This window comes from Pedobacter africanus, from assembly GCF_040548825.1.
In the GTDB taxonomy this organism is placed as follows: domain Bacteria; phylum Bacteroidota; class Bacteroidia; order Sphingobacteriales; family Sphingobacteriaceae; genus Pedobacter; species Pedobacter africanus_A.
Genome location: NZ_JBEPSL010000001.1, coordinates 1,441,543 through 1,499,213, shown reverse-complemented (window position 1 = coordinate 1,499,213; position 57,671 = coordinate 1,441,543). Strand labels below are relative to the sequence as shown.

Genomic DNA, 57,671 nt, shown 5'->3' with positions numbered 1-57,671 from the left:
TCTTCGGTGATGGCATAACGCTGTGGGCGTAAACCATTCCTGTCCAGCGTAGCACCGATCAGGTTACCATCGGTAAACGAAACAGCGGCCGGACCATCCCAGGGCTCCATTAAAGTAGCATGGAATTTATAGAAGGCCTGTTTCAACTCATCCATATCCTCGTTGCCATCCCAGGCTTCAGGGATCAGCATCATTAAAACATGAGGCAATGACCGGCCGGAGTGCAGCAGGAGTTCTACCACATTATCCAGACATCCCGAATCGGAGTTGGTCTCGTCTATTACAGGCAATAAAATATTTAATTCTTCAGGTGTAAAATAAGAAGATGCGAATGATTTCACACTTGCCCTGAACCAGTTCAGGTTACCCTGCAACGTGTTGATCTCGCCATTATGGGCAATGTACCGGAATGGCTGCGCCAATCTCCAGGATGGGAAAGTATTGGTTGCAAAACGGGAATGCACCAAACCAAAGGCCGAAACCACCCTTTTATCACTCAGTTCTGTAAAGTAAGACCTTACCTGCAAAGAGGTAAGCTGACCTTTATATACAATTGTTTTTGAAGAAAACGAAGCGATATAGAACTCGCCGTTGATACCCTTTACCGTATTGTTAATGGTTTTAGAAAGATAGTTTTTAAACACATATAGCTTGCGTTCAAAATCTGCGCCCGCCTTAATGGCATAAGGACGTGCTATAAACACCTGCTCCATCTCTGGTTCTACAGATAAAGCCATGTCGCCAATACCCTCTGTATTGGTCAGCACTTTCCTGAAGCCTAAAACCTCAAGGCCCAGCTTTTCAGCTGCGCGATAAATGATCTCCCTGCATTCTTCTCTTGCTTTTACGTCTTTCGGTAAGAAAAGCATCCCTACACCATAGTCTCCCGATTCATTCAGGCTGAACCCGATTTTCAGGCATTCATCATATAAGAATTCGTGAGGTATCTGTATCATGATACCGGCCCCATCACCTGTATTGATTTCAGCTCCGACTGCCCCGCGGTGATCAAGATTTTCAAGAATGGTTATGGCGTCAGAAATGATTTGCTGCGACTTTCTGCCCTTGATGTGAGCAACAAATCCAATGCCGCAGGCATCATGTTCAAAACGCTGGTCGTATAACCCCTGGTTATCTTGTGTTAGTTCCATAAGTTCCGTTTAATAATAGTTTGGTATAGTGTATTTCGGACACTAAGATACGAATAATATTTCATGAATTATAATATTGATATATTTTTTAGGAAATACACAACATATTCTAAATTATTTTTTACATTATTATCAATATTACAAAATACAACGATTGAAATTACAATATTTACAATTCACTTATTTAGAATTATTTTTCATAACCTACAGCAGGTGTTCAGATCGCAATATTTCCTCTTCCGGTTATATTGCGCTTTACCCCGAATGCGTTGAATTCTATAGTACTCCTTATAAACCTACAAAAAAATCTATTTTTTTTATGCAACACAATAAGTTTAACCTCAACGTATTACCTTATTTCTACGGAAAAAAGGCAAATTATTCTGTTTTTAGCTTTTGTAGATTAAACTCTTTTGCTACATTTGCGCCGGGCAAGTCTTTTACGATCAGCTCCCTTTGAACTCCCCCAGGGCGGGAACGAAGCAAGGGTAGAAGGTTGTAGCGATGCGATAAAAGGTGCTTGCCCTTTTTTTACTTTTTCCATATCAAGTAAAAATCACACTAACTGCTATTTTAATCTGTTATTTCATAATAAGACCTCAAAGGAATTGCCTAATTTTGGCTTCCGGTAATAGACAGTTAATCCGTTAACCAATTTGATAAATTAAAACAATATGAAATTTTTTATTGATACCGCTAATCTTGACCAGATAAAAGAAGCACAGGATCTTGGAATCTTAGATGGTGTAACCACCAACCCCAGCCTTATGGCCAAAGAAGGCATTACAGGTGATGCAAATGTAACTGCACACTACAAAGCCATCTGCTCAATTGTTGATGACAATGTTAGTGCAGAAGTCATTTCGACTACCTATGAAGAAATGATTAAAGAAGGTGAAGCGCTAGCCAAAATAGATCCAAAGATCGTTGTGAAGGTACCAATGATCAAAGACGGTGTAAAAGCGATTAAATATTTAACTTCAAAAGGGATCAGGACCAATTGTACATTGATCTTCTCGCCGGGACAGGCACTTTTGGCTGCAAAAGCAGGAGCATCTTACGTTTCTCCTTTCCTGGGCCGTTTGGATGACATCTCTACAGATGGCTTACAGCTGATCGAAGACATCAGATTGATATTTGACAATTACGGTTACGCTACAGAGATCCTTGCAGCTTCTATCCGCGGTCCTTTACATATCGTAAACTGCGCTAAATTAGGTGCAGATGTAATCACCGCTCCTTTAGCTGCCATAACCGCATTGTTAAAGCATCCGTTAACGGATAGCGGACTGGCAACTTTCCTTGCCGATCATGCAAAAGCTTCAGGTAAATAACCGGCAAATAACTTATAAAAAAAGAGCCTGCTGATGATCAGCAGGCTCTTTTTTTATTTCATTCCGGCACTAAGCACCTGGAATTCGGCGCCGGCCAGCACCTGTTTAACCAGGTCATAATCAATCTGCTCATCAGGCGCAATCAGTATCCCTCTTACTCCTGCCCCATTGGCGGCCTCTACATCCCTGGGCTTATCGCCAATCATTACCGACAATTCAGGATCAATATTATATGTGGCAATTGCCTCCAGCAACATGCCTGATCTGGGCTTTCTGCAGCTGCAATCCCCCGAAACTGTGGGGTGGTGCGGACAATAATACGCATGCGCAATTAAGGCACCCTGCGCTTCAAATTTAAGTTTCAGGGCGGCATGCATTTCTGCCAGCGTCTCTTCGGTATACCTCTGTTGCGCAATTCCGCCCTGGTTGGTTATAATCACTAAAAGATAGCCTTCATCGTATAGTTTTTTTAATGGGGGGATCTGATAGTCCAATACCTTAAAATCTTCCAGCCTGGTAATGTAATCGTGTATTTCGTGGTTCAGCACGCCATCACGATCCAGAAAAATAGCTTTGTTCTTCATCATCTGCCTGTTTAGCTCTGTTTCCTTACATATTTGGTAAGGATCACGATGGTTTGTCCTTCTATTTTACCTTCAATCTGGTCGGTATTGTTCTCTACCAAACGGATGTTCTTTACAACCGTACCCAGCTTTGCGCTTAGCGAAGATCCTTTTACATCCAGGGTTTTGATCAGCACTACTGAATTGCCGGCCTCAAGCAACTGTCCGTTGCAATCTTTGTGTACGTCATCAGCGGCTCCGCTTTCCTCTTCCAAACCAGCTTTGGCCCATGCCAGGGTTTCCTCATCCATGTACATCATTTCCAGGCAATCAGCAGCCCAGCTTTCATTATTTAAGCGGTTCAGCAAGCGCCAGGTAACAACCTGTACGCCCGGAACGGCACTCCAGATGCTGGTCCGCAAACAATTCAGGTGTTTGACATCCTGCTCTGCTGTTTTTTCGATTTGTCCGCGGCATTTGTCGCATATCAATATCGTGTTATCTGCTGTACTGCTGCTCTGCGGAAGTACCTGATACAATTTCAGGGGACCTGCAGACTGGCATAACTCGCATTTATTTTCGCTTCTTTCCAATAACTGTGCTTCCAATTCTATGTGCTTTAAATTCAAAGCGCAAAAGTAACAATTTCTGCCGTAGCCTCAGGCATTAAATCCGCCATCAATGGTAAGGGCCGTTCCGGTAATGTATTTGCCTTCTTCACTGGCCAGAAAGGCAACCAGGCCCGCCACATCATCACCGGTACCGTATTGCTTTAAGGCCATCCTGCTTCTTAAAAAGTCGGCCAGTTCGGTATTTGCGGGGTTCATGTCGGTATCAATAGGGCCAGGCTGAACCAGGTTTACAGTGATATCCTTTGAGCCAAGATCACGTGCCAGCCCTTTGGTAAAACCAGTCAGGGCCGATTTGCTCATGGCATACAGGGTAGCATTTGGTCCGGTGGCATTGTCGGCCATGTTACTGCCAATGGTGATGATCCTTCCGCCCGCCGGTATATGTTTAACAGCAGCCAGCGCAGCGGCATATACCGCACGCACATTAACAGCCATCACCTCCTCATAATCTTCCATTGTATGCGCTTCAAAAGCCTTTCCAATATAAATGCCGGCATTGTTCACCAGGATATCTATATGTCCGAATTCGGCAATGGTTTTGCCAACTGCACCGGCAAGTTCCTGTGGAAGGGCGTTGTCGGCCTTTAACGCTAAAGCCTTCCCTCCTGCGGCGTTAATCTGAGCGGCAATCTTTTCCGATTGTTCTGCAGATTTGGAATAAGTGAGTACCACAGCTGCACCTTCTGCTGCCAGTCTTTTTGTAATGTTAGCGCCCATTCCCCGGCCACCGCCGGTTACCAGGGCTACTTTGTTTTCTAAACGTTTCATATACATCATAATTTGATGATCAAAAGTAGATACTCTGCTGTATATTTGTAAGTACAGATGAAATTGTTAGGTACTAACAAAACAGTAAGAAATGAGAAAAAATACTTCTACGAACGCTTTGAATGAAAAGCAGATCAACGACAGTTGCGGCATGGCTTATTCCCTATCGGTAATTGGGGGCAGATGGAAGCCAGCCATTTTATGCAGGTTATTGTATGGAAAGATGCGTTACAGCGATTTAAAAAACTCGATCGTCAACATATCGGAACGCATGCTGGTATCGCAATTGCGCGAGCTGGAAGCAGATAAAGTAGTCAGAAGAATTGTTCATCCGGTGGTTCCTCCACATGTAGATTATGAAATAACTGAACTGGGTTTAACCATGAAGCCTATGTTAAGGGCCATGTCTGACTGGGGAAACATGCACAGAAGCAAAGTGCAGGGTACTGAAGAAAATATAAAGGATGATTTTTTGCTGCAAACGCAATAATTAACCGCAACAAACGTATTTATTATTGAGAACATTAGATTAGATGGGCGGGACCGATCATTGTTGATCTGTCCCGCTATTTTTTTAATGCCCTCCGGCTACGCTTTCCACCTTAACATTGCCCAGTTTCCTGGAGCAATAAAACCCAAAGAATGCGATGTACAGATAACCCAGCGCCGGCACAAAGAAAGAATGGTGTATCCCCATGCTGTCTGCAAACGCTCCCTGTACCAGCGGCAGCAAGGCCCCGCCTAAAATAGCCATCACCAATAATGATGAACCCTGACTGGTGTATTTGCCTAATCCGTGGATAGACAGTGTAAATATGTTCGACCACATGATTGAATTGAACAAACCTACGCTCAGGATGGTCCACATGGCAAAAGAACCAGCATTAACGATGGTCAGCAAAACCAGTATCACGTTAACCAGCGCAAACACCATAAGTGTACGGGCCGGTGCTGCTTTTCCTATAAAAAAGCCAAGCAGGTTGATGGCCATAAACACCAGAAACATAGTGATCTGGGCAAAGCTGAGGTCGACAATAGAAAAAATCAGCAGAAAAACTGCTGCAGCGGCAGCTACCATAAAACCTATTTTTTTAACACCGGATATGCTTTGGTTCAGGGAAATTGCCCCCAGAAAACGCCCGATCATGGAACCACCCCAATATAAGGCGAGGTAGTTTTTACTGACCGATTCGGGGATGCCCATAATTTCCGGAAGCGCCAGGAAGTTGATGATGAAACTGCCTATACACACTTCTGCGCCTACGTAAAAGAATATACCTAAAATACCCAATTTCAACTGCGGGAATTGCAAGGCACCAAGGCCTTTTTCTGTATGTTCTTCAGATTTAAATTCGGGCAGCTTAATGATATACAAACATATGGCAAGTAATATAAATATCCCGGTAAAGATAATGTAAGGCATTTCTGTTGCCCTGGCAGTGATTTTGCCATCTTCAGCAAAAAACTCAAATATCAGAAAGCCCCCAACTACCGGGGCAATGGTTGTACCTAATGAGTTAAAAGCCTGTGCAAGATTTAAACGGCTGGAGGCTCCTTCCGGCTTTCCCAATAACGATACATAGGGGTTAGCCGCAATCTGCAACAGGGTAAAACCCAGTCCGAGTATAAACAAAGCACTTAAAAAGAGACCATACGCCGAAAATACAGCTGCAGGATAAAACAAGAAACAGCCAATGGCCGCTATAAATAAGCCCAGCAACATCCCGTTCTTGTACCCTATCTTGTTGATCGGATCTCCCCAAAGGTAAGAGGTCACAAAATAAATCACTGAACCGATAAAATAGGCACCAAAGAAGCAAAACTGTACCAGCATCGACTGCAGGTAGGTTAGGTTAAATAATTCTTTCAGGTGTGGAATAAGCACATCATTCATGCAGGTAATGAATCCCCACATAAAAAAAAGTGTGGTCAAAGTTGCAAAGGGAATGGTGTAACTGTTATTTTCAGTCTTGTTAATCATAATCTGGTTAGTTTTTGCACTGACACAAATATGATAAATATTTCCACAAAACAAAGTGTAAGAAATACACCATAAAATATGGCCAGCCAAATATTAATTCCTATTTTTAAAAAACATTGTTAACGACTATGAACTTAAAAATCGGCTTACCGCTTTTTGTATCTTTTGCATTCCTGCTTGCAAACCCATCTTCAGCCCAAAAAGGCTGGACCAATCTTTTCAACGGAAAAGACCTGAAAGACTGGAACATTAAAATCGCGAAACACGATTATAAGGAGAACTATGCCAATACTTTTCGTGTGGAAGACGGTCTGATGAAAGTACGTTACGATGGTTATGAAAATTTTGATCAGCAATATGGTCATATTTATTATAAAAAGCCCTACTCTTATTACCTTCTGGAAGTAACCTATCGTTTTGTTGGCGAGCAGGCCAAAGGTGGCGAAGGCTGGGCTTTAAGGAACAGCGGGGCAATGCTGCATTGCCAGGCCCCGGAGACGATCCTGAAGAACCAGGACTTTCCGATTTCCGTTGAAGCGCAGATCCTGGGCGGCGATGGCAAACGTGAACGCCATACCAGCAATGTATGTACGCCCGGTACACAGATCGTTTACGGCGAAAAGCCATTTACAGCGCATTGCCTGGATTCAAAATCAAAAACCTATGCGGGCGACCAATGGGTTACTGCCCGGTTCCTGGTGCTGGGAGATTCTGTAATTAAACATGTCATTGAAAAAGAAGTAGTACTGGAATACACCAAACCTCAAATAGGTGGCGGCAACGTAAGTAACTACGATCCTAAAATAAAAGAGGATGGCAAAATGCTCAGCAGCGGTTATATTTCCCTGCAAAGCGAAAGCCATCCTATTGATTTTAAAACGGTAAGAATATTTGACCTGGCACCTTATGCAAAAGATCAGGCGAAGCTGGATAAGCTGATAAAAAAGCTCCTTCCCTTAAACCAGCAATAAGGATTAAACCCTTAGCAAGCCTCTGAAGCCTCTGGCAGCATAATAAGATTCCGCTCCGTTATGGTAGATGAAAATCCGGCCATAACGGTAATCTCCAAAAATGGCTCCGCCATGGTTTCTGACATCTGCAGGTGTCTTTACCCAGCTTGATGTTTTGGTATCAAACTTTCCAAACTGCTGCAATTCCCGGTATTGTTCTTCATCTAAAATTTCTATGCCCATGGCTGCCGCAGCCTCCATCGCGCTGCTTTCAGGCTTATGTTCTTTCCTTGATTCCCATGCAGGCCTGTCGTAGCAAAGACTTCTGCGGCCTTTTGGACTTTCTGCAGCGCAGTCGTAAAATATGTACTCAGCTGTATTTTGATCGTAACCTACCACATCCGGTTCACCGCCTGTGATTTCCATATCGTCGAGCGACCATAGCTTTTCCGGATTGGCATCCAGTTTGGCCTGTACTTTTGCCCATTCCAGATCTTTATGACGGTTCATGTTTTTCTCAAAACGTTCTTTCAATGTTTTGAGTAATTCTTCGCGCTGCTCGGGCAGCAGTTCTTTTTTATTGCGTTTCATAAGGTTATGTTTTAAAGGTTAACCAGGCCCGTTTTCCTGTCGGCCGGCCTGAAATACCAGGATACAAAAGTCAGCACCAGTAATAATACCGGGCCAAAAAAATCTTTGGCAGCATCGCCAATGGCGAAATGAGAAAATACTGCACCCGACATGGCAAAGAAAAAGCCTGCATAGGCCCATTCTTTTACCAGGGCAAATTTCGGAACGAGTATGGCTATTACGCCTAAAATTTTCCAGACACCGAGTATGGTCAGCATGTATACCGGATAGCCCAGTTTTGCCATCATACCTACTTCCTCCTTCATTTTAAGCAATTGCACAATTCCGGTCGAAAGCATGCCCAATGCCAGCCAGAGGGTTGCAATCCAATAGATGATTTTGTTTCTTTTTGTCATGATGTATTATTTTAATTTGCTTAAGGTCTCTTCCAACTTATTATGGGCCATATTGATGCCCTGGGTAAATGGCATCTGCAGCAGCTGGTCCCTCAGTTCAACCGATTTATAGATGACATGCATTTTTAGCTTACTGGTATCTTCGGTCAGTTTTTCAAATTCCAAGAATTCGAGCCAGACAGCAAAAGGTGTGTTTTCCATTTCAAAGGTGCGTATGATGCGCTGGTTTGGACTGAACTCATGGATAACCCCATTGAACCCATGTTTATTGCCTCTGGGATCTGTGGTTTCAAACTGGTAACCGCCATGTTTTTTGTTTTCCAGCTTCAGCACTTTTGTACCCATCCATTGTTCTACAATTTCAGGTTCTTCATAGGCTTTAAACAGCAATTCCAGCGGCAAGTCAAACTCCCTTGTAATTACCAGTTCCTGTTTGCCGTCACTGGCATCAATTTTAGTCTTCATTTCCATATCATTTACCTTTATAGTGTTTCATAATTGCTTCCAGTTTGTTAAACCGCTCATCCCACATCTGGCGGAATGGTTCAATAAAATCAGCTACTTCTTTCATTTTTTTTGCATTAATGTAATAGTAATTCTCCCTGCCATTTTGTTGCTGTTCCAGCAATTCGCACTCCGTAAGGATCTGCAGGTGCTTTGAAACTGTTGGCCTGGCAGTATCGAAGTTGGCGGCAATTGCCCCTGCTGTCATTGCCTGCGAAGCCACCAGCATTAGTATTGCCCTTCTTGTCGGATCGGCTATGGCCTGAAATACATCCCGTCTTAAATTCATTATGTAGTCATTTGACTACAAATATATATGTAGCTATTTAACTACGCAAATTTTAATTGATATTTTTTTAGCAGGCTGCAATGGTGTGTGTATTCAGACTGCGTTTTATCCATCATAAAGACTGCCGAAATTTCTTGTAAAATATCCGAAAAGTTCACCCTGCTTATTTGTATTGGAATACCGAACTTTAAAAATTAATTCTATAAAACTTGTGACATGCAGAATAGCGGAAACAAACGTGCTGAGCAAATAGCCAAACAATACTTTACTTTTTTAGACCAGCATGTTGAAGATGTAAGTCAGGGCAATGCTACTGATTTTTTGGAGTTGAATCAGATTGCAAATGCTTTACACATTTCTCATTCCCATCTTTCCGACACTATACAAAAATCAACCGGACATCATCCGTGTCATTTCTATGACCTTAAAATTGTGGAAAAAGCGAAATCACTCTTAATAGAAACTGATTTATCTATTGCTTTCATTGCTAAAAAACTAACATACGACCCGTCCAATTTTTCTAAATTCTTTAAAAAATTCACCGGACAAACTGCAGGGGAATTTAGAAAGCAACAAAAACCAAATAACTTCAAAAGTTCCGAAAAGTTCACCACGAAATAAATAAATCACTTCCAGACCTTTATATTATTTAATAAACAACTAAATATATATACCATGTCAAGAAATGATTTAAAAGGAAAAGTAGTTCTAATTGCAGGTGGTGCAAAAAATTTAGGCGGGTTACTGAGCCGTACTTTTGCATCAAAAGGCGCAAAAGTAGCTGTTCACTATAACAGCAACAGTACAAAGGCAGACGCAGAGCAAACATTGGCAGACATTACCGATAGCGGTGGTGAAGCTTTTTTGTTTCAAGCTGATTTAACTAAAATAGAAAATATTGCGGCGCTTTTTGAAGCAGCAAAAGAAAAGTTTGGCTGTATCGATATTGCAATCAACACGGTAGGAATGGTATTGAAAAAACCTTTCCTGGAGACGACAGAAGCTGAATACGACACCATGTTTAACATCAATTCAAAAGTAGCATATTTCTTTATTCAAGAAGCTGGAAAACATTTAAACGAGAACGGGAAAATCAATACTATCGTAACCTCTTTACTGGCAGCTTACACAGGCTTGTATTCTACTTATGCCGGTGCAAAAGCGCCCGTTGAACATTTTACAAGAATGGCATCAAAAGAATTCGGGGGTCGCGGCATTTCGGTTACAGCAGTTGCGCCAGGCCCTATGGATACGCCATTTTTTTATGGACAAGAAGCACCGGAAGCAGTCGCCTATCACAAATCTGCATCTGCTTTGGGGGGATTGACCGACATTAAAGACATTGCGCCATTGGTAGAATTTTTAGTAACCGATGGATGGTGGATTACGGGACAAACCATTTTTGCAAATGGTGGTTACACAACAAGGTAGTTAACTATCATGAAATTTTAGCGAGTACCTGGTCTCTGCGGTTTGACAAGGTACCGCTCACTTCAATTGTCTGTATATCAAAATCCCCAATCCAATCATATAATAAATCATTAACCCGGCTTCTCAGTTTTGGAAGATCTGTCTGATGGATGGGTATCAGATCTGGTTCCTCTATTGGAACAAACACAAGAAGATCAATTCCAGCAATGACTGTTTGAGCTGTTTCATATGGCAATTCAATATTCCTGCCTGGGTCGATAACATGCAGATAGGCTAAAATATCAATGGCACATCTGTCAAATATCACATTATCTTCACTTCTGGAAACCAGGTTGGCCGAATAATTAAACTGTTCCAAAAAATCTTCAGCAACGGGGGGTTCTGAGAATTCATACCCCGATGCTTCCAGTTGATAGTATGGTTCCATTTCAAGTGTATACCCGGGCAGATTCATTTGGAGTTCTTCCGCCAGGGTTGATTTGCCCACCCTGTGAGCACCAACTATTGCAATTCTCATAGTTTAACCCATTACTTTCTTACAGATACTTTTTAATTGAATGTCGCCAAAACCATAAACAAGGAAACCACCATTTAAAACATTATACACCATGATTTTGAGGTTCTGGCTTATTTATATTGCAGCTATAAAGATATAAAAAATGGCAAACGAAAAGAGCGCATCTTACCCGGATGAACAAGTTCGCTATTGTCACCCAGATTAATCAACTTTAATATGCATAGTGATCCATTCCTGAAGCTTGTATGCATGATAAGAACGTGGATACGTGATTATCATCTCTTTGGTTTTCCGGTCCTCAGTAACAGAAAAATGCGAAATATCTAACCTGCCCTTCAATTTGTCTTCTTCCTGCCAGGTATCCAGCACCAATAAAGTACTTTCTTTTAATCTCAGATTTTTTGTATCCAGTTCGATACAGACAAGTGGCCACCTGGGCAGATTTCCCTCGTTATTTTCCTTAGTCATATTTCCTATCCAAAAACACCGGCCATTGGAGTGTTTAAATAATGTAGACATAGAAGAAGGAGAATACAGTTCTTTTCCATCTTCAAACCTCAGTGGTTCCGGCTTGCTCCAATGCCTACCTTCATTTTTTGAAACCGACAACCATTTATAGCCTGGCAATGTGTAATTTTTACTCCCTTTTTGCTCATTACTGCCCCGCATCACCATAACTAAATGACCGTTGTCGAGTTCCATAAGCGTTGGCTCTATCATGCCTCTGGTTGAGCGTTTGGGATCGCCTGTTATATGCGCAGACATTTCCCATGCAATGCTATTGTCTTTTACCCAGCTTCCGATCAGTACCACTGCATCGGTATAGGTATGGCCATTGCCGGGATTAAACAGTTCTCCGTCGGATCCTGAGATGGTAGTTTGCGCAGGCAAAAGAATTTTTCCGTTTCTGGTAATGATGGGCCTTGATCCCCTATCCCCTATATAGATTGCATTTTTTCCGATAGAAACGCCGGGAAAAGGATTTTTCGCTGTAAAATCACCTTGTTGAATAATGGGTTTATCAAACTTCCAGGTTTTCCCTTCATCATCCGACACCCGATACCTCAGGTAATAGGATTTTTGCGCTACAGGAGGTTCCCGGATACCTGGATTTAAATTTTCGAGGTCCAGGGCATTTAAGAAAGCGATCATTCTGTGTCGACGGTTATCAAGTATGGATACCATCAGGTCTCTGCGAAAACCAAACGGGAGTTCAAGTGAAAAATCAGGTGTCATTGGAGAATTTTCCCAGCTTTCCCCGTTATCCGTAGATATAAAATTTCCGGACCGCAAGTTTAGTGTATTGTTATCGGTGTACACGCTCCCGTGCAAATGAGGCATATCTTTGCTAACCGCTCTGCTTAGTATTTTAAGTGTAGCACTATGCTGCGCCTGCAGATTTAAAGTAAAAAAAATAAGGCACAGGGTGCTGAACCTTAAGCACATTTTTATTCGGATGATCACATAGTTAAAAGAAAAGCTGTTCATTATAAATCGGTAACGTTACCGAAGTTAAGAAGTATTTTTATATTAAGTAATTAAAATGTTAAAGTCGGATACTTTTATTGGAAGATTTTTGTCGATTTCCGTTATGGTATCTCTGATGTTGTTAATCCAAATTTCTGTTTGAACGAAAAATAAAAATGGGACAGATTCTCAAACCCTAAGTCCAAATAAAAATCTACCGGCTTTTGTTTTTTATGTTTGATGAGATAATATGCTTCATCCAACCGTTTCCCGCGAAGCCATATGCTGGGTGTTGTACCAAACGCTTTCGCAAAATCCCGCTTAAATCCGGAAAGACTTCTTCCTGTGAGTTTCGAAAAAGCATCCACAGATACATTGAACATGTAATTCTGGTTCATGTATTCCACCAGATCGATTTTAAAGGGTTCAGAAAAATCGAACAACAGATCTTTAAAGGCAGGTCTGATCTGTAACAACAACTCTATCGCTTCCCGGATTTTTAAATCGGCCAGCCTGGGTGTTGCTTCTTTGCTTTTATTGATGTAAGGCAACAGTGAAACAAAGTAATTCTGCAGGAAATCATTGGGTTCAAAAAATAATTTCTCTTTTCCTTCGTAACGGTTTTGGATAACGATTTTATTTTCGATCGCATACTGCTGTAAGGTTTCCTTGTCCAATGTAATGGAAAGGAATTGGTATTTTCCTTCTTTGGACGGGTACTTCATGGAACGGATCAATTGATTGCGTCTGACCAGAACAATGTTATTCTCGGTAACGATTGTTTTGCCCAAGGCATGATATGCGTGTGTTTCCCCGGATAACTGGATACCCAGGAAATGTTCGGGTATAAACTCTTCATGTCCCCTGTATTTTTCAAAAGCGCAGGAGTACACCAGTTTGTCAAAAATAATTTCACCATTTCCTTCCATTACACAAATATCTTAAATCTTCAGGGAAGTGCAGCAGCACCTTCGGTTGCAATTTCTTTGTCCTGTTCCACTGTTCCGCCCGAAGAGCCGATCGCACCGATGATATTACCGTCTTCATTCTTTAGAACTATACCGCCCCCTATCGTCAATAATCCATCATTTGAATTTATCATTCCATATCCGTGTACGTCCGCGCCGGCAATTATGGTTCCCATCACATCACTATCCACACCGAACATTACGGCTGTCCTTGCTTTCTTGAAGGCGAAATCTATCACACCGTAAACACTTTCCAGTCTTGCAAAAGCAACCAAATGTCCACCTGCATCTACAACTGCAATACTTACAGGAACGGCCAATGATTTCGCCTTTACTATTGCAGCGTTTAATACCTTAATTGCCTCATTATATGTTATGTTCATTTTTACTTCAATTTTTTTTTGTAAAAAAAGCACAGATCTTCAGCTGTGCTTTCTTAGTTCAATTTAGCTCTTGGCAGTCCAGGCATCTGCCTGTAATTGCTTAACAAAATTTTCCGTTTCTTTCGGATACACGTTTCTAAAGTTGGAATTATCATCCAATGCCACATCAACAATGCAATGAGCCATAGATTGTGGATCCAATTGGTTTGCCAGCGCTTCTGCGGTGCCGTCAAAAGCAGATGAAGGGGTGAAATTAGTTTCTGGATTGTACCAACGGAAAATGGTGTCCACGCCACGGTCGTTAAAACCAGTTCCAAAAATACCAGGATTACAAGTCGCTATTTTGATGTTAAATGGCGCTAACTCTGTTTTCAGACCTTCTGCTATTGAACCCATTGCATGTTTTGATGCACAATAAGCGGCAACATAAGGAACCGTCCATAATTCGCCCATAGAAGTAGTGAAAACAATTTTACCCGGTCTTTTTTCGTCAATAAATTTCTTGATAAAACCTTGTGCCAGTTCCAGCCCACCGAATACATTCACATCAAACATGGATCGGATTAAATCCAGTGGTTGTTCAGCAATCGGTCCGCCTTCCATAATTCCTGCATTGCTGATTAAAATATCGATGTCATACTTTTTTGTGATATAGGCAATGTCCCAGGAATTGGTGACGTCCAGTTTATCAACTGTCAATTCAATTTTTTGTTCTTTCGCCTCCCTTATCAGATCACTCATTTGCGGGTAAACCTGTGCGGTAGCAATCACTTTATGTCCTTTTTTTGCCAAATCAAATGCAGCTATTTTTCCAAAGCCGCTGGCAGCTCCAGTAATTAATATGGTCTTGCTCATACTATTTTGTTTAAATTTTATAAAACAAAATTGGGCTATTTAAGGACAAATCAACTTGCTGTAAAGTCCAATTTTATATTGCTCAAAAGTTCAACCAAATTGAGCGTTTCAAGTAGCAATTGAATGTTCCTGCCCGGGTTGATAACATGCAGGTAGGCTAAAATATCAATGACACATTTATTTACTCAGATTCAGCCTCAGGTTGAGTTCAAAACTGCCATTGGTATAGCTGCTTAAAGCAGAGCTCTGTGTAGTGTAGGTTCCGCTGATCAGGTATTTTTTTCTAAAGTCCATTCCTAGGCCAAAAGTCGCATTCTCCGTACTGTGGTACATCGCCAGCAAAAACACCTGCTTGTTGGCAATACCAAACTGTGCCCCCGCATCCCAGATGTTGTCAAAACCTTTTACACCCCTATAGGCTACTTTTGGCTCTACATCCATAACTTCGGCACCTTCACTGATTCCGATCTTATAACTTACTGCAGTATAAAAGGTAGCCACATCGGCCAGTTTGATCACATCCTTTTTCAATACACTTTTCAGATTCGGGATGGCTGCCTGAATGTTCAGCTGATCTGAAGTATAAGCAACACCAAAATCTCCGTCCAGGTAAGTTTTACGGCTATTGTACTGGCCTACTGTCGGATCATTAGGATTACCGTAGATATCAGCATTTTCTAAGCGCTGGCTCATAAAGCCCAGTGATACCCCAAAGTGCAATTGATGGCTGTTGTCATTCAGCTTCAGGTGATAGGCATAACTACCCAGTACTCTGGTCTGTCTTTGCAAACCCGCACTTTCGTTGTTTATCGTTAAACCCAGCCCAACTTTGTTAAAGCCATAATCAGCCGTCAGGTTTTGGGTCAAAGGGGAGCCAGGTACATTGCTCCATAGCTTACGGTAAGCAGCGTTCAGCTTTAAACCCTCACCTGCCCCCGCAAAGGCCGGGTTAATCAGGTATTGATTGATATAGTACTGAGAAGATAAAGGGCTTAACTGTGCTTTTACCGAGATTGTACAGACTATGCTAAGCATAATCAGTACCAAGGTTTTATATATGGTTTTCATCTCTCTTTTACTCTGGCCGGGTAAGAGTAATGAAACCACTGAAACTTGGCCTGCCCGTTCCAAAATTTATGGTATAATAATAAGTTCCTTCAGCCAGTGGCGCACCATTTAAGGTACCTTCCCAGCTGTTGTCGTAAGCTTTTTTACTATACATCAATCTTCCTGTACGATCAAAGATCTTCACCTCGTTATTCGGATAAAAGTCAATATGATCAATCACCCATTTGTCGTTTATCCCATCACCGTTTGGAGATAGGATGTTAGTCGCCCTGATCTTCACATCTCCCGGCACGATTAAGTTAATAGTGTTGCTTTCTGTATTGCCGCTGGCATTGGTAGCCGTTGCAAAATTCAATGGCTGAGCCCCACCTATCTGTACCCGGTGGCGTAAGCCATTGGTATCAAACGTAGCGGTAGCGGTATTCAGTACATAATCACCACTGCCGATCACAGGTAACCAACTGCTTCCATTATATTTTGAAATACCGAAAGGAGATGACGGGGTAAAACCACTGCCTCTCAGGCTTGCAGGAAAGCCAACACGAAACGTATAATTTCCATCTCCGCTTGTACGGATAACATGGTATGACGCATCTACAAACTGGCTCTTGTTTGCAACTATACCGCCATTTGGCAAACCATTAGCTGTAAGGCCCGTAAGTACACTCATTGTAAATTTGAATACAGCTCCTGAAGGTGGGGTAATGCGTACAGGCAGATAATTTCCGCCGTTTCCTAAAGGAATATCTCCCTGAGCAGTTGTTAATCCGGTTACTTTAACTTGCGCAATTGCACCGGAACTTGCTGAAGACATGGTGTTGATATAAGAAGTGTTATTTCCGCCTGAAACACTTGAAAAAATAAGCTCTGAAGTTTCCGGAATATTCAGCAGTCCCTTCTGCATATCCAGTTTCCCTATTGTCAGCACCGGGTTCAGTGTAACTCCAGCAGTTGAATTGACGATCATTTTATTGAGCGTTGCATCTTTAAAAGTATTGGCAGCAATGCTTCTTGCTATCGATGTAGCAGGAGAAACATTTACAAAACCTATAGTGCCATTGGTTGCATCAATTATGCCAGTACTGTTTAGCATAATAGCACCTGCAACATTCATTACGGCACCTAGCTTCAGTTTAAGGGTATTCCCAGCTTCAATACCCAGTGCGTTAAAAGTAACATTTCCGCCTATGAAACCGATATTATCAGGGCCATTGTTAAAATTTACTGTAAGTGATGAATTGGTGTTGTCATGAGCTACAGAGATGCAGTTAACGGTATCTTCTGCCAGCAGGTTGCCGCTGATATTCAATATACCTGTAACGGCTGTAGCAGCTCCCCCGGTATACACAGATGATCCTCTTTGAAAAGACACATCATTTGCTACACTTAAAGCAATTCCGTTATTTACTTTCAGAAAGGTCCCTGCTATAACTGTTGGTGCTGTGGTATAGCCGGTCCCTCCGCCACCAATACTTACCTGTGTAATGCCAACTTTTGCCGAAACAGCTGCTCCTGTACCATCTCCTGTAACAGACATAGTTGGTATGGAAGTATAGTTAGACCCTGAACTGGTTATCACAATATCTGTAATTTTACCACCACTCACTACTGCCGTAGCCGCTGCCCCGCTTCCGCCACCGCCGCTAAAAGTAACACTCGCAGAAGTATAGCCAGAACCCCGGTTTTTGATATCCGCACCTGTTACTTTTACTTTGCTAATCGTTGCAACAGCACTGGTAGAACCTGTAGCTTGTCCACCGTTAACAAAAGATAGAGCGGGAATACTGCTTAAATTACCTGGCTCTATAATGGTTAATGCTGATACTGCACCTGCATTGACCTGTGCCCTTAAAACAGCTCCAGTTCCTTCTCCAACCAGCAGGTTCTTTAAATTTCTATTGTTTGCCGCCAATGCACTTTGCCCATCCCTTATCAGCAAGTTAGTGGTTAATCCAAGGGCAGTTGAGGCGGTTACCCAATTTCCGTTTGTAAAAACTTCAAACTGTGCCGGGCTGCCCATACTACTGCTCAATCCTGTTGTCCGATAATCACCCGCAACAGGAACATATTTAAATGCATATTCATTAAACAACAATGATCCGTAGCCTGATAATATCGCAGTACCACTTTCTCCTCCATTGTCTTGCCTTATTTTTTCCACAACCATTTTGGTATATTTAACCGGCTCTCCGGACATCCCCAGTCTGTTTACATAATGATTGTAAACCAATTCATAAAATGGAAGAAACTCTCCCCTGTCTAAAGGAGAAATTACAGTTCCGTAATGATTTGTTGCATAGGGTACGCTATAACCTAAATTATATTGAGCGGTATATTCGGTTCCTAACAATAACCTGTTTGAATACAAACCATAAAGATCCGTATTTTGGTTATACCCTATTTCGCAAGCTTCCGCTAAGCCCCCTATGCCCATCTGGCTATGCTCCTGATCGCGGCCGCTTTCATAACACTGGCCGGTAGTGCCGGAAATATAATTGTACAATGTTCCAGAATAAGTATCATAATCAGTGTCATCCCCTGGCTTTGCCATCAAAAAATTGCGCCCTCTGGTGTAAATACCAGAGTCATTTATAAAAACCCCTATTCCCATCACAGTTTTGGTAATGGCCGTACTCCAATTCCCCGCATGCCCTACCTGGAAATCTTTAATTACCTCATAAAATTTATACCTGAACATAGATTCCGCCTGCAGTATATCTGCCGTACTCCAGTTTGAGTTTGTATAGCGTAGAATTTCCGCAGCATTAACAAAACCAAAACCATACCAAGCCGCACATAATTTGGCAGCGTCTCCAGTAATACTCTGCAAGGTACCTGACCAGGAGTTCAATATTGTTTTAGCAATAGTTGCATATCTCTGATCTCCTGTAATTACCCACAAAATTGCACACCTGTAAGCTCTCTGACTTTGGGCAGACATTGCCCTTGACTCCACGCTGGTTTCACCTCCGTAATTTCTCTCAACAATGGCATAAACAGGTTCCTGAACATAGCTTAGATCGTTATAGGCAAGCAATTTAGCGTATGTCGCTGCCCAGGGCTGTCGTTCCGTATTTGCATAAGTCTTTAACCTGGCCAGGCCAGTAGCATTGAACAGTATCCCGGGATGTACAAGTTGCGCTTGCGCATGTAAAACGCCAATCAACAAAAAAATAAATGCTAATCTCATAATGGTTATAATTTGGTTTATAGTCTAACATTTAATATTATAGTCTTTACCTTTCCACCAACTCTTTTACCGTATCTCCATAATAATCCACCTTATCTGCTTTCATTTTCGACAATCGGTACCATCTTTTAAAAGTGTTCACAAACACAATGAACATCAGCGCCATGGCTATGCAGGCCAGAAAAGCCAGTAAATACTGGCCTTTGGGCATGTACGTATTCACTACCTGCGCATAACCTGCCCAGAATGTGATGAGCGCCATAAACACCCCAGGTACAGCTGCACAAAGGGCGTACTTCTTCCTGTTCATACGGATGAGCATAGTAGTACAAACAATCAGGCCGCAGGCTGCCAGCAATTGGTTGCTGATCCCAAACAATGGCCAGATACTGCTTACGTTACCGGTATATACCAGGTAGCCCCAGGAAAAAGTAAACAGCAGACTGCTGATGATAATCCCCGGCGCCCAGTTCTTATCATTGAACCGGGGGATCGCTCTCCCTATCATCTCCTGTAAAAAGAACCTGCCTACCCTTGTGCCCGCATCAATTGCGGTGAGTATAAAAACCGCTTCAAACATGATGGCGAAATTGTACCAATAAGCCATCACATCATCCATATAGGGTATTTTATTAAATATATGCGCCATACCCACTGCAAGAGATACCGCCCCTCCGGTCCTTCCCTGCAGCTCTACCCCGATCTTCTCACTGAAGTAGGCCAGATCTGCAACCTTTAAATCCGGATTTTGGGCAATAAAGCTTTCGTACATCTCTTTGGGTGTATTGATGGCAAAATAATCTCCGGGAACTAAAGTACAGGCCGCTATCAGGGCCATCAATGCAACAAAACCTTCTACTAGCATGGCCCCATAACCTACAAACAGGATTTCCTTTTCGCTGCTCAGCATTTTCGGAGTTGTTCCTGTGGCAATAATGGCATGAAAACCAGAGATGGCTCCACAGGCAATTACAATAAAAATAAAAGGCAAAACAGGACCACCAATAACCGGACCGCCACCGCTCACGAATTGGGTAAATGCAGGCATCTGCAGTGTTGGATGTACAAATATCACTCCTACTGTAAGCATTAGGATAGTTCCTATTTTTAAATAGGTAGACAGGTAATCTCTTGGAACCAGCAATAACCAGACAGGTAATACGGAGGCTAAAAAGCCATACACTGTTATCGCTATGGATATGGTTTCTATATTCCAGTGAAAAATATGGCTGATGGCAGGGACCTGCATCAGTTCATGCCCGCCCACAATAGCGGCAATCAGCATGATCCCCCCAAAAATACTCGCCAGGGTAATGCTGTTTTTCCGGTAGCGCATCATCAGGCCCATGATCACCGCAATGGGCATGGTTGCAATTACGGTAAATAAAGACCAGGAAGCTTCATGCATGGCGCTGATACAGGCTAATGAAAGGCCCGCCAGGGTAAGGATAAGGATAAAAAGGATAGCTATTCCTGCAATTAAACCGGTACCTGTGCCGATCTCTTTCCCTGCTATGGTAGCCAGGCTTTCTCCTTTATGCCTCACTGATGCAAAGAGTACAACCATATCATGCACCCCGCCGCCCAATACGCAGCCTATCAAAATCCATAATGTTCCCGGCAGGTAGCCAAACTGGGCCGCCAGCACCGGGCCTACCAAAGGTCCGGCGGCAGCTATGGCTGCAAAATGATGGCCAAACAATACATTCCTGTTGGTGGCCACATAATCTTTCCCATCTGAAAATTCTATGGCAGGGGTTACATTTCCCGCATTGAGCCTTAATACTTTGCCGGCCAGGAAAATACCGTAAAATCTATAGGCAATGGCAAATACCAATAAGGCAATAAAAACTAAGGTGAGGGCGTTAACCCCATTAAAAAAATCCATGTTTAATTACTATTGTATTAGTTTTGTGGTTTATAGGTGATGATAATCTCACCTGCTGTTATGGGTTTGGAGAGGGAAATACCAATACGTGTATAAGGTGTACCGCCTTCTGCTATTTTTTCGGATTTTAGCAACAGCTGGTTGCCCGGAGAAGAGAAGGTAACCAACATTTTTTCATTTCCTCTTGTCAGCAGCAAGGTATTACCCGAAGTTTGCTTCCATTCAGAACGAGTGGAAATAGCCGTTTCAAAGCCCTCAGGTTTAGTATATTCAAACGCATCCGTAAAAGTAACGCTGCCCTTGTTTTGCCTGTCGTAAACCATGGTACGGTTAAGCTTCTTTAGTCCTGGCACAGGGTATGCCGAAGCAATGTCTAATGTGATGTCATCTTTTTCGCGGGTAAAGCCTGTACGAATAGTTTTTGACCTGGCCCCGGCACCTGGCTGTTGGCAGCTGTCTGCAACCAGGGGAACCGGGTGACCAAATGAGCCTATTGTTTTATAGGTATAACGGTATTTGGGATCGAAAATATTGGCGGTATAGGGAATTACTCCCGGATCACCGGCCATGATCTGGTTTCCCTGCACAATGGTAAACGACCCTATATCATTATGATTATGAGATTCTGCATTGTTGCCGCCTTTAAATACAACCCCTATATTGGCAGAAGTGCCAGGGTTCGGCCTGCACACCAATACACCCGTTTGTTCGAAATAGAACCGGATATCAGCCTGATCCGGCTGAATACGCCCAGGGTATAAATTACTTTTGGTCAGAGAATTTGGAAAAGCCATCATCACGCTCATTCTATTGTCGCCCGTACGTGCCTGCACACCTAAAGTGTCGTATTTTGCCGATCCGGGTCTGAAACTCTTATATAAATAAGCCATTACATTCCCATCGGGCCTGGCTCCTTCTTTACAATCAGATATGGCCGGATACACCCCATTGATCACTTCAATATTGGCCGGATAAGCCGCTATTTTCTGTACTTTTGGGTCCTTAAACAAATCTATCTTACCTCCTGTAGCTTGCCAGATGCTCTCACGCAAAAGAATATAATGTCCAAATCCATAGCTAAAATACACCACCCCTTCCCCGCAATAGCCGTCGTCTCCAAAACCCTTCAAACCATTTCCTGAATAGTATTCGCCAATGGCAATAAATTTGGCGCGCTCCTCCCTGCTTTGCAGGGTTGTCAGTGCAGCGCCCACTACCCCGGCTAAACACACGTGGTTCCAATTGTTCATATCCGTCAGAAAGCCGTTCTGTCTTTCTGCAGTATTTGATTTGAATGTCTCCATTACCGGATTAAAGATCCTGATGTATAAGGCATCCAACGCCAGTTTCTTCAAATCAGCCGGAACCTTATCGCCCATCAAATACAAGGTTTGTGCAATGGTATGTGCATATAAAGAAGAAGTCAGTTCAACTGAATAAGCAATGCCATTATAGTTCTTAAAACCATGGTCGCTGCGTGGTGAAGTCCAGGACTTTTGCTGAATTAAATCCCTAAGGGCAACCTCTATACGCTTGGTGTACCGGTTTTTATTTTCAAGACATTCTGCCCATGTCAACTTCGACAGGCCCTCTGCCCTTTTCCGCATCATGGTCAGGCCCCTGCCCGATGAGGATTCGGTTCCTTTAGATAAAGAGAAATAGTCTTCCTTACTGAACCCGGGCATTTGATAACCAGGCATCGACCTTAAAAAGGAATTATACTGCCCGGATAAAAGCAGGCGGTCCCAAGCCTTTCTGTTGCTGTAAGGATCTCCGAAACCAGCGGGCGCATCGTTAAGGCATTTTTCAATTTCCTTAACCCTTTTCATATCTATTGGTTGTATGGGATAAGGAACGGTTTGCGCACTAAGTTCCAGGCCTGTGCCAGCAACACACAATGCGGTGACGACAACGATTACGAAATTCTTCATTCTTTATTTTTTTAATTGATTATCCATACACTGGCCCAGTATTTTCATTGTATCTTTCTGATATTTCCTGACCAATTTTAAGGCAGTATTCACTTTCGCTTTTGAGGCTTCAGGATTTTTGAGCATATCCAGTACCGCAGGTACAATCCGGTTTACATCGGCAGGTGTGTCCATATCGAACAGCCACTCGCCCAAACCAATATCATCCCACATAAATCCTTTAGATGTTTGCTCTGTAAAGCGGCAAACAATAGCCGGTACGCCTAGGGCTATGCACATAATGGGCGAATGCATTTCGAGCCCAAACAATCCCGCTGAACGGGCGTAGGTACTAACCGCCTCATCTGTAAGCCAGTATTTGTCGCGCCAAATGATCCGGGATTTAACATCCTCCGGCAGGGGATCATATAGCATCTCCTTACCAATACGGATCTGGGTTTCGTTCTCCGGAACAATCAGGACTTTAAGATCAGTTTGTCTGACCACCTCAATGATCGCATCCCGGATCGGCCGGTTGTCATGCTCTTTCATTTTTTCATTCCATGCACGTTTCTCTTCATTGACGGGCAATTGCTTGGATGGAATCTCCCACCATGGAGAAAACCGAAGTTGCGGAATAACGCATACGAATTTTCCGGTTTCGAGCGCATGCGACTTTAAAAACGCATCTGCGGCCTGGTCATTCCTGACATCGACGGCAAAGGCGCCATCCGGACAAAAACCCATAAGAGGGCACTTTATGCCTATTTTTTTTGCGAACCGAAGAGATACAGAATCCCTGAACCAGGTAAAAGCAGCAGCATTGAACAATTCAACATCCAGGGGATTATAATTTTCATCTTGTGCCTGAAAGCCATAATTGCCGGGAAAAGTTATTCCATAGATGCCATATGGCGCATTCCTCTCTTCCTTCCACAATTTAAGTTCCTTTCTCCCCACCAATGAAGGTCCGGAACCATGCAGAAAAAAATCGCATTCCCTGAGGGCCTGCTGCTTATCTTCTGCTGATTTTATGATTTTTAAGCTGGGAAATCTGGCTAAAAGCATTTCTTCAACGCCTGATTTAACTGAATCCGGCCAAAGGCGAACCTGTACATGCGGCAGGTATTTTTCAATCAAAGCCAACACCCCGGGGGTATGGCCAATGTCCCCGATATTCTCCACTTGCCAGGAAGAACGTAAGAGTAAGCTTTTTTTGGTCTTGCCGGCCTGTGCCAATGCCGGAACAGCGGCTAAATATCCTGCAAACAGGAGGGTATGTTTAAGGAAATCCTTTCTGGAAATGTGTGTCATATCAAATTCTTATGTAATCGGAAAGTGTGCGCTGATTATATTTTAATCCGGCTATACCTTAGCAAAGCCTCCAGATAATAATAATCTGCATAAATTATGGGCGTATCCACCTCAGAGTGGTAGGGTTTAGAGCCTACCGAATGCTTCAGCAGGAAGTTGTGGTTGTCTCCTGTTTTGCCGGAATATTGATCGGACGAAAGGCTGTGCAGCAGCTCTTCTGCAAATAAATAGTGTATTTTATCCTTTGTGTAGGTATACAGCTCCAATAATGCAGCGGCCGTTATGGCTGCCGCCGATGCATCCCTTTCTTCATTTGGTATATCCGGCGCGTTAAAATCCCAATATGGGATTTTATCCGACGGGAGGTTGGGATGACTGGCAATAAATTTTGCGATTTGAACGGCTTGCTTAAGGTATTTTCTGTTACCGGTTTCTCTAAACATCATGGTGTAACCATAGAGCGCCCAGGCTTGGCCCCGGGCCCATGCAGAGGCATCAGCAGCACCCTGATTGGTTTTTCTGGCCAGAACTTTACCATTGGGGCCATAACAAACCACATGATAGCTGCTGTAATCTTTTCTGAAATGATTTTTGAGCGTGTTGTCGGCATGGATGATGCTGATGTTATGGTATTTTTTATTACCCGACGCTTTTGAAGCCCACAACAGGAACTCCAGGTTCATCATATTGTCGATGATCACCGGATAGTCAAAGCCCTTAAACTCCTCCCATGACTTGATCAACCCAATTTTAGGGTTAAACCGCGTAGCCAGCGATTCCGCGCCAACAAGCATAATGTCCTTATATTTCTCATTGTTGGTTAAACGATAACCATTTCCGAAAGGACAATACAGCATAAAGCCTAAATCATGCGTTGTGGTGTTGTACTTCTCCTTTTCCACTGCCATGGTCCATTTTTCGGCAGCGTCTTTCCACTTGGGGTCTTTTGTAAATTCATAGAGGTACCAGAGGCTCCCGCCGAAGAAGCCGCTGCACCACCATTCCGATGGTCGGGTGTCCAGGGTTCCATCCTTCTTAACAGACTGAGGGAACCGGCTGAGGTCGGTATTTGCCCTGAGCATCAAATCATATTGTCCCTGGGCATAGGTCATTGCCTTCCCAACATCAACTTTATGTTGTGCATGTAAACCTATTGAAAGGAGTATACCATACACTACTGTAATAATGTTTTTCTTCGTCATACTAACTAAGCTAAATTTTCCTTTGTAAATCAGTTGGTTACCGTAATGTTAAGTTGCCTTACTACCTTTTTATTTCCGTAAACATTATTGGTTTCCGCTATAAAAGTGGCGGTATAAGTACCGGCCTTACTATAGGTATAGGTATAACTCTCCTTTTTTGCTTCTCTAAACAATTTAAGCGCTGTCGCTTTATCCTTCCCCAGGTCGTTAGGGTTGATGTAAACAGCCCTGCTTATTCCCCAGTCTTCCGTATACTCCTCCTTAATTGCCGCGGTTGCATTTCCTTTAAACTGAATTGTGGTTGCATTTGCAAGCGACCGGCCTTCCTGTTTGTTTCCGTAAGAAAACACAGAAAAATTACTGCCTGCACCGTAGTCCATCAGCGTAACCTCGCCATCGTCAAATTTACTTTTCACCAGTACAGCAGTGATGTTCCAGTCACTGGCGGCTAAAAATTCTGTCTGAGGTTTGGTAATATACCTGAAGGCCACGTACAATGGTTTTCCGGCAGGGGCAAGATCCAGGATGTCAACTTCCGTAGAGGCCGTAACCGTTGCGTTTTTCGCAAGTACAAACCGGCTGGTGATGTCTGTCCAGTTGGCAGCCCTGATGTTGGCAATCGCATATTTACCATCAAAGTCGGAAGACACCAGCACAGCCAATTGATTTGCCTGCTGTGTAGCCGCTACGGTAGCACTTGAGAAAGACAAATAACAATTTTTCAATGTTCTGGAATTGGTAACATAATTATAGTCCTTCAGGAATTCCCCTGAATAAAAGGACAGCATTTGAGGGCTCCCTTCAAATTTGAAAGTAACAGCCTCACCAGCCTTGATCGTGGTTTTGTCGGCCGTAACTTCCAATGCCGGCTCGTCAAGATGATATTTCTTACAGGAAAATAAAGCAACCGATATCAGCATTAAATAATATTTGAAATATGTTTTCATCAGAATATTAAATTATTAGTAAAAATGATTGACAATTACCAGCCCGGATTCTGGCCAATTGCCTTATTGACTGTAGTTTCAGCATCCGGGATAGGCCATAAAACATCACGCTCGGAAGTGTTTTCCCCCGCTTTTCCACCAAAGGCCCTTGATCCCAGGGGCGCAAAATCCAGGGCGATTTGTTTCATCACACGGTAGTAATCACCCCAGCGCACCAAATCTCTCTTTCTCATGGCCTCAAATGCCAATTCCCTGGAACGCTCTGCTTTCAGGAACTCCATAAATTTGGCATAGTCGGCAAAATCGGTTTTTTTTACGTCACCCTTAAATACGGACAGATTGGTAAGGATTATGGTGGCCTTTGCCTGTACGCCGGCATAGGTAAACACCGCGCCTGTGGTAGCTGCAGCAGATGCCCCGGCGCTTTGTGTAGGTGGTGTGACAGTGGTTGTACCTGCTGTAGTGACGGTATACAGCTTATTGTCATTGTAAACCTGTTTACCAACAGCGTACAAAACATTTGGCATCCAGGATTCCCCGATGGTAATGGTTGGTGTTGAATTGTAATTGCCGCCCCTGTTCTCCACATAAATTGCGGTGAGCGCCCTGGTCCCGCTGGTTGCAACGGCTGTTACCGCGGCAGCACCCGCACCTCCGCCACCGGCAATTGTAACCGGCGGCGCCGATGTATATCCGGAACCCGCAGTCGAAATGGTTATCGTATCAATCATCTCTCTGTTTGGCAGCAGGTTTCCAAACGCTCTTCTTCTCACCTGGTTCACCGTCTGGTCCAGCACCTCCTGATCTGGTACGGTTCCATTCTGGCTTGCCACTGCTTCTGCATACATCAGCAACACATCTGCATAACGCAGCAGCGGATAATTGACAGAATTACCTCCCTGCTCCTTTGGATAAACGGTTTCATACTCCCTTTTCCATTTAGCTACGCTTCGTTCACTTGCCTGCATGGCTGTTGGATAGACAGGTCGATACGTTTTGGTGGCAGGATTGGTTGATGACAAAGAATATGGAGCGATGTTCCAGTCTCTTCTCCAATCGCCCTTTGCATAGGAAAAATATAATTTTGGTGTAACCGCTACATATCCGAAACAATAACCATAATTTGGATCCTGACCGCCATGAGAAATGCCATAATGAATACCCACTTTCCCGGTAGCATTGTAACCATCTGAGCTAAAACCATAAAACTCAACCTCCCATATGCTTTCTTTAAGATCATATTTATCCTGGCTCATGTTGATGAATACCTGCCTGTAGTCGGGGTTAAGGCTATGATAACCGTCGTCGATTACCTTTTTTGCCCAGGTTTGGGCCATTTCGTATTTCGATACATCCTTTACAGGATCTCCTGCCATGTACAAACATACCCTGGCCAATAAACCGCGCACAGCAGATTTATTGATGTGACCGGCGTTGCTAACCTGCCTTACACCAGGAACCAGGCTTTCTGCTTCGGTCATGTCTTTGATGATCTGCTCGTATACTTCTTTTGAAGGTGTTCTGGGGTTATTGGTGTGTGCAACAGAAGAGGTAGGTTCCAGCAGCAAAGGCACATCTCCCCAATAGCTGACCAGTAAAAAGTAAAAATACGATCTTAAAAACAAAGCTTCCCCCTTAATCACAGCCCGGTTTTCATCGCTCATTGCGGGCTTATTGATATTGGCCAGCAACAGGTTTGCCCTTTCAATTCCACTATACAATGCGGTCCACACATTAGTTACGTTAGTTTCAGAAGTGGTAACCAGGTTGACAGCAATGCCCGTGTTCTGTGCAGAACGGTTATAAAAACCTTCATCTCCATCCAATGACATCACCCCCTGAAAGCTGTGTCCATAAATTTTTGTCAGAGTCTGGAACACCCCGGCCAATGCAGAATTGAGCTGCTGTTCTGTCTCGTAATAATTTAAATTGGTGACCGTATCTCTTGGTACGGTATCTAAAAATTTAGAGCAGGATGTGCCCATTAAAAGCAGGGCAACAACAATACATATATATAATTTCTTTTCCATAATATATTTTGGTTTACAATGAAGCCTTTAGTCCAAAAACTAATGTTTTCGCGATAGGGAATGCGGAATAGTCAAACCCCGGAGTTAAGATGGAGTTCCGGGTAGACACTTCCGGATCCATCCCTGTATACCTGGTCCATGTAACCAGATTCTGTGCAGAAGCTGTCAGCACGATATCTTTAAGGCCTATTTTTTTTAAATAATTCGCTGGTATGCTGTAAGCCAGTTCCACGGTTTTCAGCCTTAAATAAGAGGCGTCTTCCAATTCCCTGGTTGAATAATAACCTTCCGGAACCCCGCCCACAACAGGTATGGTGGTACTCGGATTGGTAGGCGACCAGCGATTTGCATAAGTCGCATATTGATTCAGCATGCTGTATGCCTTTGCTTCAAAAATGAGTTTGTTTGCGTTGTATACGTCATTGCCATAAGACCATTGTAAAAAGACGTTCAGACTTAAGTTTTTATAAGTAAAATTGTTGGAGAAACCACCCGAATGAACAGGTAAACCCCTGCCAATAATGGTTTGATCGGCCGCTGTGATGATCCCGTCGTTGTTCAGGTCCTTATAGCGGATATACCCTGGTTTGATGACCTCTCTGGCCATACCGTTTGTGGACACAGAATTTTTGAGGCGATAACCGCCATTCGGCAATCGATAAAAATCTTCATACTGATAAATCCCGTCAAAGATGTACCCGACAAAATTACCAACGGCATGACCTATAGCGGCGCTATACAATACCGGGTCAGCATATCCCGACTGCCATCTGGGTGAGATGGCACTCAATAAACGTTCCTCCTGATCGGCCAGCTGTAAAATGGTATTCCGGTTGAAGCTGATATTGAAATTACTCCGCCAGGAAAAATTACGCTTATTGATGTTCACCGTATTCAGGGTGAATTCCAATCCATCATTCTTCAATTTACCTACGTTTTTGTAGGCACGGGCATAACCAGTGCTGGGCGACATATTGGCCAGCAGCAGCAAATTGTCGGTTTTCTTTCGATATACATCAACCACCACCTCGATCCTGTTTTTCAATAAAGATAAATCGTATCCTAAATTGAGTTGCGCAGTAGTTTCCCATCTCAATTCAGGGTTACCAATTGTAGGAATGGCGGCCGGTGTCGGCACTTCATTTCCGAAAGAATAACCAGTAGTGTTCTCTACACTGATGGGCGAAAGTGCAGAAAAATCTCCTACCCTGTTGTTGCCGGTCAGGCCGTAACTTAAACGTAATTTGGCTTCTGTGATGGCTTCAATTCCCTTAAGAAAAGACTCTTCCTTCATTTTCCAGGCAAATGCTGCTGATGGGAAGTAACCCCATTTGTTGTTCGGAAATTTAGAGGACCCATCTGCCCTGAATGTTGCCGTGAACAGATATCGGTTCCGATATCCGTAATTGAGCCTGGTAAAATAGGATTGCAGGGTGTTATAGGTACCGAAAGAACCAACCGCCAGCGGGGTGCCCTGCCCTAATCCGTCTATGCCCAACGTTTCATTGGGAACTTTAATTGCCGTATAGTTGTTGCCTTTGTTGCTTTCCTTCTGGAAACTAAAACCTCCCAAAACGGTAAGGGAATTGTTTTTGTTCAGCTTGCTGTAGGTAAGGGTATTTTCGTTAGACCAGGTGTTGCGACTGCTGTACACCATTGCACCCCACTGTCCATAGTTGTTCCTGGGGCTTACAGGGCTACCTTCGCTCGTTCTTGAATTATAGAAGGTACCCAATTGAATGGTATTGAGGTTAATGGCACCGGTAGATTTGAATACCAGGTTCTTAGTGATATCGTAAGAAAAATACCCATTGGCCACCAGGTTATTGTTGTCCTTATTTCTGTAAACATTCTTTGCAGACTCCACCGGGTTGAAGCGGTAATCTGTGGTGCTGGTAACATCTTCATCAAAAAGTTCTTCTTCCAGGTCTATATCACCTGTTAAATACCGGGCGTTAACGGGTCTGTATCCCCATACTGAATAAAGCAGCGCACTCGACGCATAGCCATCTTTTATAGAAGAAGCAATCTGGCCATAGGTCTGCGTATGGGTATAATTTGCACTCACACCAGCTTTCAATTTGCTGCTGACGTTCTGATCCAGGGTTACACGTCCCTGCTGCTTTCTCAAACCCGTATTCACTACCACAGAACCTGTTTCAAACAAGGATCCTGAAACGGCGTACCTGGTATCTTTATTTCCGCCCCGCAACGATAAATTGTGCATATTGGTTACGCCCTGTCTGAAGAACTGATCCTGCCAGTTGATCCCTGCCAGATTTTTATAGGAATCATAAGTTACGCCCTCTGGCAGATACAGCGTTTTGGCAGTTACCGAATCGCGTTCAAATTCCAGTTTAACAAACTCATAAGGACTCAATACCTCCACTCTTTTCGTTACGTCCTGGAAGCCATAAGAGCCCGAATAATTCAAATTGGGTTTACTTACACTTCCTTTTTTCGTTTCTATCACAATTACACCATTCGCTCCCCTGGACCCGTAAATGGCAGTGCCCGATGCATCTTTGAGCACATTTATGGATGCGATATCATCAGGGTTCAACATAGAAAGATCGAAATTCTCCGTTGCGAAGCCATCTATTACAAATAAAGGAGAGGCATCCTGTGTGATAGAGCCCACTCCCCTGATACGTATATTTACGCCTTCTTCTCCCGGCTGTCCCTGACTGGCCGAAACATTTAAACCAGCCACACGCCCGGCCAATGCCTGTTCTATAGAAGACACCGGGGCTTTGGCCATGTCACGAATATTTACCTGAGCCACGGAGCCTGTAATGTCAACTTTTCGTACAGATCCATAGCCAACCACTAAAACCTCATCCAGTTTGCTGACCTGCGATTTTAGCGTAACATTGATGGTTTGCCTGCCTTCAACCCTTACCTCCTGATCATCAAACCCCAGGTAGGTAAATACCAGTATTGCATTCTCCGGAACCTCTATGTTATAGCGTCCTTCCTTATCGGCAACAGCTTTCTTATCTCCCCCTTTCATTCTTACACCTGCACCCGGCAACGGGTTCCCCGTTTCATCCGTAACCACACCCGAAACCCTGATATTTTTTCTGTCAGTCTGCGTTAGTGCAGCTGGCTTTAGCTGAACAATGACAACGTTATTGTCAATTTTATAAGTTAAAGGCTGATTGGCAAATATCTGCGCTAAAACATCTTTAAAGTCGGCAGCTTTCACAGCAATGTCAACGGGTTTAGCCTGAGCGAGCACATTGTCGGCATACACAAAGTTATAGCCGCTCTGGATCCTTAACACTTTCAGCACAATGCGTAAGTCTGCTTGTTTTTTTGAAATCGTAATCTTTTGTGCAAGGCCGGCCGCACTTACCTGCATCAGGGCAGCTATTAATATTACGGTGGTTAATCGCATAATCAGCCAAATTTTACGGGTACAAGAATTTATTATACCCAGGTTTGTGGTTATCTTTCTATACATTTATTATATTTGGTTGTGCAGGGGCCTCTTGTTCTGAAGCTTCAGGCCACTGCGGGTTTAGTTTTATTCAATATGAGCTAAGCATTGACCAAATCCCTGTTACAGCAGGGATTTGGTTTTTCTGATGTAAGTACTATCTGCTTACCAAAATCTTCATTCCTTCAATTTTAAATTTTACCTGTCCGGTTGATTCCAGTGGCCGTAATACCTCAGACACATTGGCAAAGCGGGACACCGCACCGGTAAATGTGGTTACAGGCAATTCACCCTGATATTCGATTTCTACATTATACCAGCGCGAGATCATGCGCATGATGTAGCGGATGTCATCGTGTTCAAAGACAAACTGATTGTTTTTCCAGGCTATAAACAATTCTGTATCAACTTTTTTTACATTTACCTGCGTACCGTTAAGGGATGCTTGCTGGTTGGGTTTGAGAATGACCTCGTTTACTTTTGCACTGCCCTCTACCAATGTAGTTTTTGTGCTGCGCTCGTCTGGGTAAGCATTGATGTTAAACTCAGTACCAATGTCTTCAACCACCTGTCCGGTGCTTTCCACTTTAAAAGGCATTTTTGAATTGTGCACAACAACGAAATAAGCTTCACCGCTCAGTTTCACCCGCCGTTCGCGGCCAGAAAACTTGCCCGGAAATTCAAGCTTACTATCTGCATTTAAAAATACCCTGGTTCCATCAGGAAGCACCACCTGATAAGTTCCGCCACGCGGAGTGGTAATGGTTGTCGTTCCACTGAGCAGGCGCAGCGAGGAGGTATCGCCCAAGTTTGATCCGGCTGCTGAAACCAAAGTACTTCCATCACTATAGCTGATCTTACTTGCATCAATCACCACTCCGGTTTTCGCATCGCTTAGTGATACTTTGCTGCCATCAGGTAAGGTAATTGTAGCGCTGTTTTTGCCGGGTTTGATGTCGTTTTGATTTGCAATTTCTGAATTACGATTGACAGTCGGGTTGCCGGTATAAAACCAAAGCCCTGTAACAATCAGAGCTACAGCTGCTGCTATTGCTGCCAATTTTGGCAGCAGCCTTGCTTTTTTAGGCTGATGGCCTGCTTGTAATGCCTGGTAATTGTAGATGTAGTTTAAAATAGTCTGCTTTTTTGCAGCATCCAATGCATTTTCGGGAACAGCCATTTCGTTACTAAAGGCGTCAGGAAAAAGCTGGATCAATTCCTGGTCGTTATGAGACGCAATGATATGCGACCATAGCTCCTCATTCTCCGCCTCGGTATTCAGGTTATTGAAATAGTTTTGCAGCAGGACTTGAAGCCTCGCGTTTGGTTTTTGCATCGTTTATTGGTTTAGGCGGTTTGTATACCTTTTAACTACATTGACACCCGGCGCGAAAAAAATGCTTAGTGGTTTATCAAAAAAAACTAAAAAAAAAATCAACAGACTGATTTACAGCAATATTTATTTAAACAATACGGCAAATAATGCCGGATAGGCAAGCGCATGTTTGTTGAAATGTTCGCGTATGTGTTTTAAAGCCTGATGCATATGTGCCTGTACGGTACGGCTTGAAACGTTCATCTTTTTTGCAACTTCTTCATATTTCAATCCCTCAACATGGCAAAGGGTGTATGCTGTCCGTTGCTGGGGGCTTAAGCTTTCGATAGCCTGGCTGAGTATCCTATTGCTTTCATTGTAATCCAGTATCTTATCTGTGGAATTGTCGACTTCCTGGATGTTAATTTTAAGCTGTGTTACTGATCTGCCATCTTGTGCCAGTTTACGTATCACGTTAATGGAATGATTTCTTACTACCCGGTTTAAATACGCCCCGAAATTTTTCACTTCATCGAGTTTTTCTCTGTTGAGCCATATTTTTAAAAATACATCCTGTACGATTTCACTGGCCTGATCTTCGGATTTAGTCAGCTTTCGACCATAGTCATATACATAACGTTGATAAAAATCAAAGATTTCCGTAAATGCACGCTGATCGCCCAGGGCAACCCTCGCCAATAGTTCTTCTTCATTTTTAAGCTGCCTGTTTTCCATCGGTTGCACCCCTGGGTAATAACTTGGTTATTAAACAACAAGTATAGTGTAAATTTTTAAAGTTGGCACATTGATAAAGTACCCTAACAATAAAAAAAAATTGCAATATTTTGATTTTCAAGACTTTGTTTATTTTAGCACTACTATTTTGATCCTACTAGGATTCGACCCCGGGAACACTACATTAAAAGTGTGATGCTCTACCAGCTGAGCTATGGAATCAATCTCATTTTTGAAGGGGCTGCAAAAGTATAAAATTTATGTGGACTTCATAGATCTTAAAGCAACAACAAGCTTAAAATCAATTAGTTTTTCTAAAGTGCTAAGGCAATTTTCAACGAGGGGGATCGTCAATTTCTCTAAAGAAATATTCTAATACACCATCGAAGACAAATTATATTTTGATTCAGGCTCCTGTTAAAAAAGGCAAACATATAGTGGCAACGGTTCCTCTCTTATTTACACCAGGACTTATGGTAAAGCTAGCCCGCCCGCCCGATTGCTTTTTGTTAATCATTTCAACCCTTTCCCGGATAGAAGTCAGCCCCATAGACATTTCTTTAACACCGCCCGTGGCAGTTTTATTTGCGCTGTTCCCAATTCCTACCCCGTTATCTTCCACAGTAATACAAATTTTATCTTCCCTTTTTTTAATTGTTACACCGAGATGAGCATCAGCTTTTGGGTCTATAATCAATCCGTGTAAAATGGCATTTTCAATTAATGGCTGGATCAACATAGGTGGCAGTTGTAAGGTGTTGAGCTGAATATCATCCGCTACCATAAATGTATAGGTGAAAGCACCATCATAGCGCATGGCTTCCAGCTCTGTATACAACATTAAAGCTTTCCATTCTTTGTCTCCGCTTACTAAACTTTTTGTCGAATTTTCAAGGATCAGTCTGCTTAATGCGGCAAATTTTTGTATCAACCTGGAGGCCTTTCTTTTCTCGTTGTCCATTACATAAGCTTCAATTGAATTGAGGACATTGAATATGAAATGTGGGTTCATTTGCGACCTGATGGCCTTTAACTCACTTTCAGAAAGTCGTTGTTTAAACACAAATTGGCTGCGAATAAAAGCTATCCTTCTTCTAACTAAAAGAAAGATGATTATAGCAACGGTTACAAAAGACAAGATGATGAACCACTTTTTTTCGTACCAAAAAGGTAATACAGTAAACTGTAAGCTTTCTTCTGCACTAAAAACCTCATCGTTATTGCAACCTTTTATATATAGTACATATTTGCCATGAGGCATGCTCCCTAAAGCAATGTCACCATTTTTTACCTGCTGCCATTTTGCATCTTTTCCAATTTTGTAAAAATATTTATTCTCTTGTGGTGCTGTATAGCTGTTAATTGCAAAATGAATATTTACAATTTTGGTACCTGCATTTAGCGTAATTTCTTTGTATTTGCCATAAGTTTCTATTTGTTTCTCCTGTCCGTCGGCACTCACATCCATAAAGATAACACGTGGTACGGTTGTGTTAGATTTTATATTGTAGGGGTTAAACCTGGTAACATATCCGCTATAACTCAGTAGATAATTACCTGATTTATCAATCTCAAAAAAACCATGCCCCTCATATTGAAAAGGTAAACCATTATTGTAATTAAAATAAGTGAAGCTCTTTTTTCTATCGTATTTTATAATTCCCTGCTGTGATGGAATCCATAAATTACCAAGTGTATCCACCAGTACTCTTTTAAGGTAATTTTCAGGCAAACCCATTTGATCATCAATCAATAAACCAGTTTTAGTGGCCTTGTTGATTTTCAACAACCCAACATCCGACGCAGCCCAGATTACATTTTCTTTATCTTGAGTGATATCAGTTACCCAACTTACTTCTCGTGATTTTCCGGCAGCATCTTTAATTTCAATTTTGTTAAAAGCGTCTTCTGATGGATTATAAATACTGATCCCTTTGGTTGCGCCAATCCAAAAATCATCCTGTTTATCAATTAAACATGAAAAAACAGAGCCATCTATATTTTTGCCATCTGGCAGATAATGTTTAATGAATTTCTCCGCATTCGGATCAAAAACATAAACTCCATTTTTTCTTGCCCTTATCCAGAATTTACCATCTTTCCTCTTGTATAGCTTAGAGACAAACAGATTATCTTTAATCCTTAAATTTAATGGTGGAAAAAATATTTTATAGCTATTCCCTGTTTTTTTAACCAGCCCGGAATCGGTACTGAACCAAAAATTCTTTTGTTCGTCCTGGTAAATACTACTGATAGATTTGCTAAGGAAGCTTTTTGAATTTTCTGGAATTTTCGGAATATGTGATATTAGCTTCCAATTTTTGTCAAACGAATAGATACCCTTTGCATAATGACAGGTAATATAAAAACGATCTGCTACTTCCAGCATATTATTGGGTATGCCCAAAAGCCTCGGATTGCTAAGTTTTACCTGCTGATAAACGGGGATGTTTTCAAAATTTTGATAATTTGGGTCTATGATGCTAATCCCGTTATCGGTTGATAGCCATAACCTATTTTGCCGGTCTTTAGCTAAGTGAAAAACACTGAAGGCATTTAAAGAGGAAGGATTTAGTTCATCAGAAACGTATTCCTTCACCTCGAAACTTTTAAGGTTTTTAAGCACAAGACCACCATTTATGGCAATGCAAAGCCAATTCTGATTTAGATTATCGGTCCATTCGATGATGCTATTTACCCGGGCAGCTGGTTCTTTTATTGGAATTTTTACCGGTTTAACGACATTGTCATTCAAAAAATACCGAAGCCCGTTTGTAGCTTCACCTATGTAGACAGTGCCGTTAGCGGTTTGATGCAAAGCAAGAATTGGATCTTGTTCAGAATGATAATTTACCGTTTTATTTTTCTGATCGATGAGGTACAAACCATTTGCACCCAATGCCCACAACCTTTTTTCGCGGTCTTCTGCTATTTGCTTAAAAGAACTAACGGCTTGTTTAACACCTTTTACTACAGTGACATAATTTATAAAGCGATTGCTTTTATAATCAAACAACTGAACTCCAGCATTTGTAGCCAACCATAAATTTCCCTTGCTATCCACAAAAGGCACACAGTTTTCATCAGCAGCTAAACTATTTCTATTTGCAGGTTGATGAATAAAATTGATTGCTTTTCCCGTTGTTGGATTAAAACGGGCAAGCCCTTTGAATGTTCCTAACCAAAGTTGATTTTCTTTATCTGCAACAATATTGATGAGGGCATCATTACAAATTGTAGTACTATCTCTGGCATTATGTTTAAATTCTTTGATACCTGTACCATCGTAACGGTTTAAACCTTTACCTGTTGCTATCCAAATGATGCCATTTTTATCTTCATAAGTACATCTCACTGCATTGGTACTTAAGCCATCTCTTACGGTAATTTGGTTAAATTTTAAATTAGGAAAAGACTGTCCTATAGCTGCGAAACAGCTTAAGATGAGCAATAGATATGTGGCAATCCACCTTTTCATATAAAACGGGCGATAGGAAGCTATTGGTAAAAATTGAATCTAATTCTTTTTCCCGGCAAATGCAATTGATCAGTTTGCTGCCAACGTTTAAAATCGCACATAGCTAGACAACAGCGTTATCGAAATTTGGGAGAAAAATTGCGGCAAAAGTACCTTCGCCCCCTGCTCCCGGCGTAATTTTGAAACTCGCTAAATAATTATTTTTTTGCGCATTTATCATGGCAATTCTTTCTTTTATAGAGGCCAAACCCATAGATTTTTCTTTAACTCCGGTTTTTGTTCTCGCTGTAGATTGATGATCTAAGCCGTTTCCGTTGTCTTCTACGGTAATACAAATTCCCTGCTCATGTTTTTTAAGCTGCACCTCTAAATGTGCTCCTGGTTTTGGGTTCACAATTAAACCGTGTAAAATGGCATTTTCAATTAATGGCTGAATAAGCATTGGCGGTAAAAGCAATGTTCTTAATTGCAGGCTTTCATCGGCATCGAAATTAAAACTGAAAGAATTGTTGTAGCGCATCGCTTCCAGTTCAGTGTATAATTTCAAGGCCTTCCATTCTCTATCGGCTGTAACCAAACTTTTGGTAGAGTTCTCCAATATCAACCTGCTTAAAGCGGCAAATTTTTGTATTAACCTTGAGGCAGTGTATTTGTCATTATCCATAATATAGGCTTCGATGGAATTAAGCACATTAAAAATAAAATGAGGGTTCATTTGCGAGCGGATTGCTTTTAGCTCACTTTCAGTTAATTGAAATTGATGCTTTAGCAAAAGCTCATTTTGTATTGCTTCTTGCTTTTGTAAGGTGTTTTTAAAACGCAATTGCCTGATCCTGTATAAATTAATTAAATAAACAATTACAGATGCTAAAACTAAAATAGCCAGGGCACCATAAAGCCAAAGCTGTTTTAATTCTAGTTTGCTTAATTTTTGCTCCTGCGATAATGCATTTAATTTATTTGCCTGGAGCTTTTCATTATTTTTTGAGATAATCAATTGCTTCTCTTTTTCTTGATTGATCAGTTTTTGATTTTCCAAAGAAATCTTTTGTAGATTTCTCAGCTGAATACCTTTTTGAAGTTCGGCATTGTTTAATGCCAATTGCAAAGATTGTTGTTTTAGCTGTTCATCGGCTAGCAGCTGCTTTTGCTGATAAGTAAGCTCTTTCTTATCAAATTCGTACTGCATACCCATTCTGGTAATTTCAGTCTTCTTTTTATCATTACCAATGCTATCGGCAAACTTGTAGAATGCCCGATGAAAAAAGAGTGCACTGTCTGGCATTTTCAGTGCTTCATAAACTTCACTCAGACCTAAACTGGCGTCTCTTTTAATTTCTGTAATATTAAGTTCCTTACCAATATTCAGTGCATCAAGACCATAAGTTTTTGCAAGCTTAAAATTGTCCTTTTTAAAATAGGCAGACGATACATTCTGATAATTTATTCCTAAACTTTTCTTACCACCTATTTTTTTATTTATTTCAATTGCTTTTAAGCCATGGGCCAAAGCTAAATCGGGCATGCTTAGCTCAGCATAATAAGCAGATAGATTTCCATTATCTCTGGCTACACCTCTCAAATCTTTTAATGAATCTGCAATTTTTAAAGATAGTGTACTGTATTTAATAGCCTCTTTGGTATTCTTATTCTTAAAATGGACAATACCAATGTTTGTTAAAGTGCTTGACTGACCGGACAAGTGATTGATTTTTTTAAATAACTGATATGATTTTTGATAATTAGCCATCGCCTGAGCTGGATTTCCCATCTCATTGTAAACGGTACCAATATTTACTAATGTTAAAGCTTCATCTACCTGATTTTTTTTTGTTTTTTCGAAATTTGAAAGTGATTCCAAATAATATTTCAATGCTTCAGGGAACTTAGATTGGGTCATGTTTATCAACCCTATAGTTCCTAAATCACCACCAATGCCATCGTAGCTTTTAAGTTTGCTGTCAATTACCAGGGCCTTGTTCAGAAATTCCAATGCTTCTTTGTATTGAGATAGGTGATAAAATATCACTCCTTTAACTCTGTACGCAGCAGAAACAATATTTTCATTCGCGATCTTTTCTTTAAATGAAATAATTTCATCTATATTTTTTAAGGCAGATTTCGCATCATATTGCAGTTTTTGAGCCGCGAGATTGAATAAAGTTGTTGCCCGATTATCATCAGGTTTTTGCTGCTTACCTAAAACTTTTGTAAGCGAATCGATCTTCTTATTTTGTCCGTAGCCCTCGAACGGATGGAAAAAAACACCCATACATACCGCTAAAAAACAGAAGATATATTTAAAAATTTTATGAAAATCTGAGGTTGTCATGCAATGTCACATTGTATTTTGTATAGACTATTCTACTGTGGGAGTAAAATAGCACAATGTAGTCCAAGTATCGTCAATGTCAACTAAGCTATAGTGGCAGTTCACTCATTCAAAACCCCTATTCACTCAAGGCTTTAAAAATAGCAGTAAAAAGAAACCCGAATAGGCTATACACGCTTCGCTCATCCCCACCTAGGTCTTACTCAATGAAACGCTGTATTCAATCATTAATACAAATTCTTATGAAATAGGTTAATAGGTTTGAGTAGGAAAACAAAAAATCAAATCTATTTCACCTTAAAACATATCATCATGAAAAAGCAAGTAATCACCTTATTGAAAATGGCCATATCATTGTGTTTATTGATTATAGTTAGCCTGAATGCCGATGCTCAACTAGGTAAAAAATTAAAAAGACACAAGTCGGTGGATCCTATGGACGGTAAAGTTAAGCCTGTCATCACATCGCCTGCAGCTGGCGCAACAATAGATGGCCCTTTCGTGATGGTAGGTAAGGCAGAACCAAATACGGCTATCAATATATATGTTTCTCCCATATATAAACTACCAAAAAGCCCCGATGGAAAACCAATTTTGGTGGTCAGTACACCAAAACATAAACATCAACATTTTACAGCCAAAGCAGATGCAAATGGCATTTGGCAAAGTCCGTTGATAGAAGTGATGTTTGATAGTAAAACAACGGATAGAAGAATATTTGCTTTTGTTAATCAGATATGGGGAAGTTATACCTATGAGACTAAAAACATCGAATATTTTGCTTCGCCAAAATTAACAATGACAATGGAAACCATTAAGGTGCCTGTAAAGCAAAGGAATTAATATCAATTTATCTATGAAAACCTGGATCATCTTTAGCCTACTGCTTTTCGTGACTGGAAGCAGTAGTCAGGCACAAAACCTGCCAAAAGCATACCCAACTGCAGTAAACGCGCTTAAATATTAATTAAAAAGAAAGACTATGAAAAACTTAAGGAACATATTCGCTAAAACGCTCATCACATTTTCTGTTTTGTTTGTGTTTGCATCTTGCAAAAAAGATAAGGATGTAGAAAAAGACGGGAATACGATAGATTTCACAAAATATTACATTACTGGAGAATACGACGCCTATGGCACACGTAACAGCTATGTTTTCACTTTTGGAGCACTAATGAAAGCCAGCTATTATTCTGTGGGCCAGTCCATATCTGGTAGCTATGCCTATACCGATGGGAACCTGAGTATTCATCAATCCAATAATGTAACATGTAATTATAGCCTTTCAAATGGTGTAATCACTAGTAGTAGTATTCCTGGTACCATCAGTTATTACTTACAAAAAATACCTGATGCCGACGCATTTGCAGGCAAGAATTTTAAGGGTACAGTTGCTACCAATGGGCTTGCTAATGGAAAATCGTGTTTAATCAAATTTACTACGGAGGGCAAATTTACTGTAAGTATTGATGGTTTTGGGCAAACTGGTAATGGTGCAGCATACACTTTACAAAACAACGGTGTAGCTACCGCGAATACAGGTTACGAAGGTAGGTTGCACCTAATGACTTTAGCCGACGGAAAACTATACTATTCACAAAGCTACGAAGGTCAAAACACTCATTACTTCGGCGTGCTTACATTACAATAAAACTAGAGGCAACTATGAAAAATCTAAAAATAATTACTATGCTGCTAATGCTTTTAAGCTTTATGGCATGTAAAAAAGATAAGGATAATGATGATGCCGAGAAAAACAATAAAGTTATAGGCATTTATGCAGGCGCACAGTTTTCCATGTTTATAAAAGCTGATAATAGCTTATGGGCAACAGGCCGGAACGATTATGGTCAATTGGCTGATGGTGCGACGGCTCATATATATACACCCAAGCTGGTGATGAATGATGTGGCTGCGGTAAGTTCCGGAAGTGCACATACCATGATTCTAAAAACCGATAAAACGCTGTGGGGAGTAGGCTACAATTCGGGTGGACAATTGGGCGATAACACGACCCAAACTTCAGCAAGCCCAAAGCAAATTATGACAGACGTAAGCGCGATAAGTACCTCTATTAATCAAACATTTGCGATAAAAACCGACAAAACACTTTGGGCTATGGGCCACAATTATTATGGCGAACTAGGCGATGGCACCACTCAAATGGTTAAAATACCCAAACAAATTATGGCAGATGTGTTAGCCGTAAGCGCAGCGTATAATTACACCTTAATTTTAAAAACAGACCATACACTTTGGGCTACAGGTGTTAACGAATATGGCAAATTTGGCGATGGCACCACCACCAATACTAAAATACCCAGGTTCATTATGTCTGGTGTAAAAGCCATTAATACAACTATAGACGCTAGCCTGATTTTAAAAGATGACAATACGCTTTGGGCGGTTGGGGCTAATCCTACTGGTAAATTAGGTGACGGAACTTATGACAATATCAGCACCCCCAAGCAAATTATGGCAAATGTAGCCACAATGAGTTCTATGACGCATCATACGTTAATTTTAAAAACCGACGGTACACTTTGGGCAACGGGAGATAATAGAGCTGGTCAGCTAAGCGTAGGAACTATGGCTATGATTAACTCGCCACAATTAGTAACCGATAAAGTAAAAAGTATCTCTGCAGGTACAGATCACTCCATAATTTTAAAAACAGACCATTCAGTTTGGCTTACAGGCTATAATGTTTACGGTCAATTAGGAGACCAGGCAGATAAAAGTAGATACATCTTCAAAGAACTAAAATTTTAAATTTTACAATTATGAAACCATCATGATTTTTCAAACAAGCAGTGGGATGAATAAATCTGATAGCTTCATCACAGATAAAAAACAAATTATAAACAGATGAAAAACTTAAAAAATACCTTGAAAATATTGCCGTTACTGTTGTTACTGGTATTGGTAAGCTGTAAAAAGAAAAATGCTGCACCCGATGCAGTTGCTGAAGAAATAGCAGCTAAAGAGCTATTGGATTATTACATCGTAGCCGAACATGCAATTGGCCCCAATAAGTTAATGATATTATATTTTACCGAAGATAACCTGGCTATAAAGGCTCAGGCACATCTTTTAGATGGCAATAAGGTTATAAATGTAGATGTAAAAAAATCAGCATTCAGTATTGATTACTTTGGTGATGGAAAAGCGGTTTATAACTTTGTTGTTGAGAGAGATGCTACTGGAAAGTTAATTTTAAAATCTTATAGTTTCAATTTTAATGGACAAGGCAACGAGCTTGCCTATGCTACAATGGTAAAGACAAGGGCGGCACCCATCTTTACAGGCCTTTCCTATAAAATGATACCTAGCAATGTACCTTTTAATATGATCAATACTGGTACTCCCTTTAGTATCAAACCAAGATCAAGTACAGATAGAGGTGCCTTATTATGGGGCAGTAGTGGGCCTTACTTTTCTGAGCTAATAAATATAGGTTTTAAAACAGTTGATGGGGCGTATATGGCTGTATCTCTTCCCAACTGGAAGAGTATAGACAAACCAATTATGCTACTGGAAAGGAAAAATGAACTATTTATAGCGGCCAAAAATCCGTAATAACAAAATCCGGCGATAGCAATCCGGTAGTATCCTGTAAAACCTTAAAAAAAACTATACCATGAAAAATTTGAAAAACGCATATTTCATGCTAATCTTAACGGCATTGTTTGTAGCGATTGGTTGCAAAAAAGATAAAAAAGGGCCAAATGTAGATATCACAACAGGCTTACATGTAAAAGACGGTAAATACCTGGCAGATAAGTGTGGCAGTAAAGTTATACTGCGAGGTGTAAACATGGGTAACATCTACGCTGTAAACTTCGGCTTAAAAGAGTTAGAAGAAATAGAAAAAACTGGGGCAAACAACGTACGTATTGTATTAGAAAGGAACTATAAAGACTGGGCAAATGGCGGTGCAGTTACTGCTTTAACAGCTGCTAAAATAGAGCCTGTAATTACCACTTGTTTAGCCAAAGGGATGATTCCGATTTTAGAACTGCATGACTTTACCGGAAGTGCAAACGCAGCTGCAGACTTGCAACAAGCCGCTCAATGGTGGACAAGTGCCGGCATAAAAAGCATGCTTCAAAAATACCAGAAATCAATCATTTTAAATATTGCAAACGAGCCAGATAATGGTTCAGCTTCTGATGCAGGTTATGCAGATGCTAACCTCAACGCTGTTAAAGCAATAAGAAATGCAGGTTATACCTGCCCTATAATGATTGACGCTGCAAATTGGGGTAAGGACCATGTATTTTTCTTATATAAAGGACAGGCACTAATGGATGCCGACCCGTTGCATAATTTGCTGTTTAGTGTACATGCCTATTGGCCAACTAAAGGTAAATTTGGGGATTACAGCGATGCTAAAATTACCGCAGATTTTGGAGCACTTAAACAATCAGGTTTGCCAATTGTACTTGGCGAGCTGGCCTGGGCCGATATACAAACTACAAACATAAATAATCACGATGTAGAAGTGCCATATACCATCAATTATAAGTTGTTAATGAAACTGTGTCAGGAAAATGAATTTGGTTATATCGCCTGGTGGTGGGGTTTCAATAACAATCCTGGCGCTAACAATCAATTAAGTATGACACAGGACGGCTTATACAACGGCTTAGCTGCTGCTGGTAAGGAGATAGCTGTTAACGATGTCAATTCTATTAAAAACACATCAAAACGTATCTGCCAATAAAACCTTAAATCCTATGAAAAAGCAAATCTTGTTCAGTTTGGCTTATGGTTTAGGTGCAGCTCCCGGCGTAAAACTATTTAATTAAACTAAAAACCAATCAATTATGAAAAATTTACTAGTGATCACTCTATGCTTTTTAAGCATTGCCTTTATTGCAAAGGCGCAAACAAAAAAGCCGGTTAAAAAAACAACCACCACCACTAAAACAACGCCCGCTAAAACAACGGCTACCACCAGAACAACTACAACCAAGCCTGTTGCAACAGATGAGGAAACCGGAGTTAAAGCTGCGAAGCAAACTAAAACAAACGCTGGAAATACCAGCGGTTACAAAGCAGCAATAGGTTTAAAATTTATTTACGGCGTAGCACTAACAGGTAAAGTTTTCATCAGTAAGAAATCTGCGCTCGAAGGTATTTTAAAGTATAACGGTGCTGGTGGTTTGGGGAGCAACATTGCATTTAGTGGATTGTATGAATATCATGCACCGATTAAAGGTGTTGATGGTTTGCGTTGGTACCTTGGTGGTGGTGGGCATGTAAATTATTTCAGTTGGAAAGATAGCGATGTTGATGCGGTAACCAGTTTTGGAGTTGCCGGGATTGTAGGTTTAGAGTACAAATTTGCAAACCTCCCATTAGCGGTAAGTGCCGATTGGCAGCCAGGCTTTATGATTAGCCCAAGCAGTGGTTTCTCTGCAGAAAATGGTGGTATCGGCATTAAATATACTTTCTAATCGTTAAATCAAAAACTTTTGCCATGAAAAATCTGAATGAATCTGATCCCGCCAGATGACGGACTAACCAGTTGTAAAACTCCCTATTGCATACACCAAGAAAATAAACGAAATTTAATTAAAAATAAGATGTTAAAAGCAGCGATATTAGATGATGAGGTTAAGGGGAGCAAACTGCTTAGCCAAAAGCTTGAATTTTTTGAAGATGAACTACAGGTAGTTGGGATTTTCAATCAGCCGGCCAAAGCGTTAAATTCCATTGTTGAGCTTAAACCAGATGTACTTTTTTTAGATGTTGAAATGCCGGAAATAAATGGCTTTCAGTTTTTAGAGCGTTTGGGCAGCTTTGACTTTGAAGTAATTTTTACTACCGCATACGATAGCTACACCCTTGAGGCACTTCGGTTAAGTGCGGTAGATTATTTGCTCAAACCGGTTGATGAAGAAGAACTTAAATCCGCGATTATCAGATTAAGGAAACGTGTAGCAGAAAAATCTAACTACAAATCCTTAAAAAAAGAAAAAATCAATAGCAATCGGTTAGCGCTGACTACTGCCGAGGGTATATACATAGTTGATAAGACCCAAATTATCAGGGTTGAAGCCATGAGCAATTACAGCGTGTTTATACTGGCCGACAGTAAAAAAATTGTCGTTTCCAAAACCTTAAAGGAATTTGAAAACATGTTAGATGATGATTTTTTTACACGTATCAGTCGTTCTATGATCATCAATTTAACTTATGTGGTTAAGTATCGTAAAGGAGACGGGGGAACTTTGGAGCTCTCTGATGGCTCAGAAGTTGAAGTATCGACCCAAAGAAAAGACGCCTTACTACAGAAGTTGTTTTGATTGTTTGATTAATTATCAAAATCGATAATTTTGACAAGCTTTCGTGTGATTTATAGTCCAATGAAGATTACCGAATTTTGATTTTCAAGTGCTGTAAAATATAATATTACCAGTGGTCTTACATAAGCATTAAATAAAGTAACCTTATCTTCTGTTCCAAGCTGTTTCAATTCCTTTTTGACCTCAGTTGATAGGCCATCATACATTTTAGAAAAACCATCAAAAGTTTCAATTTTATTGCTTTTTATCCATTTTGCAATTTCAATTATTTCAGAACTGGGAAGAAATCCGCCAATATCTCCTACGCTAACACTTTTGCGAACAGAACGACCAAAAAGCATCTTGTAAGGAATCGTATCTTCGTTTATAAAAGGGTCAGTCGTATTTAAAAAAATCATTCCTAAATCACTTGTCATTTTATATAGATCAACCTTTGTATCCTTCGTTTTAGCAATTTGTATTTCTATATCCTTTAAATCTTCAAATTTTTCTGCTTTTCCAACTCTATATAAATTAATTGAAATTCCAAAAGTTGTTTGTTTGTAATTGGTAGAGGGAAGTAATTTTTGACTATTTTTATCATGATTTATAGAATATGATCTCATAGATTCTTGATTATCAAGTGTAGTCAGAAATAGAAATGGGACTAACAGAAGATGTTTGAGTACTATCATTGTCGAACAAATATTAATTTTGTGAATGCAATTAACAGATTATTTAACTAACTTTTAACTGTTAGTCAAAAAATGTTTAGGCTATGTCTTTTAACATCATGATCATGCAATATTCTCCAGATACTGAAGTACCTCTTCTTTCTTTCTGCTCGAAACCGGAATGTGTTCTTTATTCTCCATTTGTAAATAACCTTCGCGGTAATACTTTTTAACATAGTTGAAATTTACCAGATAAGATTGATGACACCTCAAAAAACCAAATGGTGTGAGTAAATTCTCGTATTCTTTCAGCCCCTTAGAAACCAGTATTTCTTTTCCGTTTTTTAAATAAAAAGTAGTGTAGCCCTTATCACTCTTACAAAATACAATCTCTTCCATGGTAACAACTTCAATGCATTCGATATTCTTTAAAGCAATACGCCTGGCGGTGCCCACACCTTGCGCAAGGTAATGAGCTTTGGCAATGGCTAGTTGTTGCTGATTGAAAGCCTCTTGTTCCTTATGGTGAAAACATTTATTTAAAACAGTGTTTAATGAAATTTCATCAATAGGTTTAAGTAAGTAACCAAAAGCGCCCAAATTCAATGCTTGAATAGCATATTGGTCATAAGCTGTAAGAAAAACAACCTGAAAATCGCTCGTCCCAATTTCATCAAAAAGATGAAAGCTATCACCATCCTTTAATCGGATATCTGCCAGAATAATATCCGGTGCTAAGGCAGGTATCTCAATTGCAGCTACCGAAATTTGATCTGAAGCACCTACTACTTCGACAAAGCTGATTTTTTTTAAAATCTGCAAAATATGCTGCATGATTCGCACTTCATCTTCCAGGATATATAGTCTCATTTTCTTGTTTTTTTATTCTTCAATCAGGGGTATGATGATTTCAGCAATTACACCTTGCCCGCCCCCTTGTTTTTTATCATTTACAGTAAATTTTGCGTTTTGCCCATTTGATACAAATAATAAGGCTAACCGCTCTTTAAGAATAACCTGGGCTAAGGATTGCTTCTTTTGTTTATTTACATCATTATTATTGATTCCGCTGCCATTATCGTCAACCTTTATTACCAGGAACTTGTTTTCTTTATTAAAAGAAATTTCCAAAGCACCTTTGTAATTGATATGCCTAAAGCCGTGTTCTATGGCATTCTCTACAAAAGGTTGTATCAGCATAGGCGGGATAAGTGTATGTTCAAGGCTTAAATTTTCATCTACAATAATCTGATAGTTAAACACACCATCATAGCGCATTTGCTGCAACCGGATGTAGTCATTTAAAGAACTTAATTCTTCAGCCAGCGCTATAAAATCCTTCCGGTTTTGCTCCAAAACACCTCGTAACAAGCCCGAAAATGAGTTAAGATAGGAAACTGATTCGTCAACATGGCCTGAGGCAATTAAACTCTGCAGGTTGGCGATGGCATTAAAAATAAAATGTGGATTCAATTGAGTTTGCAATAACTTATGCTCAATGTTCAGTCTTTGGTTCTCAGATTTCAACAAGGTGTTTTTTCCTTTTAGACGCTGTTGGCGATAAAGGAAATAAAAGAAAAAGAGAACCCCTAAAAAAATCAATGTTAACAAAACAAGTGTCCACCGTTGCTGCGTTATAAGGGTTTCATTTAACTTGTTCCGTTCATTCAATTCTACTATACTCCGGTCTTTTTTTTCAGTTTCGTATTTCTCTTGGATTTCTGCAATCTTAACCGCCTCAATAGCATTATGATTCCTGAATCCTATGGTATAGGAAGAGTCTGCAGCCTCCAGGGCCCTTACAAAATCGCCCTTTAGTATATAGGCATCTTTTAGTCCATTGTAATGCAATTCTTTTTGCTTATTGAACTTATTATTTTTTTCCAGCTCAATACCCTCCCGATAATACTTGATGGCCGAGTCAGGTTGCTTATTTCGAATAAACGATGTTGCCAGATTGTTATAAGCAATGTCATTCAGGTTGTTACTTTTTTTAAGATAATTAAAATACTTCTTACTATACTCCAGCGTTTTTACAGTTTGATTTTGCCGCGCATAAATTTGCGATTCATTATTGTAGGTACGGGCAATGGCAAGACTATCTCCGATTTTAAATGCTAGTTCACGGGCTTTACCATTATAAAACCTCATTTTTTGATAATTCCCCAATCGCGATGCCAGCATAAAAGAAATATCATAATACCGCTGTTTAACAACCGGATGAGCTTTATATGGATGTTGTTCAAAATATAGATCCGAGTATTTAAGCGATTTTTCCTCATTTTTATTTTGAAAATAAGCTTTAGCCAATAAATCGTAAAATCGGTACCTAATACGGCTATGAACCCTTTCAGCAATCTCTATTGCGGCAAATATCTTTTCCATTACCTTTGGTTCTACCAATAGTCCATCTCCAAAACTCTGACTTAGTACTCCGTAAGTCTTCAATATTTGTACATCATCATCCGGCGTTTTGCCTTTCATTTTTTGATACGCTGCAACGGCACTATCCTGCTTTTTTTCCAGCAAATATTTTCTTGCTTTAAAATAATGAAAATAGGAATCGTAGGGATGATTATAAACTTTGAAATCACTGATTTCCCTTTCAATTGCCCTTTTGTAGGCCTCAGTTGACAGGGTGTCCTGGGCAATAATTGTCGCCAAATAATCTTTTTCTGGCCTGGTTGTTTGAGCATTCTCTTTTTGCACTTTAGCTGTATTTTCTCCATTTCTGCAGGCACAGAATATCAAAATACCACAAAACAGAAAACGGGCAAAAATGGTTGATGTACTATTCATTAACGAAGACACTATATCCTTTGAATGTGATTAAAATTGTTAATATGTTTAAACAAAACTACTCAGTCTGGTCGCTTAAAAGTTTTCTGATCTGATAGTAACCTTTCAACCAATCTAAGATCTATATAGTAATTGCCTTTTTCATTTGGAGTCAAAGATATGTTTTGTAAACTTTCTTACAATACATATATTCCTGATAAGGATGGTTGTCTATTTGAACTTTTTCTCGCTGAGAATTTTTCCCTGAATTGGTTGAACATGTAAACTTCGGTGTATGCCAGGGTCGGTACAAGCGAAAATTGATATACGGTGGTTTTGAGTCAATATCTGTCGGTTCTATATAAATATTCGTCGTTATAGAATCATATCATAAGTACATTTTTTATTTCTACAATTGGCCTTCATACCTGATGAATTTCTTATCATAAAAATCTGTCGAAGTCTACAGGATATTGGCATCGGGATTTATGAAAAAACAATCATTACAGATATACATCCAAAATCCACGAATATTGGCGCATAGGGTACAAATATAAAATCACAGTTTTTTGAGTGATTTTTAATGCTGAGTATTACAGAAAATAAGGAATATGGCATCATCTACCTATGCATACATCCTTATTCATTTAATTCACATTAAAAACAAAAATTATGAAAAAATTATGTGCTGCGTTATTATTCTCTTTTATAGGAATAAGCGCTTTTGCAAGTGATCTGACACCTAAAGTTAAGGGTGCAACACTAGAGGTTAAAACAACCTTGAAAAAAGACAAAATTGAGGTATCAACAGCGAAAGAAGCGGTTGGAAAACTTAAACGTGTACAAGTGAGAGTTGACTGGATGGACGAATGTGGCAATACAATGGCTATATATGTATCAGCACCACAGGGTACACCCTATGGTGACTATTGGATGGCAGCTGCCAACCATGCAATTAACATTATGAGAAATAATGGTGGTTGTTTATATTAATTCGACCGTTAGATTCCCGGGGTGCTTTTAACCCCTTATTTTTTATCCCTTACAATAAACCTGATGCGTAATTACATCAAGCTTATTGCAGCTGCACTGTTATTGTGCAGCTGCTATGCTTTTAACTATAAAAACATAACTGAACCACCTACCGGAGTTGCTTATTATCACTTTTTTCACATCCGGGATACAACAAATACAGGTATTTTATGGGAAGAGGATTTTATGATGCCTTTTAATGCGTACCAAAGCTTTTATACAAGCGCTACAAAGATGACCCAGGATTCAATCCAGATGGCAAAGATAGAAGCAGCTATGAAAACCGGGAGCAGTTCAGTAAATATGGGTACTTTATTACGAACGACCAGTGATAACATTTACCTGAACGAAAAGGAAAGCACACTATATATAAACAAGAACTTTAACAGAAACAACTACCTGATAAAAGAGGCTTTAGAAAAAATAAACTGGAAAATTGAACAGGAAACCATAGAAATATTGGGCTATACCTGCCAGAAAGCTACAGGTAAGTGCAAAGGCAGACAATATACAGCCTGGTTTACTACCGATATACCTGCAAGTCTTGGCCCATGGAAATTACACGGCCTGCCAGGTTTAATTTTAGAAGCGTATGATGCAAGTCAGAGAATAAAATTCACTTGTACAAAAGTGGTTACAAGTGGCAAAATTCCAACTTCATTATCATTGGAACTACCTGCAGATGCTACAGCAACTACTGCCTCAGCATATCATCAAATGGAAAAAGCGAGCAAAAATGGCTTTGGTATGGATGTCATGAATTCAAGTGGTTTAACCATTGATAATGTAACTGTAGATAAAAACGGATCTGGTACAACACGCAAGAAATTCGTAATGAATTTTCCATTGGAATTAACCAACTAAGCAAATAAGCTTTGTGCAAAAAAAAACTATTTTATTCTTCCTTTTAATATTTTCTACTCGTTTACTTTATGCCCAAAGTACCATAACCATAAATGGAATCGTAAAAGACAGTATTGGCAGCCCTGTTGACTTTGCCTCTGTAACCCTGATCAATGAAAATGGCGCAGGAATTTCTTTTACAAAAACAGATCAGCAGGGCTTATTTAATACTGGATTCCAGGGAAACAAAGAGCGTCTTTCTCTAAAAATAACGGCTATAGGTTATCAGCAACTTGTGGTTCCGCTTTCCACTATCGCTCATTATCCTTATGTTGCGACACTAAAAAAAGCTTACAATCAATTATCAGAAGTTACCATAAAATCAAAAAGTAAGATATCTCTATCCAGCGATACATTAAAATATAATGTCAGCGCATTCAAGGATAAAAACGATCGGGTAATTGCGGATTTGATCGCCAGACTTCCGGGCATTCAGGTAGATGACAATGGTGCCATCAGCTACAATGGGAAGCGTATAACCAATGTGTATATAGATGGTGATAATCTTTTGGATGGGAAGTATAGAACTGCCACCAATAATGTGCCTGTTGATGCTGTAGAGCAGGTTCAGGTGATAGAAAAAGATCAACCAATCAAAGCTTTAAATGGTTATATGGTAGCCAATAACATTTCGTTAAATTTAAAACTTGCCGATTATGCCCGAACCATTACCATCAACACCGGTTTTTTAGGTTTAGGCAACAAAGCCTATGTTGCAGAATTGAATAATCTTATTTTTAAAAAGAGAATTAAGAGCATAAACAATTTAAAAGTAAATAACATTGGTCAGAATCTACAAACAGAGCATGCCAACATCGGGGTATCTTTTAATAGCAGTGAAATTGGTTTAAAAACCCCAAGGCCATACCTTTCTATGATGAGTGAGCGAACCCCCACTCTGGCCGAGAAATATCACCTCATAAATAATGATAACGCAGGGAATATCAATGCGCTTTATAAACTTAAATCTGACTGGGCCTTACGCTTAAATATTGCAGCCCTGGAACTAAAAAGAAATTACAATTACAACAATTCGGTTAATTACTTCTTGCCGAATGCTGATACCGTTCGTTACAATGAAATACAGCATGCCATTGAAAAACTAAGCCAATGGCAAATTGGTGCCCAAATAGAGAAAAACAGCAATTCGATATATTTAAAATCTAACACAAAACTAGATCTCCCCAAATGGGATCGAAGTGGCGGCACAAGTCAAAATAACGTGGCATTTAAGCAGATACAGCCAACAAATCAACTATCCCTGAGCAATGAAACTAATCTTACAAAGGCAATGGGTGTAGATCAAGTATTGCAATACAACTCTGTGCTACAGTTCTATAAAATGAACGAAAATCTAAAGATCTCTCCGGGAGTTCAGCAAGACATCGTTAATGATAGCATAGGCTATTTGATGCTTAATCAGCAAGTAAGATCAAAAAACCTCTTTATAAATCAATCTGCTACCTATAAAACAAAATTTGATCGTTTTATCCTTTCTGCATCGTTAGGCGCATATTACGAACACAATACACTTTATAGTGATTTATACAAAACCGACAGTTTAAACGTAATCAGCACAGTCGGCAAAGACTTTAGAAATGATGTCGTGTTCGAAAACATGGGGTTCTATGGAAAAGCGGCATTAATTTACCAGCTGCAAAGAGGCTCCTTAAGCATAGAAACCACTCCTGCCTACAGCTTTATAAAGTACAATGCAATAAAAGCAAACGCTGAAAAAAACACCTGTTTTCTGCTTAACCCAATAATAGAATTCCGTAACAAACCAGGAAAATATAGTGAGCTTAATTTTAGATATAGCCAGCAAACCAGCTTTGGAGAAATTACTGATATTTATACCGGTAATATATTGGCCAGCTACAGGCAGTTCAGCGCTAATGACACACCCTTGCCCAAAACAGATCTACAAACTATTGGAGCCAGATATGCCTATCGTAAACCCATAAAAATGTTATTTTACTTTATCTCCTTAAACTACGATAGAACCGCGCAGAATTTTATAAATTCTTATGTTATTGATAGTGGTGTTACCAAAGCTATTGCCATAGATTATAAAAATGTCACAAACAAGTATGCCTTTAGTGGAAATATTTCGAAATATCTATTTTCAATTGCTACTAATATTTCAGCAAGCGTAAATATAGGATTGCAACAGGGAAACAGTCTGTACAACAACGAAATTTCCCCTTTCAATGCTTACAGCATGAATTTATCGCTAACAGCGAGAAAAAAAATATTATCTAAAATAACAATTTCACTAACCGGAGATCTGGGAAAATTCATCAATGAACAAAATACATTGGGTGATCCGGTGATAAAGAACATCACCAGGTTAAGCAAAATAAAAGCAGAATGGCAACAAAATTTAGGCGATCAGATAGCTTATACGATTGCTTATAATTTTACTTCTTATAAGCAGGCATTAAGACAGATGGTAAATAATAGCTTCCTGGATTTGAATTTAAAATACAGTCCTCCCAAGTGGAAAAGCTTTTTTGAGCTTCAGTGCATAAATTTGATCAATCAGAACCTTTATCAACAAATCAATTCGGATTCAAATCAATTATCGACATTTCAATTACCACTAAGACCACGAACACTCTTGTTAAAGTACTCGTTTACCTTTTAAACGTCTTTTTGACTAATACGTAATGCTAAACGTTCCAGTTGATTGAAACACCTTTTCTGGAGAATCCAGAGAATAATTGAGCGTTATTTTAGAATTAAAATCCCCTTCAATTAAGGTATTTGCTACCTTAAATTTCTTTACAGAAACAGATCCGGGCGAATAGCTGCTGCCCCATGTCATGAGATAATTCTTACCTGGCGAACTAAAGCCAAGAGTGTAAATTGGAAAACTCCCCCCAGATTCTCCGACGTAAGTAATAAAAAAACTTTTTTTATTTACTTCACTCTCTGCATGAATTACGGTAGTCATTACACCATTGACGAATACATTTTCAAATTTAACTATGTCTTGGGGTGCTTGAAAAATATGTGTCACGCCGTCTAAAGTAATGTTTACATTCCCTTTTTGCAAAAGAGTACATGGAGAAATTGGCGGTATCGAGTTTTTAATGCCTATGCTGAAAAACGTTGAAGTATTTTTATAGATTTCCTTATTCTGTTCATCGTATAAGGTTAATGCTCCATTTGAGCCGAGCGAATTACTACAATTGATAAAACTAAAATTATATACCCCATTTTTAATTTCGCTTTTATATTTCTTATTGTTAAATACAAATTCAGCTTTTCCTTTTAGGGGTGCAAAACTGCAGTCTTCAAGTTTTCCGGTAATCGAGGTTATATAAGTATCCAGATCGACCTGAAAAGTCTGGTTACCAATTGCCAGCGGTTCTATTGAACCAACACCTAATAATGCAATTCTATTACCACATTGACTAAAAATGGCCGTCCTTCCGGGTCTTCCTGCTGGAATATAAATTAAACATATTCCTTTTGAATTAATGGGAGATGCTTGCTCACCACCCGTAAATTCTTCTGGTACATTGCGAAAAACAAAATCTGTAGCAGGGTTCAAATTTTTATCCCTAACATAAGCCTTTAATAATGCAGGTCGGTAGGCCGTCCCCCATCCTAAATAGGTTAATCTTGTGGTTGTCCCTTCCAAAAAATCACCATTCAACTTCGCAGAACCATTAGCAGACCAATTTCCTTCTGTTTCATTAAAAGCCCATGCACTCGTGGTGCCAGAAACGTAAATGGATCTCCAGCCCATATTAAAACCATAACTCATCGGTTTTGAAAGTTTTAGCTTCTCTCCTGCTTGCCCATACAAGCCTATACCAAAGCTCGCCCAAAAACTGATCGCCATTTTCTCACCTGCAGCTGAAAAACCTCTTGCATCACCAGGATATTCATCAGAACCAAATGATCGCATTTTAACACTAACAGTGCCTTGGTAATCGCTGCCATCTTCTTTGAGGACACCATTGGCCTGAAAAACTAATCTTGCATCACTTGTTGTAACTGTTCCGCCATTGACTGAATTAAAAGTACCGGCAACCAACTCTGGCCTTAGATAAAATTTTAAGCCCCCTAGCGTAGTATTTTTCTCAACCACTAAAGTTTTACTATAGTTAAAATACCCTTGTTTAGAGATTCTGAGAATTACATTATCTGTATTCGTAACCGTACCATTGTACTCAAATAGACCTGCACTATTCGTTATAATTGACTTTCCATCAATAATCACGGAAACACCACTCGCTGCCGAACCGTCGCCATTAAGTACAACTCCAGAAATACCAACTTCATCCACCCCCAGTTGTGGCACAACAGGAGTAACAATTACATCGGTATTATTATTTTTTTTACACCCAAGGAATAAGAATACTATGAGTATGAATGTTTGGATGGCGCTAATTTTCATTTAACAAAAATAATTATTTTTTTGTCATGACCAATCCTTCATACCATAGAATGAAAACCAATAAAAAGGCTATAGAATAATCTATAACCCTTTTAATAATTTTTCTGAAAAACTTTAACACTATACTAACATGGCGTTATCTTTTGTGATCCCGCTGGGATTTGCACTTAGTGTCAAAATCAGCGTTTAAATAGTTCTAGTTCATCCAAATCTATAACTCTTTGTCAATCCCCTTATATTTCAAAAATTCTTTCCGCATAAAGCTGACCGCACGGCTCATCTGCACCTTTGCACTGTTTTCCGAAATATTAAGAATAGCAGCAATTTGACTAAATTTATACTCTTTCTCCAATCGCATGAGTACGATATCCCGGCCTCGCTGTGGTAGTTTTTGTATAATCAGGCCTAGCAAATCCAGCGTAACCTTGTCGTTATAAACATCTTTTTCTTCAACAACGTTTAAACTATCCGACCATAACATCGCTTCTACAATACCCTGATGATGAGTATCGTGTACTTTTCGATCTCTGAGGTAGTTTAAACAACGGTTCCTCACCGTTCGAAACAAGTAAGCCTTTATAGAAATAGAAACAATATCCACATTTTCATACAACTTCATAAAAGCATCCTGTACAATATCCTCAGCAGCTTCCATATCCCATATATAATGGCTGGCAAAGGATAGAAGATGCGGATAGTATTCTTTGAATACTACCAAATAAGCATCTTCATCCTTTGCCTTAAGCTTTTGAATCAATAAAGAATCTTCTATAATCATGGTTGTTATACAGAGACACTTAACTCCTAAAAAGGTTACCGACTCATTTCAAGCTCTACTCTAAGTTTTTTACCTAAGGTAGAGTTTTGCAGTTCTGTTGTATAGTCCTTTAAAAGCGCTGAAAGTTTAGGTCCCAAACCGGGCTGAAATTGATGGCAGTAAAGTATAGCTACTAAACCTATATAGCTTTTAGTATGATTTTTTATAAATCCGGTTACATTGTTTACTGCACTTCGATTGACCCGTTCTAATGCTTGCTGATAAGCATCTACTTCTCCTTCTTTCACTTCTACATCTCCACCCATATTAACACCCCTTGTATAACGTCTATTAACAGATTCAACTCCCGTATTTCTATCATTGAGCATAGCCATTAAAGTAGTATATTCTGAAACAATTTGCACTGGAGGATCCATCTTCCAATTGCTGAAAGAACCTTCAAATTTCAAATGAAACTCGCCTTTATCTACGTAAAGTGTAATAGCTTCGACAGTTTTTTCCTCTTCTTTCTTGAATTCATTCAATTGCTTTCCATCAGGACTCATAATCAAAACCATTTTCGATGGTTCCGTTATCATAATGCTTTTTTCGAATTTACCGTTCACAATTTTTGCAGAATCCATCATTTTTATTTGTTTTTCCTTTACAACATCGGTATAAGTAAAATAAATAACTGCTTGTGGTTGATAACCTGTCAATTCGCCAAAAATCCTCACCTTGTTTTGAGCATTAATCTGAACTGAGACCACCATTAATCCGATTAATAAAAAGTACTGTTTCAATTTTTTCATAATTATTTTTTTAAGTATATATTAATTTTGTTTTTAGTAAATATTGTTGATAAGTATGTATTAATCACTATTGTCCAAATCTCCTCTGCCAATATATATTATGACGCATCAAAGGATTGTTTGGATCAGCCTCCATATTAACGAATGCGGCCCCATCACGTAAATCCTGATCAGTAAGTTTATCCGTACTAAATTGTTTTAAGGATGGTTCTATTCGTAAATAGCCGTTTCTTATCACGTCGTACCAGAAGCTATCGGGTTCAAACAACATTTCTTTTTTCACTTTCTCTTCATATATTGCATAGCGTAAATCCCCATCAGAATTTTCATAGAGTTTTGCTTGTGAACGTGCACGTACTTTATTTAAATCTGCAATTGCCC

At 40.3% G+C, this 57,671-nt stretch carries 50 protein-coding genes and 1 other RNA gene (2 of these 51 only partly in view); 16 read left to right on the top strand and 35 right to left on the bottom strand.

Annotation, left to right across the window (positions count from 1 at the left end; translation table 11 throughout):
• Positions 1 to 1,151 carry the 5' end (the start) of a glutamate synthase large subunit gene (gene gltB, locus ABIE26_RS06175; RefSeq protein WP_310138882.1) on the bottom strand. 3,358 nt of this gene lie to the left of the window's left edge, so the window shows 1,151 of its 4,509 coding nt (coding positions 1-1,151); its start codon is at positions 1,149 to 1,151; its stop codon lies beyond the left edge, outside the window.
• A 429-nt stretch (positions 1,152 to 1,580) separates the two neighbouring features.
• Here gltB and ffs point away from each other — a divergent pair.
• An RNA gene (gene ffs / locus ABIE26_RS06170) (signal recognition particle sRNA small type) lies at positions 1,581 to 1,680 on the top strand.
• Positions 1,681 to 1,825: 145 nt separating this feature from the next.
• Entirely contained in the window at positions 1,826 to 2,485 is a 660-nt protein-coding gene (gene fsa / locus ABIE26_RS06165) for a fructose-6-phosphate aldolase (RefSeq protein WP_310138884.1), read from the top strand.
• A 53-nt stretch (positions 2,486 to 2,538) separates the two neighbouring features.
• Here fsa and ABIE26_RS06160 read toward each other — a convergent pair whose 3' ends face one another.
• The 3 genes from ABIE26_RS06160 to ABIE26_RS06150 are packed head-to-tail and all read right to left on the bottom strand — an operon-like array spanning position 2,539 to position 4,448.
• Positions 2,539 to 3,072, bottom strand: a complete 534-nt coding sequence (locus ABIE26_RS06160) for a D-glycero-alpha-D-manno-heptose-1,7-bisphosphate 7-phosphatase (RefSeq protein ID WP_310138885.1) — start codon at positions 3,070 to 3,072, stop codon at positions 2,539 to 2,541.
• 8 nt (positions 3,073 to 3,080) lie between these two features.
• Positions 3,081 to 3,677, bottom strand: a complete 597-nt coding sequence (locus ABIE26_RS06155) for a PhnA domain-containing protein (protein ID WP_310138888.1) — start codon at positions 3,675 to 3,677, stop codon at positions 3,081 to 3,083.
• A gap of 30 nt (positions 3,678 to 3,707) precedes the next feature.
• Positions 3,708 to 4,448: an SDR family NAD(P)-dependent oxidoreductase gene (locus tag ABIE26_RS06150; protein WP_310138891.1), complete on the bottom strand. Its 741-nt coding sequence runs from the start codon at positions 4,446 to 4,448 to the stop codon at positions 3,708 to 3,710.
• Between the two features lie 91 nt (positions 4,449 to 4,539).
• Here ABIE26_RS06150 and ABIE26_RS06145 point away from each other — a divergent pair, with 91 nt between their 5' ends.
• Positions 4,540 to 4,938, top strand: coding sequence for a winged helix-turn-helix transcriptional regulator (locus ABIE26_RS06145; RefSeq protein WP_310138895.1), 399 nt, complete (start codon positions 4,540 to 4,542; stop codon positions 4,936 to 4,938).
• A gap of 84 nt (positions 4,939 to 5,022) precedes the next feature.
• Here ABIE26_RS06145 and ABIE26_RS06140 read toward each other — a convergent pair whose 3' ends face one another.
• Positions 5,023 to 6,429, bottom strand: coding sequence for a sugar MFS transporter (locus ABIE26_RS06140; RefSeq protein ID WP_310138898.1), 1,407 nt, complete (start codon positions 6,427 to 6,429; stop codon positions 5,023 to 5,025).
• A 128-nt stretch (positions 6,430 to 6,557) separates the two neighbouring features.
• Here ABIE26_RS06140 and ABIE26_RS06135 point away from each other — a divergent pair, with 128 nt between their 5' ends.
• Positions 6,558 to 7,400 (top strand): 3-keto-disaccharide hydrolase, encoded by an 843-nt coding sequence (locus ABIE26_RS06135; RefSeq protein ID WP_310138899.1) that lies wholly within the window; start codon positions 6,558 to 6,560, stop codon positions 7,398 to 7,400.
• Between the two features lie 3 nt (positions 7,401 to 7,403).
• On the opposite strand, the gene ABIE26_RS06130 is transcribed toward ABIE26_RS06135, so the two are convergent.
• The 4 genes from ABIE26_RS06130 to ABIE26_RS06115 are packed head-to-tail and all read right to left on the bottom strand — an operon-like array spanning position 7,404 to position 9,158.
• Entirely contained in the window at positions 7,404 to 7,970 is a 567-nt protein-coding gene (locus tag ABIE26_RS06130) for a DUF4256 domain-containing protein (RefSeq protein ID WP_310138900.1), read from the bottom strand.
• Positions 7,971 to 7,981: 11 nt separating this feature from the next.
• The gene (locus ABIE26_RS06125) at positions 7,982 to 8,365 is read right to left on the bottom strand and encodes a DoxX family protein (RefSeq protein WP_310138902.1); all 384 of its coding nucleotides are present in this window, start codon (positions 8,363 to 8,365) and stop codon (positions 7,982 to 7,984) included.
• 6 nt (positions 8,366 to 8,371) lie between these two features.
• Positions 8,372 to 8,830: an SRPBCC domain-containing protein gene (locus ABIE26_RS06120; RefSeq protein WP_310138903.1), complete on the bottom strand. Its 459-nt coding sequence runs from the start codon at positions 8,828 to 8,830 to the stop codon at positions 8,372 to 8,374.
• A 7-nt stretch (positions 8,831 to 8,837) separates the two neighbouring features.
• Positions 8,838 to 9,158 (bottom strand): ArsR/SmtB family transcription factor, encoded by a 321-nt coding sequence (locus ABIE26_RS06115; RefSeq protein ID WP_310138906.1) that lies wholly within the window; start codon positions 9,156 to 9,158, stop codon positions 8,838 to 8,840.
• A 216-nt stretch (positions 9,159 to 9,374) separates the two neighbouring features.
• Between ABIE26_RS06115 and ABIE26_RS06110 the strand changes: the two genes are divergently transcribed.
• Together ABIE26_RS06110 and ABIE26_RS06105 are read left to right on the top strand one after the other, a co-directional pair.
• Complete coding sequence (locus ABIE26_RS06110; protein ID WP_310138909.1) at positions 9,375 to 9,779, top strand: helix-turn-helix domain-containing protein; 405 nt, start codon at positions 9,375 to 9,377, stop codon at positions 9,777 to 9,779.
• Between the two features lie 54 nt (positions 9,780 to 9,833).
• Positions 9,834 to 10,589: an SDR family oxidoreductase gene (locus tag ABIE26_RS06105; RefSeq protein WP_310138911.1), complete on the top strand. Its 756-nt coding sequence runs from the start codon at positions 9,834 to 9,836 to the stop codon at positions 10,587 to 10,589.
• 7 nt (positions 10,590 to 10,596) lie between these two features.
• On the opposite strand, the gene ABIE26_RS06100 is transcribed toward ABIE26_RS06105, so the two are convergent.
• The 18 genes from ABIE26_RS06100 to ABIE26_RS06015 form a co-directional block, all read right to left on the bottom strand.
• On the bottom strand, positions 10,597 to 11,106 hold the full coding sequence (locus tag ABIE26_RS06100; RefSeq protein WP_310138913.1) for an AAA family ATPase: 510 nt from the start codon (positions 11,104 to 11,106) through the stop codon (positions 10,597 to 10,599).
• A 201-nt stretch (positions 11,107 to 11,307) separates the two neighbouring features.
• The gene (locus ABIE26_RS06095) at positions 11,308 to 12,594 is read right to left on the bottom strand and encodes a sialidase family protein (RefSeq protein ID WP_310138915.1); all 1,287 of its coding nucleotides are present in this window, start codon (positions 12,592 to 12,594) and stop codon (positions 11,308 to 11,310) included.
• 101 nt (positions 12,595 to 12,695) lie between these two features.
• The gene (locus ABIE26_RS06090) at positions 12,696 to 13,502 is read right to left on the bottom strand and encodes a helix-turn-helix domain-containing protein (RefSeq protein ID WP_310138917.1); all 807 of its coding nucleotides are present in this window, start codon (positions 13,500 to 13,502) and stop codon (positions 12,696 to 12,698) included.
• A 20-nt stretch (positions 13,503 to 13,522) separates the two neighbouring features.
• On the bottom strand, positions 13,523 to 13,924 hold the full coding sequence (locus tag ABIE26_RS06085; RefSeq protein ID WP_310138919.1) for a GlcG/HbpS family heme-binding protein: 402 nt from the start codon (positions 13,922 to 13,924) through the stop codon (positions 13,523 to 13,525).
• Between the two features lie 63 nt (positions 13,925 to 13,987).
• Positions 13,988 to 14,779, bottom strand: coding sequence for an SDR family oxidoreductase (locus ABIE26_RS06080; protein ID WP_310138920.1), 792 nt, complete (start codon positions 14,777 to 14,779; stop codon positions 13,988 to 13,990).
• Between the two features lie 177 nt (positions 14,780 to 14,956).
• Positions 14,957 to 15,847: a PorP/SprF family type IX secretion system membrane protein gene (locus ABIE26_RS06075; protein ID WP_310138921.1), complete on the bottom strand. Its 891-nt coding sequence runs from the start codon at positions 15,845 to 15,847 to the stop codon at positions 14,957 to 14,959.
• A 7-nt stretch (positions 15,848 to 15,854) separates the two neighbouring features.
• Positions 15,855 to 19,037: a gliding motility-associated C-terminal domain-containing protein gene (locus tag ABIE26_RS06070; protein ID WP_310138923.1), complete on the bottom strand. Its 3,183-nt coding sequence runs from the start codon at positions 19,035 to 19,037 to the stop codon at positions 15,855 to 15,857.
• 46 nt (positions 19,038 to 19,083) lie between these two features.
• Positions 19,084 to 20,925, bottom strand: a complete 1,842-nt coding sequence (locus ABIE26_RS06065) for a carbon starvation CstA family protein (protein WP_310138924.1) — start codon at positions 20,923 to 20,925, stop codon at positions 19,084 to 19,086.
• A gap of 17 nt (positions 20,926 to 20,942) precedes the next feature.
• The gene (locus ABIE26_RS06060; RefSeq protein WP_310138925.1) at positions 20,943 to 22,856 is read right to left on the bottom strand and encodes a heparinase II/III family protein; all 1,914 of its coding nucleotides are present in this window, start codon (positions 22,854 to 22,856) and stop codon (positions 20,943 to 20,945) included.
• A gap of 3 nt (positions 22,857 to 22,859) precedes the next feature.
• The gene (locus ABIE26_RS06055; protein WP_310138926.1) at positions 22,860 to 24,149 is read right to left on the bottom strand and encodes a polysaccharide pyruvyl transferase family protein; all 1,290 of its coding nucleotides are present in this window, start codon (positions 24,147 to 24,149) and stop codon (positions 22,860 to 22,862) included.
• Positions 24,150 to 24,184: 35 nt separating this feature from the next.
• Positions 24,185 to 25,351: a glycoside hydrolase family 88 protein gene (locus ABIE26_RS06050; RefSeq protein ID WP_310138927.1), complete on the bottom strand. Its 1,167-nt coding sequence runs from the start codon at positions 25,349 to 25,351 to the stop codon at positions 24,185 to 24,187.
• 29 nt (positions 25,352 to 25,380) lie between these two features.
• Entirely contained in the window at positions 25,381 to 26,298 is a 918-nt protein-coding gene (locus ABIE26_RS06045; RefSeq protein WP_310138928.1) for a DUF5017 domain-containing protein, read from the bottom strand.
• A gap of 35 nt (positions 26,299 to 26,333) precedes the next feature.
• On the bottom strand, positions 26,334 to 28,328 hold the full coding sequence (locus ABIE26_RS06040) for a RagB/SusD family nutrient uptake outer membrane protein (protein ID WP_310138930.1): 1,995 nt from the start codon (positions 28,326 to 28,328) through the stop codon (positions 26,334 to 26,336).
• 13 nt (positions 28,329 to 28,341) lie between these two features.
• Positions 28,342 to 31,728, bottom strand: coding sequence for a TonB-dependent receptor (locus ABIE26_RS06035; RefSeq protein ID WP_310138932.1), 3,387 nt, complete (start codon positions 31,726 to 31,728; stop codon positions 28,342 to 28,344).
• 199 nt (positions 31,729 to 31,927) lie between these two features.
• Entirely contained in the window at positions 31,928 to 33,106 is a 1,179-nt protein-coding gene (locus ABIE26_RS06030; protein ID WP_310138934.1) for a FecR family protein, read from the bottom strand.
• Positions 33,107 to 33,229: 123 nt separating this feature from the next.
• A complete protein-coding gene (locus ABIE26_RS06025; RefSeq protein ID WP_310138935.1) occupies positions 33,230 to 33,820 on the bottom strand; it encodes an RNA polymerase sigma factor in 591 nt (196 codons plus the stop codon).
• Between the two features lie 406 nt (positions 33,821 to 34,226).
• On the bottom strand, positions 34,227 to 37,298 hold the full coding sequence (locus ABIE26_RS06020; RefSeq protein WP_310138937.1) for a ligand-binding sensor domain-containing protein: 3,072 nt from the start codon (positions 37,296 to 37,298) through the stop codon (positions 34,227 to 34,229).
• Positions 37,299 to 37,401: 103 nt separating this feature from the next.
• Positions 37,402 to 39,630 (bottom strand): tetratricopeptide repeat-containing sensor histidine kinase, encoded by a 2,229-nt coding sequence (locus tag ABIE26_RS06015; RefSeq protein WP_310138938.1) that lies wholly within the window; start codon positions 39,628 to 39,630, stop codon positions 37,402 to 37,404.
• A 312-nt stretch (positions 39,631 to 39,942) separates the two neighbouring features.
• Between ABIE26_RS06015 and ABIE26_RS06010 the strand changes: the two genes are divergently transcribed.
• From ABIE26_RS06010 to ABIE26_RS05980, 7 genes are all read left to right on the top strand, one after another.
• Positions 39,943 to 40,473 (top strand): hypothetical protein, encoded by a 531-nt coding sequence (locus ABIE26_RS06010; RefSeq protein ID WP_310138939.1) that lies wholly within the window; start codon positions 39,943 to 39,945, stop codon positions 40,471 to 40,473.
• A 139-nt stretch (positions 40,474 to 40,612) separates the two neighbouring features.
• On the top strand, positions 40,613 to 41,281 hold the full coding sequence (locus ABIE26_RS06005; protein ID WP_310138940.1) for a hypothetical protein: 669 nt from the start codon (positions 40,613 to 40,615) through the stop codon (positions 41,279 to 41,281).
• Positions 41,282 to 41,295: 14 nt separating this feature from the next.
• Complete coding sequence (locus tag ABIE26_RS06000; RefSeq protein ID WP_310138941.1) at positions 41,296 to 42,402, top strand: RCC1 domain-containing protein; 1,107 nt, start codon at positions 41,296 to 41,298, stop codon at positions 42,400 to 42,402.
• A 96-nt stretch (positions 42,403 to 42,498) separates the two neighbouring features.
• Positions 42,499 to 43,209: a hypothetical protein gene (locus ABIE26_RS05995; RefSeq protein WP_310138942.1), complete on the top strand. Its 711-nt coding sequence runs from the start codon at positions 42,499 to 42,501 to the stop codon at positions 43,207 to 43,209.
• Between the two features lie 61 nt (positions 43,210 to 43,270).
• On the top strand, positions 43,271 to 44,356 hold the full coding sequence (locus ABIE26_RS05990; protein ID WP_310138944.1) for a cellulase family glycosylhydrolase: 1,086 nt from the start codon (positions 43,271 to 43,273) through the stop codon (positions 44,354 to 44,356).
• A gap of 103 nt (positions 44,357 to 44,459) precedes the next feature.
• Positions 44,460 to 45,092, top strand: coding sequence for a hypothetical protein (locus ABIE26_RS05985; RefSeq protein ID WP_310138946.1), 633 nt, complete (start codon positions 44,460 to 44,462; stop codon positions 45,090 to 45,092).
• 129 nt (positions 45,093 to 45,221) lie between these two features.
• Positions 45,222 to 45,944 carry a LytR/AlgR family response regulator transcription factor gene (locus ABIE26_RS05980; protein ID WP_310138948.1) on the top strand — a complete coding sequence of 241 codons (723 nt, stop codon included), beginning with the start codon at positions 45,222 to 45,224 and terminating at the stop codon, positions 45,942 to 45,944.
• 50 nt (positions 45,945 to 45,994) lie between these two features.
• Here ABIE26_RS05980 and ABIE26_RS05975 read toward each other — a convergent pair whose 3' ends face one another.
• From ABIE26_RS05975 to ABIE26_RS05965, 3 genes are all read right to left on the bottom strand, one after another.
• Positions 45,995 to 46,549: a hypothetical protein gene (locus ABIE26_RS05975; RefSeq protein ID WP_310138950.1), complete on the bottom strand. Its 555-nt coding sequence runs from the start codon at positions 46,547 to 46,549 to the stop codon at positions 45,995 to 45,997.
• A gap of 171 nt (positions 46,550 to 46,720) precedes the next feature.
• Positions 46,721 to 47,467, bottom strand: coding sequence for a LytR/AlgR family response regulator transcription factor (locus tag ABIE26_RS05970; RefSeq protein ID WP_310138951.1), 747 nt, complete (start codon positions 47,465 to 47,467; stop codon positions 46,721 to 46,723).
• A gap of 12 nt (positions 47,468 to 47,479) precedes the next feature.
• Entirely contained in the window at positions 47,480 to 49,396 is a 1,917-nt protein-coding gene (locus tag ABIE26_RS05965; RefSeq protein ID WP_310138954.1) for a tetratricopeptide repeat-containing sensor histidine kinase, read from the bottom strand.
• A gap of 651 nt (positions 49,397 to 50,047) precedes the next feature.
• Here ABIE26_RS05965 and ABIE26_RS05960 point away from each other — a divergent pair.
• Both ABIE26_RS05960 and ABIE26_RS05955 read left to right on the top strand, forming a co-directional pair.
• Positions 50,048 to 50,368: a hypothetical protein gene (locus tag ABIE26_RS05960; RefSeq protein WP_310138956.1), complete on the top strand. Its 321-nt coding sequence runs from the start codon at positions 50,048 to 50,050 to the stop codon at positions 50,366 to 50,368.
• Positions 50,369 to 50,431: 63 nt separating this feature from the next.
• Positions 50,432 to 51,271, top strand: a complete 840-nt coding sequence (locus ABIE26_RS05955) for a GLPGLI family protein (RefSeq protein ID WP_310138958.1) — start codon at positions 50,432 to 50,434, stop codon at positions 51,269 to 51,271.
• Positions 51,272 to 51,665: 394 nt separating this feature from the next.
• Here the strand turns inward: ABIE26_RS05955 and ABIE26_RS05950 are convergent, their stop codons facing one another.
• The gene (locus ABIE26_RS05950) at positions 51,666 to 51,899 is read right to left on the bottom strand and encodes a hypothetical protein (RefSeq protein WP_310138959.1); all 234 of its coding nucleotides are present in this window, start codon (positions 51,897 to 51,899) and stop codon (positions 51,666 to 51,668) included.
• On the opposite strand from ABIE26_RS05950, the gene ABIE26_RS05945 reads away from it, so the two are divergent.
• Positions 51,882 to 53,957: a hypothetical protein gene (locus ABIE26_RS05945; RefSeq protein ID WP_310138961.1), complete on the top strand. Its 2,076-nt coding sequence runs from the start codon at positions 51,882 to 51,884 to the stop codon at positions 53,955 to 53,957. The two genes, ABIE26_RS05950 and ABIE26_RS05945, sit on opposite strands and share 18 nt — an antisense overlap.
• Positions 53,958 to 53,969: 12 nt before the next feature.
• Here ABIE26_RS05945 and ABIE26_RS05940 read toward each other — a convergent pair whose 3' ends face one another.
• The 4 genes from ABIE26_RS05940 to ABIE26_RS05925 all read right to left on the bottom strand — a co-directional run.
• Positions 53,970 to 55,721: a hypothetical protein gene (locus tag ABIE26_RS05940; RefSeq protein WP_310138964.1), complete on the bottom strand. Its 1,752-nt coding sequence runs from the start codon at positions 55,719 to 55,721 to the stop codon at positions 53,970 to 53,972.
• 211 nt (positions 55,722 to 55,932) lie between these two features.
• Positions 55,933 to 56,499, bottom strand: coding sequence for an RNA polymerase sigma factor (locus ABIE26_RS05935; RefSeq protein ID WP_310138966.1), 567 nt, complete (start codon positions 56,497 to 56,499; stop codon positions 55,933 to 55,935).
• A gap of 35 nt (positions 56,500 to 56,534) precedes the next feature.
• Positions 56,535 to 57,290, bottom strand: a complete 756-nt coding sequence (locus tag ABIE26_RS05930; protein WP_310138968.1) for a DUF4369 domain-containing protein — start codon at positions 57,288 to 57,290, stop codon at positions 56,535 to 56,537.
• Positions 57,291 to 57,357: 67 nt separating this feature from the next.
• Positions 57,358 to 57,671, bottom strand: partial view of a RagB/SusD family nutrient uptake outer membrane protein gene (locus tag ABIE26_RS05925; protein WP_310138970.1) — the 3' end only. 1,249 nt of this gene lie beyond the right edge of the window; only the last 314 of its 1,563 coding nucleotides appear in the window; its start codon lies beyond the right edge, outside the window — the gene reads right to left on this strand; it ends in the stop codon at positions 57,358 to 57,360.

Bases quoted from the DNA above. Each gene is read 5' to 3' on its own strand.
- ABIE26_RS06160 (WP_310138885.1), bottom strand. From the start codon at position 3,072: ATGATGAAGAACAAAGCTATTTTTCTGGATCGTGATGGCGTGCTGAAC.
- ABIE26_RS05960 (WP_310138956.1), top strand. From the start codon at position 50,048: ATGAAAAAATTATGTGCTGCGTTATTATTCTCTTTTATAGGAATAAGC.
- ABIE26_RS06050 (WP_310138927.1), bottom strand. From the start codon at position 25,351: ATGACGAAGAAAAACATTATTACAGTAGTGTATGGTATACTCCTTTCA.
- ABIE26_RS06140 (WP_310138898.1), bottom strand. From the start codon at position 6,429: ATGATTAACAAGACTGAAAATAACAGTTACACCATTCCCTTTGCAACT.
- ABIE26_RS06065 (WP_310138924.1), bottom strand. From the start codon at position 20,925: ATGGATTTTTTTAATGGGGTTAACGCCCTCACCTTAGTTTTTATTGCC.
- ABIE26_RS06130 (WP_310138900.1), bottom strand. From the start codon at position 7,970: ATGAAACGCAATAAAAAAGAACTGCTGCCCGAGCAGCGCGAAGAATTA.
- ABIE26_RS06100 (WP_310138913.1), bottom strand. From the start codon at position 11,106: ATGAGAATTGCAATAGTTGGTGCTCACAGGGTGGGCAAATCAACCCTG.
- ABIE26_RS06085 (WP_310138919.1), bottom strand. From the start codon at position 13,924: ATGAACATAACATATAATGAGGCAATTAAGGTATTAAACGCTGCAATA.
- ABIE26_RS06120 (WP_310138903.1), bottom strand. From the start codon at position 8,830: ATGAAGACTAAAATTGATGCCAGTGACGGCAAACAGGAACTGGTAATT.
- ABIE26_RS06090 (WP_310138917.1), bottom strand. From the start codon at position 13,502: ATGGAAGGAAATGGTGAAATTATTTTTGACAAACTGGTGTACTCCTGC.
- ABIE26_RS06115 (WP_310138906.1), bottom strand. From the start codon at position 9,158: ATGAATTTAAGACGGGATGTATTTCAGGCCATAGCCGATCCGACAAGA.
- ABIE26_RS06005 (WP_310138940.1), top strand. From the start codon at position 40,613: ATGAAAAACTTAAGGAACATATTCGCTAAAACGCTCATCACATTTTCT.
- ABIE26_RS06030 (WP_310138934.1), bottom strand. From the start codon at position 33,106: ATGCAAAAACCAAACGCGAGGCTTCAAGTCCTGCTGCAAAACTATTTC.
- ABIE26_RS05935 (WP_310138966.1), bottom strand. From the start codon at position 56,499: ATGATTATAGAAGATTCTTTATTGATTCAAAAGCTTAAGGCAAAGGAT.
- ABIE26_RS05970 (WP_310138951.1), bottom strand. From the start codon at position 47,467: ATGAGACTATATATCCTGGAAGATGAAGTGCGAATCATGCAGCATATT.
- ABIE26_RS05980 (WP_310138948.1), top strand. From the start codon at position 45,222: ATGTTAAAAGCAGCGATATTAGATGATGAGGTTAAGGGGAGCAAACTG.
- ABIE26_RS06060 (WP_310138925.1), bottom strand. From the start codon at position 22,856: ATGAAGAATTTCGTAATCGTTGTCGTCACCGCATTGTGTGTTGCTGGC.
- ABIE26_RS06010 (WP_310138939.1), top strand. From the start codon at position 39,943: ATGAAAAAGCAAGTAATCACCTTATTGAAAATGGCCATATCATTGTGT.
- ABIE26_RS06135 (WP_310138899.1), top strand. From the start codon at position 6,558: ATGAACTTAAAAATCGGCTTACCGCTTTTTGTATCTTTTGCATTCCTG.
- ABIE26_RS06040 (WP_310138930.1), bottom strand. From the start codon at position 28,328: ATGGAAAAGAAATTATATATATGTATTGTTGTTGCCCTGCTTTTAATG.
- ABIE26_RS06080 (WP_310138920.1), bottom strand. From the start codon at position 14,779: ATGAGCAAGACCATATTAATTACTGGAGCTGCCAGCGGCTTTGGAAAA.
- fsa (WP_310138884.1), top strand. From the start codon at position 1,826: ATGAAATTTTTTATTGATACCGCTAATCTTGACCAGATAAAAGAAGCA.
- ABIE26_RS06035 (WP_310138932.1), bottom strand. From the start codon at position 31,728: ATGCGATTAACCACCGTAATATTAATAGCTGCCCTGATGCAGGTAAGT.
- ABIE26_RS06020 (WP_310138937.1), bottom strand. From the start codon at position 37,298: ATGAAAAGGTGGATTGCCACATATCTATTGCTCATCTTAAGCTGTTTC.
- ABIE26_RS05940 (WP_310138964.1), bottom strand. From the start codon at position 55,721: ATGAAAATTAGCGCCATCCAAACATTCATACTCATAGTATTCTTATTC.
- ABIE26_RS05985 (WP_310138946.1), top strand. From the start codon at position 44,460: ATGAAAAATTTACTAGTGATCACTCTATGCTTTTTAAGCATTGCCTTT.
- ABIE26_RS06025 (WP_310138935.1), bottom strand. From the start codon at position 33,820: ATGGAAAACAGGCAGCTTAAAAATGAAGAAGAACTATTGGCGAGGGTT.
- ABIE26_RS05965 (WP_310138954.1), bottom strand. From the start codon at position 49,396: ATGAATAGTACATCAACCATTTTTGCCCGTTTTCTGTTTTGTGGTATT.
- ABIE26_RS05975 (WP_310138950.1), bottom strand. From the start codon at position 46,549: ATGAGATCATATTCTATAAATCATGATAAAAATAGTCAAAAATTACTT.
- ABIE26_RS06070 (WP_310138923.1), bottom strand. From the start codon at position 19,037: ATGAGATTAGCATTTATTTTTTTGTTGATTGGCGTTTTACATGCGCAA.
- ABIE26_RS06045 (WP_310138928.1), bottom strand. From the start codon at position 26,298: ATGAAAACATATTTCAAATATTATTTAATGCTGATATCGGTTGCTTTA.
- ABIE26_RS06095 (WP_310138915.1), bottom strand. From the start codon at position 12,594: ATGAACAGCTTTTCTTTTAACTATGTGATCATCCGAATAAAAATGTGC.
- ABIE26_RS06110 (WP_310138909.1), top strand. From the start codon at position 9,375: ATGCAGAATAGCGGAAACAAACGTGCTGAGCAAATAGCCAAACAATAC.
- ABIE26_RS05995 (WP_310138942.1), top strand. From the start codon at position 42,499: ATGAAAAACTTAAAAAATACCTTGAAAATATTGCCGTTACTGTTGTTA.
- ABIE26_RS06145 (WP_310138895.1), top strand. From the start codon at position 4,540: ATGAGAAAAAATACTTCTACGAACGCTTTGAATGAAAAGCAGATCAAC.
- ABIE26_RS05990 (WP_310138944.1), top strand. From the start codon at position 43,271: ATGAAAAATTTGAAAAACGCATATTTCATGCTAATCTTAACGGCATTG.
- ABIE26_RS06015 (WP_310138938.1), bottom strand. From the start codon at position 39,630: ATGACAACCTCAGATTTTCATAAAATTTTTAAATATATCTTCTGTTTT.
- ABIE26_RS05930 (WP_310138968.1), bottom strand. From the start codon at position 57,290: ATGAAAAAATTGAAACAGTACTTTTTATTAATCGGATTAATGGTGGTC.
- ABIE26_RS06105 (WP_310138911.1), top strand. From the start codon at position 9,834: ATGTCAAGAAATGATTTAAAAGGAAAAGTAGTTCTAATTGCAGGTGGT.
- ABIE26_RS06075 (WP_310138921.1), bottom strand. From the start codon at position 15,847: ATGAAAACCATATATAAAACCTTGGTACTGATTATGCTTAGCATAGTC.
- ABIE26_RS06125 (WP_310138902.1), bottom strand. From the start codon at position 8,365: ATGACAAAAAGAAACAAAATCATCTATTGGATTGCAACCCTCTGGCTG.
- ABIE26_RS06055 (WP_310138926.1), bottom strand. From the start codon at position 24,149: ATGACACACATTTCCAGAAAGGATTTCCTTAAACATACCCTCCTGTTT.
- ABIE26_RS06150 (WP_310138891.1), bottom strand. From the start codon at position 4,448: ATGAAACGTTTAGAAAACAAAGTAGCCCTGGTAACCGGCGGTGGCCGG.
- ABIE26_RS05955 (WP_310138958.1), top strand. From the start codon at position 50,432: ATGCGTAATTACATCAAGCTTATTGCAGCTGCACTGTTATTGTGCAGC.
- ABIE26_RS06000 (WP_310138941.1), top strand. From the start codon at position 41,296: ATGAAAAATCTAAAAATAATTACTATGCTGCTAATGCTTTTAAGCTTT.